This window comes from Enterococcus sp. DIV0436a, from assembly GCF_051711605.1.
GTDB lineage: Bacteria > Bacillota > Bacilli > Lactobacillales > Enterococcaceae > Enterococcus_B > Enterococcus_B faecium.
On sequence record NZ_JBIONA010000001.1, the window covers coordinates 465,001 to 522,671 of the forward strand.

General features: G+C 38.5%; 57 protein-coding genes and 2 pseudogenes (2 of these 59 only partly in view). 45 read left to right on the top strand and 14 right to left on the bottom strand.

All coding sequences use genetic code 11. The annotated features are described in order from the left end of the window. The 4 genes from IGL15_RS02170 to IGL15_RS02185 form a co-directional block, all read right to left on the bottom strand. A protein-coding gene (locus IGL15_RS02170; RefSeq protein WP_104765580.1) for a glutathione peroxidase crosses the window boundary here: on the bottom strand, positions 1-231 show its beginning. It extends 240 nt beyond the left edge of the window; the window shows 231 of its 471 coding nt (coding positions 1-231); its start codon is at positions 229-231; its stop codon lies beyond the left edge, outside the window. Positions 232-389: 158 nt separating this feature from the next. Beyond that, a complete protein-coding gene (locus tag IGL15_RS02175; RefSeq protein WP_002289439.1) occupies positions 390-848 on the bottom strand; it encodes an S-ribosylhomocysteine lyase in 459 nt (152 codons plus the stop codon). Positions 849-1,018: 170 nt separating this feature from the next. Further along, a complete protein-coding gene (locus tag IGL15_RS02180) occupies positions 1,019-2,164 on the bottom strand; it encodes a cystathionine gamma-synthase (RefSeq protein WP_002301236.1) in 1,146 nt (381 codons plus the stop codon). A gap of 12 nt (positions 2,165-2,176) precedes the next feature. After that, a complete protein-coding gene (locus IGL15_RS02185; RefSeq protein WP_002289436.1) occupies positions 2,177-3,094 on the bottom strand; it encodes a PLP-dependent cysteine synthase family protein in 918 nt (305 codons plus the stop codon). Positions 3,095-3,521: 427 nt separating this feature from the next. On the opposite strand from IGL15_RS02185, the gene efp reads away from it, so the two are divergent. The 14 genes and pseudogenes from efp to IGL15_RS02255 all read left to right on the top strand — a co-directional run bounded on the left by efp (position 3,522) and on the right by IGL15_RS02255 (position 17,035). Then, on the top strand, positions 3,522-4,085 hold the full coding sequence (gene efp, locus IGL15_RS02190) for an elongation factor P (protein WP_002289434.1): 564 nt from the start codon (positions 3,522-3,524) through the stop codon (positions 4,083-4,085). A 100-nt stretch (positions 4,086-4,185) separates the two neighbouring features. Further along, positions 4,186-4,356, top strand: coding sequence for a hypothetical protein (locus tag IGL15_RS02195; RefSeq protein ID WP_002301233.1), 171 nt, complete (start codon positions 4,186-4,188; stop codon positions 4,354-4,356). 214 nt (positions 4,357-4,570) lie between these two features. After that, positions 4,571-5,830, top strand: coding sequence for a diaminopimelate decarboxylase (gene lysA / locus IGL15_RS02200; protein ID WP_002286883.1), 1,260 nt, complete (start codon positions 4,571-4,573; stop codon positions 5,828-5,830). Continuing rightward, positions 5,817-6,617: a diaminopimelate epimerase gene (gene dapF, locus IGL15_RS02205; RefSeq protein WP_002294349.1), complete on the top strand. Its 801-nt coding sequence runs from the start codon at positions 5,817-5,819 to the stop codon at positions 6,615-6,617. Before lysA ends, dapF begins: the two co-directional genes overlap by 14 nt. 2 nt (positions 6,618-6,619) lie before the next feature. Then, positions 6,620-7,501, top strand: coding sequence for a 4-hydroxy-tetrahydrodipicolinate synthase (gene dapA, locus IGL15_RS02210; RefSeq protein ID WP_104765579.1), 882 nt, complete (start codon positions 6,620-6,622; stop codon positions 7,499-7,501). Next, complete coding sequence (gene dapB / locus IGL15_RS02215) at positions 7,498-8,214, top strand: 4-hydroxy-tetrahydrodipicolinate reductase (protein WP_104765578.1); 717 nt, start codon at positions 7,498-7,500, stop codon at positions 8,212-8,214. The genes dapA and dapB overlap by 4 nt, the downstream gene beginning before the upstream one ends. A gap of 5 nt (positions 8,215-8,219) precedes the next feature. After that, entirely contained in the window at positions 8,220-8,915 is a 696-nt protein-coding gene (dapD, locus tag IGL15_RS02220) for a 2,3,4,5-tetrahydropyridine-2,6-dicarboxylate N-acetyltransferase (RefSeq protein WP_002301230.1), read from the top strand. Positions 8,916-8,930: 15 nt separating this feature from the next. Then, the gene (locus IGL15_RS02225) at positions 8,931-9,932 is read left to right on the top strand and encodes an aspartate-semialdehyde dehydrogenase (protein WP_104765577.1); all 1,002 of its coding nucleotides are present in this window, start codon (positions 8,931-8,933) and stop codon (positions 9,930-9,932) included. Between the two features lie 8 nt (positions 9,933-9,940). Continuing rightward, positions 9,941-11,290 (top strand): aspartate kinase, encoded by a 1,350-nt coding sequence (locus IGL15_RS02230; protein ID WP_002304192.1) that lies wholly within the window; start codon positions 9,941-9,943, stop codon positions 11,288-11,290. Next, positions 11,250-12,401 carry a M20 family metallopeptidase gene (locus IGL15_RS02235; protein ID WP_002297890.1) on the top strand — a complete coding sequence of 384 codons (1,152 nt, stop codon included), beginning with the start codon at positions 11,250-11,252 and terminating at the stop codon, positions 12,399-12,401. The genes IGL15_RS02230 and IGL15_RS02235 overlap by 41 nt, the downstream gene beginning before the upstream one ends. Continuing rightward, entirely contained in the window at positions 12,376-13,545 is a 1,170-nt protein-coding gene (locus tag IGL15_RS02240; protein WP_104765576.1) for a pyridoxal phosphate-dependent aminotransferase, read from the top strand. Before IGL15_RS02235 ends, IGL15_RS02240 begins: the two co-directional genes overlap by 26 nt. A 175-nt stretch (positions 13,546-13,720) precedes the next feature. Beyond that, the gene (locus IGL15_RS02245; protein WP_002286868.1) at positions 13,721-15,100 is read left to right on the top strand and encodes an FAD-dependent oxidoreductase; all 1,380 of its coding nucleotides are present in this window, start codon (positions 13,721-13,723) and stop codon (positions 15,098-15,100) included. 280 nt (positions 15,101-15,380) lie between these two features. Then, a pseudogene (locus IGL15_RS02250) lies at positions 15,381-16,178 on the top strand (IS3 family transposase); the annotation flags it as partial. Positions 16,179-16,366: 188 nt separating this feature from the next. Beyond that, positions 16,367-17,035, top strand: coding sequence for a DUF421 domain-containing protein (locus IGL15_RS02255; protein ID WP_002297894.1), 669 nt, complete (start codon positions 16,367-16,369; stop codon positions 17,033-17,035). Between the two features lie 195 nt (positions 17,036-17,230). Here IGL15_RS02255 and IGL15_RS02260 read toward each other — a convergent pair whose 3' ends face one another. The 5 genes from IGL15_RS02260 to IGL15_RS02280 all read right to left on the bottom strand — a co-directional run bounded on the left by IGL15_RS02260 (position 17,231) and on the right by IGL15_RS02280 (position 22,822). Further along, positions 17,231-17,617 carry a hypothetical protein gene (locus tag IGL15_RS02260; protein ID WP_104765575.1) on the bottom strand — a complete coding sequence of 129 codons (387 nt, stop codon included), beginning with the start codon at positions 17,615-17,617 and terminating at the stop codon, positions 17,231-17,233. Continuing rightward, positions 17,589-18,971, bottom strand: coding sequence for a Y-family DNA polymerase (locus tag IGL15_RS02265; protein ID WP_104765574.1), 1,383 nt, complete (start codon positions 18,969-18,971; stop codon positions 17,589-17,591). The genes IGL15_RS02260 and IGL15_RS02265 overlap by 29 nt, the downstream gene beginning before the upstream one ends. A gap of 155 nt (positions 18,972-19,126) precedes the next feature. Beyond that, positions 19,127-20,314 (bottom strand): galactokinase, encoded by a 1,188-nt coding sequence (locus tag IGL15_RS02270; RefSeq protein WP_002286858.1) that lies wholly within the window; start codon positions 20,312-20,314, stop codon positions 19,127-19,129. Positions 20,315-20,320: 6 nt separating this feature from the next. Then, the gene (locus IGL15_RS02275; protein WP_002331671.1) at positions 20,321-21,352 is read right to left on the bottom strand and encodes an aldose epimerase family protein; all 1,032 of its coding nucleotides are present in this window, start codon (positions 21,350-21,352) and stop codon (positions 20,321-20,323) included. 15 nt (positions 21,353-21,367) lie between these two features. Next, a complete protein-coding gene (locus tag IGL15_RS02280; protein WP_002293689.1) occupies positions 21,368-22,822 on the bottom strand; it encodes a glycoside-pentoside-hexuronide (GPH):cation symporter in 1,455 nt (484 codons plus the stop codon). Between the two features lie 174 nt (positions 22,823-22,996). Between IGL15_RS02280 and IGL15_RS02285 the strand changes: the two genes are divergently transcribed. From IGL15_RS02285 to IGL15_RS02300, 4 genes are all read left to right on the top strand, one after another. Then, a complete protein-coding gene (locus tag IGL15_RS02285) occupies positions 22,997-23,902 on the top strand; it encodes an AraC family transcriptional regulator (RefSeq protein WP_002286852.1) in 906 nt (301 codons plus the stop codon). A 90-nt stretch (positions 23,903-23,992) separates the two neighbouring features. Then, complete coding sequence (locus IGL15_RS02290) at positions 23,993-24,670, top strand: NAD(P)H-dependent oxidoreductase (protein WP_002286851.1); 678 nt, start codon at positions 23,993-23,995, stop codon at positions 24,668-24,670. Beyond that, a complete protein-coding gene (locus IGL15_RS02295) occupies positions 24,667-24,837 on the top strand; it encodes a hypothetical protein (RefSeq protein WP_002286849.1) in 171 nt (56 codons plus the stop codon). Before IGL15_RS02290 ends, IGL15_RS02295 begins: the two co-directional genes overlap by 4 nt. A 113-nt stretch (positions 24,838-24,950) precedes the next feature. Next, positions 24,951-25,847: a LysM peptidoglycan-binding domain-containing protein gene (locus tag IGL15_RS02300; protein WP_104765573.1), complete on the top strand. Its 897-nt coding sequence runs from the start codon at positions 24,951-24,953 to the stop codon at positions 25,845-25,847. A 54-nt stretch (positions 25,848-25,901) separates the two neighbouring features. On the opposite strand, the gene IGL15_RS02305 is transcribed toward IGL15_RS02300, so the two are convergent. Beyond that, positions 25,902-27,272: an amino acid permease gene (locus tag IGL15_RS02305; RefSeq protein ID WP_002297903.1), complete on the bottom strand. Its 1,371-nt coding sequence runs from the start codon at positions 27,270-27,272 to the stop codon at positions 25,902-25,904. A gap of 237 nt (positions 27,273-27,509) precedes the next feature. Between IGL15_RS02305 and IGL15_RS02310 the strand changes: the two genes are divergently transcribed. The 7 genes from IGL15_RS02310 to IGL15_RS02340 all read left to right on the top strand — a co-directional run bounded on the left by IGL15_RS02310 (position 27,510) and on the right by IGL15_RS02340 (position 34,902). Next, the gene (locus IGL15_RS02310) at positions 27,510-28,256 is read left to right on the top strand and encodes a metal ABC transporter ATP-binding protein (protein ID WP_002293686.1); all 747 of its coding nucleotides are present in this window, start codon (positions 27,510-27,512) and stop codon (positions 28,254-28,256) included. Then, entirely contained in the window at positions 28,253-29,092 is an 840-nt protein-coding gene (locus IGL15_RS02315) for a metal ABC transporter permease (RefSeq protein ID WP_104765572.1), read from the top strand. The genes IGL15_RS02310 and IGL15_RS02315 overlap by 4 nt, the downstream gene beginning before the upstream one ends. Next, positions 29,093-30,043 (top strand): metal ABC transporter substrate-binding protein, encoded by a 951-nt coding sequence (locus IGL15_RS02320; protein ID WP_002297904.1) that lies wholly within the window; start codon positions 29,093-29,095, stop codon positions 30,041-30,043. Between the two features lie 139 nt (positions 30,044-30,182). After that, positions 30,183-30,935 carry a hypothetical protein gene (locus IGL15_RS02325; RefSeq protein ID WP_002286840.1) on the top strand — a complete coding sequence of 251 codons (753 nt, stop codon included), beginning with the start codon at positions 30,183-30,185 and terminating at the stop codon, positions 30,933-30,935. 18 nt (positions 30,936-30,953) lie between these two features. Next, positions 30,954-32,105: a tRNA epoxyqueuosine(34) reductase QueG gene (gene queG, locus IGL15_RS02330; RefSeq protein WP_002293684.1), complete on the top strand. Its 1,152-nt coding sequence runs from the start codon at positions 30,954-30,956 to the stop codon at positions 32,103-32,105. A gap of 383 nt (positions 32,106-32,488) precedes the next feature. Further along, complete coding sequence (locus IGL15_RS02335) at positions 32,489-33,097, top strand: LysM peptidoglycan-binding domain-containing protein (protein WP_002286836.1); 609 nt, start codon at positions 32,489-32,491, stop codon at positions 33,095-33,097. A 167-nt stretch (positions 33,098-33,264) separates the two neighbouring features. Next, entirely contained in the window at positions 33,265-34,902 is a 1,638-nt protein-coding gene (locus IGL15_RS02340; RefSeq protein ID WP_002286835.1) for a phosphoenolpyruvate carboxykinase (ATP), read from the top strand. Between the two features lie 71 nt (positions 34,903-34,973). On the opposite strand, the gene IGL15_RS02345 is transcribed toward IGL15_RS02340, so the two are convergent. Together IGL15_RS02345 and IGL15_RS02350 are read right to left on the bottom strand one after the other, a co-directional pair. Continuing rightward, a complete protein-coding gene (locus IGL15_RS02345; RefSeq protein WP_002286834.1) occupies positions 34,974-36,086 on the bottom strand; it encodes an NAD(P)/FAD-dependent oxidoreductase in 1,113 nt (370 codons plus the stop codon). Between the two features lie 74 nt (positions 36,087-36,160). Next, positions 36,161-37,534 carry an MFS transporter gene (locus IGL15_RS02350; protein ID WP_104765571.1) on the bottom strand — a complete coding sequence of 458 codons (1,374 nt, stop codon included), beginning with the start codon at positions 37,532-37,534 and terminating at the stop codon, positions 36,161-36,163. Between the two features lie 220 nt (positions 37,535-37,754). Here IGL15_RS02350 and IGL15_RS02355 point away from each other — a divergent pair, with 220 nt between their 5' ends. The 9 genes from IGL15_RS02355 (at position 37,755) to IGL15_RS02395 (ending at position 45,437) form a co-directional block, all read left to right on the top strand. Then, entirely contained in the window at positions 37,755-38,372 is a 618-nt protein-coding gene (locus IGL15_RS02355; RefSeq protein ID WP_002325134.1) for a GyrI-like domain-containing protein, read from the top strand. A 97-nt stretch (positions 38,373-38,469) separates the two neighbouring features. After that, on the top strand, positions 38,470-38,925 hold the full coding sequence (argR, locus tag IGL15_RS02360; protein ID WP_002286829.1) for an arginine repressor: 456 nt from the start codon (positions 38,470-38,472) through the stop codon (positions 38,923-38,925). Positions 38,926-38,942: 17 nt separating this feature from the next. Then, positions 38,943-40,445 (top strand): phosphoglucomutase, encoded by a 1,503-nt coding sequence (locus IGL15_RS02365; RefSeq protein ID WP_002305997.1) that lies wholly within the window; start codon positions 38,943-38,945, stop codon positions 40,443-40,445. A 94-nt stretch (positions 40,446-40,539) separates the two neighbouring features. Beyond that, positions 40,540-40,746, top strand: a complete 207-nt coding sequence (locus tag IGL15_RS02370) for a hypothetical protein (protein ID WP_002293677.1) — start codon at positions 40,540-40,542, stop codon at positions 40,744-40,746. An 85-nt stretch (positions 40,747-40,831) separates the two neighbouring features. Next, complete coding sequence (locus IGL15_RS02375; protein ID WP_002286825.1) at positions 40,832-41,233, top strand: organic hydroperoxide resistance protein; 402 nt, start codon at positions 40,832-40,834, stop codon at positions 41,231-41,233. Between the two features lie 153 nt (positions 41,234-41,386). Continuing rightward, a complete protein-coding gene (locus IGL15_RS02380; RefSeq protein WP_010727422.1) occupies positions 41,387-42,718 on the top strand; it encodes an FAD-containing oxidoreductase in 1,332 nt (443 codons plus the stop codon). Between the two features lie 21 nt (positions 42,719-42,739). Then, positions 42,740-43,366 (top strand): cysteine hydrolase, encoded by a 627-nt coding sequence (locus IGL15_RS02385; RefSeq protein WP_002286816.1) that lies wholly within the window; start codon positions 42,740-42,742, stop codon positions 43,364-43,366. A 182-nt stretch (positions 43,367-43,548) separates the two neighbouring features. Continuing rightward, entirely contained in the window at positions 43,549-44,130 is a 582-nt protein-coding gene (locus IGL15_RS02390; RefSeq protein ID WP_010727423.1) for a TetR/AcrR family transcriptional regulator, read from the top strand. Positions 44,131-44,861: 731 nt separating this feature from the next. Next, entirely contained in the window at positions 44,862-45,437 is a 576-nt protein-coding gene (locus tag IGL15_RS02395; RefSeq protein WP_002318335.1) for an SOS response-associated peptidase, read from the top strand. A gap of 204 nt (positions 45,438-45,641) precedes the next feature. Here the strand turns inward: IGL15_RS02395 and IGL15_RS02400 are convergent, their stop codons facing one another. Continuing rightward, positions 45,642-45,980, bottom strand: coding sequence for a hypothetical protein (locus tag IGL15_RS02400; protein WP_104765204.1), 339 nt, complete (start codon positions 45,978-45,980; stop codon positions 45,642-45,644). A gap of 295 nt (positions 45,981-46,275) precedes the next feature. Here IGL15_RS02400 and mazE point away from each other — a divergent pair, with 295 nt between their 5' ends. The 5 genes and pseudogenes from mazE to IGL15_RS02425 all read left to right on the top strand — a co-directional run bounded on the left by mazE (position 46,276) and on the right by IGL15_RS02425 (position 49,020). Further along, on the top strand, positions 46,276-46,506 hold the full coding sequence (gene mazE / locus IGL15_RS02405) for a type II toxin-antitoxin system PemI/MazE family antitoxin (RefSeq protein ID WP_010728130.1): 231 nt from the start codon (positions 46,276-46,278) through the stop codon (positions 46,504-46,506). Next, positions 46,506-46,847, top strand: a complete 342-nt coding sequence (locus IGL15_RS02410) for a type II toxin-antitoxin system PemK/MazF family toxin (protein WP_002349927.1) — start codon at positions 46,506-46,508, stop codon at positions 46,845-46,847. Before mazE ends, IGL15_RS02410 begins: the two co-directional genes overlap by 1 nt. An 848-nt stretch (positions 46,848-47,695) precedes the next feature. After that, on the top strand, positions 47,696-47,881 hold the full coding sequence (locus IGL15_RS02415) for a hypothetical protein (RefSeq protein WP_002304207.1): 186 nt from the start codon (positions 47,696-47,698) through the stop codon (positions 47,879-47,881). A 504-nt stretch (positions 47,882-48,385) separates the two neighbouring features. After that, a complete protein-coding gene (locus IGL15_RS02420) occupies positions 48,386-48,580 on the top strand; it encodes a hypothetical protein (protein WP_002295146.1) in 195 nt (64 codons plus the stop codon). Positions 48,581-48,770: 190 nt separating this feature from the next. Then, positions 48,771-49,020 (top strand): annotated as a pseudogene (locus tag IGL15_RS02425) (transposase). 243 nt (positions 49,021-49,263) lie between these two features. Here IGL15_RS02425 and IGL15_RS02430 read toward each other — a convergent pair. After that, complete coding sequence (locus IGL15_RS02430) at positions 49,264-50,094, bottom strand: manganese catalase family protein (protein ID WP_002286789.1); 831 nt, start codon at positions 50,092-50,094, stop codon at positions 49,264-49,266. Between the two features lie 207 nt (positions 50,095-50,301). Here IGL15_RS02430 and IGL15_RS02435 point away from each other — a divergent pair, with 207 nt between their 5' ends. The 6 genes from IGL15_RS02435 to IGL15_RS02460 all read left to right on the top strand — a co-directional run. After that, positions 50,302-51,636 carry an ABC transporter substrate-binding protein gene (locus IGL15_RS02435; protein ID WP_104765203.1) on the top strand — a complete coding sequence of 445 codons (1,335 nt, stop codon included), beginning with the start codon at positions 50,302-50,304 and terminating at the stop codon, positions 51,634-51,636. A 40-nt stretch (positions 51,637-51,676) separates the two neighbouring features. Next, positions 51,677-52,588, top strand: coding sequence for a carbohydrate ABC transporter permease (locus IGL15_RS02440; RefSeq protein WP_081156409.1), 912 nt, complete (start codon positions 51,677-51,679; stop codon positions 52,586-52,588). After that, a complete protein-coding gene (locus IGL15_RS02445; protein WP_104765202.1) occupies positions 52,585-53,439 on the top strand; it encodes a carbohydrate ABC transporter permease in 855 nt (284 codons plus the stop codon). Before IGL15_RS02440 ends, IGL15_RS02445 begins: the two co-directional genes overlap by 4 nt. Next, positions 53,436-54,053 carry a YesL family protein gene (locus IGL15_RS02450; protein WP_002339120.1) on the top strand — a complete coding sequence of 206 codons (618 nt, stop codon included), beginning with the start codon at positions 53,436-53,438 and terminating at the stop codon, positions 54,051-54,053. Before IGL15_RS02445 ends, IGL15_RS02450 begins: the two co-directional genes overlap by 4 nt. Before the next feature lies 1 nt (position 54,054). Further along, positions 54,055-54,573 (top strand): phosphatase PAP2 family protein, encoded by a 519-nt coding sequence (locus tag IGL15_RS02455; RefSeq protein WP_002286782.1) that lies wholly within the window; start codon positions 54,055-54,057, stop codon positions 54,571-54,573. A 297-nt stretch (positions 54,574-54,870) separates the two neighbouring features. Then, a protein-coding gene (locus tag IGL15_RS02460) for a VWA domain-containing protein (RefSeq protein WP_181045216.1) crosses the window boundary here: on the top strand, positions 54,871-57,671 show its 5' portion. 1,708 nt of this gene lie beyond the right edge of the window; only the first 2,801 of its 4,509 coding nucleotides appear in the window; the start codon lies at positions 54,871-54,873; the stop codon falls past the right edge of the window.

A 57,671-nucleotide genomic window follows, 5' to 3' on the forward strand; every position in this document is an offset into this window, starting at 1 on the left:
TGCTGCTTCAGTCGCTGAATCTAGCTCTTGTTTAAATTGATTGGAAGGAAAGCCTAAGATAACCAGACCTTGTGTCTGATAAGCTTGGTAAAGTTCTTCTAATTGTTTAAATTGAGGTGCTAGACCGCATTTTGTTGCAGTGTTAACAATGATTATCGGTTTGCCTGCATATTTTTTCAATGAATAGACAGTGCCGTCTTCTAAAGTAGTTTCAAAATTATAAATAGACATAAAGTTTTCTCCTTTCTATTTTATATAATAAAAAGAGCGCTAAACTGAAAACTAGCTATTTGTTTTCCCGTTTAGAACTCTTTTCAGACAATAAATATTTAATAAAATACGAAGATAAGATAGCTATATTGCTTCTCATCTTTACGTTCTTTTAGAAACTATGCTTCTACTTCAGACCATTCATCGCGTTTTGCTAAAAATTCACGAGCCAAAGCTTGTGCACCTTCTAGTGTATGGCTGGCAGCCCAGCCACATTGTGTTTCATTGCTTGCAGGTACTTCAGTAGCTTCAAGAACATCTTTCATTGTTGCTTCAAGAACATCTAAAATGTCTTCGTAGCTTTCATGATTCAATACAGTCAAGTAAAAGCCTGTTTGGCATCCCATTGGAGACCAGTCTACGATGTAATCTGCGTGATTGCGGATTAGTTCGGCAGTCAAGTGCTCAAGTGAATGTAGACTTGGCATGTCCATGTGTTCTTTATTTGGTTGTTTAAAGCGGACGTCGTATTTAATGATGACATCGCCATGCGCACCCGTTTTTCGATCAGCTACACGTACATAAGGTGCTTTGACTTTTGTATGGTCAAGATTAAAACTTTCGACATTCATTCTCATTTGTAAGACTCCTATCTGTTTGTTCATTCGTTTTGATGCTTTTCACTAAAGAATTATTTAGTGAAATTTACAAAAACGTCTTTCTACTTGATTCTAACACTTATCGTTTCCAAGGTGTAGCAATCTGAAATATTTTTTAGATTTTTCTGCTAAGTCGTTTATTGGGACTTCTAGTTCTTGATTCTGTCAAATGCCTGAGCTAAATCGTTTATGAGATCCTGACCATACTCAATTCCTACAGAAAGACGGATCAAGCCGTCCTTTATGCCAGCCTCTTCTCGTTTTTCTTTTGGAATAGACGCATGAGTCATGACAGAAGGAATTTCCACTAAACTTTCTACGCCACCTAAACTTTCTGCTAAAGTAAATAGTTGGAGTGATTCAACAAATGGAATAGCAGTTTCTTCATTTTTTAAAGTAAAAGAAATCATTCCGCTAAAGCCGCTCATCTGCTGCTTAGCAACTCCATGGAGTTCATGATGGGGTAATCCTGGATAGTAGACCTTTTCTACTGCTGGATGAGAAAATAGAAAATCAGCTACCACAAAAGCATTTTTTTGATGTTCCTCCATACGAACACTTAGTGTCTTGATTCCGCGCTGAAGTAACCAGCTATCTTGGGGACCAAGTACGGCTCCGATAGCATTTTGGTAAAATCCGATCTGATCGGCTAGATCTTTATGGTTAGAAGTCACTAAACCAGCTACTACATCGCTGTGTCCGCCTAGATATTTGGTACCGCTATGGACAACGATATCAGAACCGAGATCTAAAGGTCTTTGAAAATAAGGAGTAGCAAATGTATTGTCAGCAATAACTATCAATCCATGTTGATGAGCCAGAGTGGCACTTTTTTCTAAATCAGTAATCTTTAGAAGCGGATTGCTAGGTGTTTCAAGATAAAGTGCTTTTGTATTGGGTTTGATGGATTGTTCTATTTTATCAAGATTACTCGTATCTATGATCGTGTACTCGAGACCATTTTTAGTAAGAACTTTGTCAAATAGACGGAATGTTCCTCCATAGACATCATCTCCTAATAAGATATGATCGCCAGCTTGAAAAAGAGAAAAAACGGCATGAATCCCAGAAAGACCAGAAGAAAAAGCGAATCCTCGAACACCGCCTTCCAAATCAGCAATCAGTTCTTCCAATGCAAAACGAGTAGGATTACCAGATCTCGAATATTCATATTGCTTAGGCTGGCCGACGCCATCTTGCCGATAAGTGGATGTTTGATAAATAGGTACACTGACAGCTCCTGTTGTGGGATCTTCACTGATGCCTCCGTGGATCAATTTTGTTTGAATGTGCATGTTTCTTTCCTCCTATAAGTAAATGTTTTTTGATAAATAGCGGTCTGCTGCGTCTGGAAAAATCGTAACGACACGATGACCAGGTGGTAAACGACGAATTTCTCTTAATGCTGCTGCAAAAGCCGCACCACTCGAACTTCCAACTAATAGTCCTTGTTCTCGTGCTAACTGCCTAGTATAGTTAAACCCTTCTACATCAGAGATTGTCTCGATCTGATTGATTGAAAGGGGAGAAAGAAACGGCGGAATGAATTCTACACCGATACCCTCAATTTCGTGAGGGGCTGGATCACCACCATTTAACACAGAGCCCTCTGGTTCTACACCGATTATTCGAATGTCGGGATATTTTTCTTTCAAAAAGGTAGAAGTTCCAGCAAAGGTTCCACCACTCCCAATTCCTGCTACAAAACTATGGATATTTTCTTTGATTTCATGAAAGATTTCTGGCCCTAACGTATGATAGTAAGCAGCAGGATTATCTTTATTTTCAAATTGAAGAGGCAGATAGCTGTTTGATATCTCCTCTGCAAGTTTTTTACTTTTGCTGATGGCACCGATGATTCCTTGCTCACTAGGAGAATGGATGATCTTTGCTCCCAATGCTTTCATCAATTGTTGTTTTTCTAAGCTAAACTTCTCTGGAACAACAAAAACCGTTCTTAATTTGTATGTGAGTGCGGCCAGAGCGATCCCAATTCCTGTATTTCCGGCAGTTGGTTCGATGATCGTCGTTTTTTCATTGATTTTTCCTTGGGCAAATCCTTCTTTGATCAAATAACTGCCCAATCTATCTTTGATACTTCCTCCAGGATTTAAATATTCTAGTTTTGCATAAATAGCAGAACCTTTAGGCATAGAATAGTGCTGATTGTCAAAGCGATAAAGCGGTGTGGAACCAATAGCTTCTGTAATTGTCGAGATAATCATATGGGCCTCCTAAAAAAAGATAATAAAAAAAGGAGCTGACTATTAAATCAGCTCCTTGAAAGACATAGAGAAAAATTGAGTAGATAAAAAGATAAGTTACCTGGTACTCATTCTATGAAGGGCAATTAATAGACATGACAAATAGTATGCTGCTTTTATGCACCATACAACAGCAACGATTCAATTGTTTTTGGTTGCTGACTGTCATGTGTATCCCTCCAAGTAAAATTTTTATTAACGATAGCATGAAAAAAAATAAAAGTCAAAGGATTGAAAGAAAAAAATATTTCGATAGCATCGTTTACCCGTGTTTATTTTTCTGACAAATAGGCATGAGACCTTAAAAGATAGAGAATACTCTAGTTTTCTGGCCGGTTGTCTGATACAATAAAGTTGATTATGATAAAGAAAAGAAGGAGCAAAAATAATGATCTCAGCAAGTGATTTAAGAGCCGGTATGACTTTCGTACAAGACGGCAAACTGATTAAAGTTCTGGATGCAAGCCACCATAAACCTGGTAAAGGAAATACAGTTATGCGTATGAAACTGAAAGATGTCCGTTCAGGTGCAACATACGACACAACGTTCAGACCAGAAGAAAAATTTGAAAAAGCACATATCGACACAAAACCTGTACAATATTTGTACACGATGGATGATACAGCTTTCTTCATGGATTTGGAAACATATGAGCAATATGAAATTCCTGTAGAAACAGTAGAAGAAGAAATGAAATATATCCTAGAAAACATGGAAGTAAAAATCCAATTCTTCGGTAGCGAAGTCATCGGCGTTCAATTACCAACAACTGTCGTATTACGTGTTGTGGAAACACAACCTTCCATCAAAGGTGCAACAGTCACTGGTTCAGGTAAACCAGCGACAATGGAAACTGGCTTAGTAGTCAATGTTCCTGACTTCATCGAAACAGATGAATTGTTGGAAATCAATACAGCAGAAGGTTCTTATGTAAAACGTGCGTCAAAATAATTCGCTAACGGATTGATAAGAATTTGAAAACAGAGCTTGACCTCTTGAAAGGCAGATCATCGGATCTGCCTTTCAAGAGGTTTTTTGCGGAATCAGCAAATTGAAAAATAAAAAAGTATTTGATTTTATTTATATTTTGAAAGATGAATGGCAAAAGCTAGAGAGAGAAGAAACTGCACTTATTTATGAAGAAATTGAAATGATTCATAAAATTGAAAATATCCGAACTATTCCGAACTATATTGAAGCGAAAATATTTTTTCATCACTAAATAGTGTTGAATTTATGTTTTTGTGTATAAATAGCTTCTAATAGTTCGGGTATTTTGTTTTTATAACCATTTTTATTCTTATTTTTAAAAAAATATTTCGAAATATACTAGACAATTCAGAAAATTTTGTTTAATATTATTCCAATAAAATTCAAATCTTTATCAAATGAAATTCCAATAAAAACGGAAAAAAAGTGAAAAGAGGAATGAAAAAATGACAGAATTGATAATTGGCGGAGTCACAGCAAGCACATTGGCAGAAAAGTATAAGACACCTCTGTATGTGTATGATGAAGAAAAGATGAGACAAACGATGCTGTCATTCAAGCGAGGCTTTGTATCGAAACGTTTTGATACAAAAGTACTTTACGCCTCTAAAGCATTCCAAACGATTGAGATGCTGCATTTAGTTCGTGAATATGGATTCGGGCTAGATGTTGTCAGTGGTGGGGAAATCTATACCGCTTTGCAAGCTGATTTCCCTAGAGATACTATCTACTTCCATGGTAACAACAAGACGCCAGAGGAACTGATCTATGCACTTGAAAATGATTTGTTGCATATTGTTGCCGATAATTTGATGGAAGTTGAATTATTAGCAGAATTAAGCCAACGCTATTTAAAAAAAATCTGTATCATGCTTCGGTTGAATGTCGGAGTAGAAGCACATACTCATGAATATATCGTCACTGCGCATATTGATTCAAAATTCGGCATGAGCTATGAAAGTAAAGAGTGCCAACAAGCCCTTCAGTTGATAAAAGAAAGCAGCTATCTAGAGTTAGAAGGATTTCATGCTCATATCGGGTCACAAATTTTTGATGTTACTGCTTGGTTAGCTGAAATCGACAAATTGACGAATTACTTAACCGATTTTGACCAACCTCTTTCCTTGAATCTTGGCGGAGGGTTTGGGATTCGTTATACACAAAATGATCAGCCAATCCCAGTCGAAGAGGCACTAAAAAAACTGATTGAATATACGGAAGAAGCTTTGGAAAAACGAAAACTGACCATTCGTCAATTACTGATTGAACCGGGTAGAAGTATTGTTGGAGAAGCTGGTACAACACTATACACGATTGGTTTCATCAAAAAGACACCACATAAAAAATATTACTTTGTAGATGGCGGGATGACAGATAATATCCGTCCAGCTCTGTATCAGGCAGAATACGATTGTGATTTAGCAGCAAAACTGTCGGAAGAAAAAACAGAGAAAGTGACGATTGCAGGAAAAATGTGTGAATCAGGCGATGTGGTAATTAAAGAAGCTTATTTGCCGAAAGCAGAATCGGGTGATCTTTTAGCTGTTTATTCCACGGGAGCTTATGGATACTCGATGAGCAGCAACTACAATCGAGCGACACGACCAGCAGTTGTTTTTGTCAATAATGGCCAATCAAGACTGATTGTTCGCAGACAAGCATTTTCTGATCTACTAAGGGGGGAAGTTTCCTATGATCCTTCATAAATATAATGGCTGCGGAAATGATTTTATCTTATTAGATTACGCAGAAGACACAGATTATAGTCAATTAGCCGCTTCTTTATGCACAAAAGAAAAATATGATACAGACGGATTGATCGCCGTAAAAATCGATCCGTTGGAAATGATCTATTACAACAAAGATGGCAGCCGCGCGCCGATGTGCGGAAATGGCATTCGCTGTTTTGCTCGATACGTAAATGATCAGAACATGATGAATGAACAGGAATTCAACGTAGAGACATTAGCAGGCACAAGAAAAATTACGGTGTTGGATCCCTCACCTTTTTATTGCAGCGTAGATATGGGAGTGCCAGATGATTCTCCGGAAAAAATCAAAGCTAATCAAACTTATCCAATAAAAAACCAGGAAATAGAGATCAATGGTGAAAAAGTAACGATCACTAGTTTATTTTTAGGAACGATTCATACCGTTGTTTTTGTTGAAAATGCGCGTGAGGAAGTCTGGAGAAAAAGAGGTGAACTGATCTGTCATCATCCTTTGTTCAAAGAAAAAACCAATGTCAACTTTGTAGAAGTAGTCAATGAACAAGAATTGATCGTCCGTACCTATGAAAGAGGAGTAGGTTGGACACTTGCTTGCGGTACAGGTTGCTGTGCCTCTTATGTGGTTGCTAAGGAAACTGGGAAAATTTCAGCAGATCAGGTAGTTGTTCACTTGGAACAAGGAGACTTGATGATTTCTGGTGAGGATGCGATACAAATGGCTGGCCCAGCAGTTCATGAATGGACAAGAATATTGGAGGAATGAAGATGATAAAAGGTTCGATCGTGGCGCTGATCACGCCGATGAATGAAGAGGGATCAGTAGATTATGCTGGTTTGGAAAAATTGATCCAATTCCATTTAGATGAACAAACAGACGGATTATTAGTTTTAGGTACAACAGGAGAATCTTCTACGCTCACACAATCTGAGGAGGAGCAGATCCTTCAACTGACAGTAAAGAAAGTGGCTGGCCGTGTGCCGGTGATTGCAGGAGCTGGAACGAATAATACGAAAGAAACGATTGAAAAAGCGAAGCATTTTGCTTCTTTGGGGGCAGACGCACTTTTGGTCATCACCCCTTACTACAACAAAACAAGTGATGCAGGACTAGCTGCTCATTTTACAGCAATTGCAGAAGCCTCACCGATTCCGCTTATTTTGTATAATGTTCCTTCTAGAACAGGCATGTCGATTCCAATCCATGTATTAGTAAATTTAGCAGAACATCCTAATATCATTGGTTTGAAAGAAGCCTCAGGAGATATGGCTTATGTGATGGATGCCGCTCGGTTGATTGGAAAAGAATTCTTCCTTTACAGTGGAAATGATGATTTGATCCTACCAGTAATGAGTGTAGGAGGAAGCGGTGTAATAAGTGTATGGGCGAATATCCAACCTAAAATAGTCCATGAATTAGTAAAAGATACGCAGGACGGAAGATGGCAGCAAGCAAAAGAAGAGCAATTAAATGCACTTGAACTGATCCATGCCTTGTTCAGTGAGACCAATCCTATTCCTGTCAAAGCAGCCATGTCATTATTAGACTTACCTTCCGGACCTCTACGCCTGCCTTTAGTTTCTCTTTCAAAAGAGAAAAAGAAACAATTAGCTCAGCTTTTGTTAAAAGAAAGGACGGTTGAAAAATGAAAATCGGACTGATTGGCAGTGGACAGATGGGAAATAGAGTCGAAGAAGTTGCACAAGAAAGAGGAGATACGGTCCTTCTTTTACGGACGGCACCTAAAGAAGCAACTACGCTTGCTTTTCCGGAACTGCCAGAACTGCTTATTGATTTTTCTCATCCAGATAATTTAGAGAAAATCCTTTCGTATAGCTTATCATATCAACTTCCGTTAGTCATTGGCACGACAGGTTATACACAATCACAGTTCCAAGAAATAAAAGAACATGCCAAACATGTACCTGTGATGTATAGTGCTAATTTTTCGTTCGGCATCATGGTGATGAATCAACTAATCAAGCAAGCAGCTGCAATGTTGCAAGGCTGGCAGATCGAACTGATTGAAAAACATCATAGTCGTAAAAAAGATGCACCATCTGGTACTGCAAATATGCTGCTTCAAACAATCCAAGAAGTGCAAAAGCTGCAGCCCGTATACAACTGGCAAGGGAAAAAAAGAGAAGAAAACCAAATTGGTGTACACAGTATTCGTGCAGGTTCTTTACCTGGTGAACATGATGTATTGTTTGCTGCTACTGATGAAATATTTACGATCAAACATGAATCTTTTTCTAATCGAATCTTTGCTGCAGGCGCAGTAGAAGCAGCGGACTGGTTGAAAGATCAGTCACCAGGTTATTACAAATTAGAAGATTTATTAATGGACAAAGGGGTGTAAAAAACGTGGAAGCTCAAGAAATCATCCGCTACATTCAAACGGCATCTAAAAAGACGCCTGTGAAAGTCTATCTGAATGTAACCGAGCCAATCGAATTTAAAGAAAGTAAAGTTTTTGGTGAAGGAAGCAGCTTCGTTGTTTTTGGTGACTATGAGACGATTGCTCCGGTTTTAGAAGCTGAATCAGAAAAAATCATTGAAATCGAAATCGAAACTGCTGCAAGATACAGCGCAGTTCCTTTGCTAGATATTAAAAAAATTAATGCTCGTATCGAACCAGGTGCTATTATCAGAGATCAAGTGTCAATCGGCAACAATGCCGTGATCATGATGGGAGCGATTATCAATATTGGTGCAGTAATCGGTGAAAACACGATGATTGATATGGGTGCTGTCTTAGGTGGACGAGCGACAGTGGGCAAAAACTGCCATATTGGTGCAGGAGCTGTCTTAGCAGGTGTGATCGAACCAGCATCGGCCAAACCGGTTATCGTAGAAGACGGCGTACTGGTAGGTGCGAATGCAGTGATTGTTGAAGGTGTCCATATCGGAAAAGATGCAGTCGTGGCAGCAGGAGCAGTGGTTTTAGAAGATGTGGCAGCAGGCACTGTTGTCGGTGGAATACCTGCACGTGTATTAAAAATAAGTGATGATCAGACAAAAGAAAATACAGCATTGATTGCTGCGTTACGCGAATTATAGAGGAGATGGAGAAAAATGCGCGAAATAGATACCTGTATTGTGGGGGCAACCGGATTAGTCGGCCAAACGATGCTCAAAGTGTTAGAAGAATATGATTTTCCAGTAGGACGATTGAAATTATTAGCTTCAAAACGTTCAGCCGGTAAAGTTTGTGTATTCAAGAAAAAGAAACACACTGTACAGGAATTGACAGAAACTTCATTTGAAGGATATGATTTAGCGCTATTTTCTGCAGGTGCTTCTGTATCCAAAGAGTTTGCGCCAATCGCACGAAGTCAGGGACTATTTGTCATAGATAATTCCTCAGCATGGCGGGAAGATTCGGATATTCCATTAATCGTTCCAGAGGTCAATCTGAAAGACTATACATTGAATCGGCTGATTGCAAATCCAAATTGTTCAACCATTCAAGCGGTACTTCCGCTTAAAGCTTTACAAGAAGCCTTTGGTATCCAGCGAGTCAATTATTCGACCTATCAAGCAGTTTCTGGTTCCGGGCAAAAAGGCATTGAAGATCTTCATCGTACGCAAAATGACGAGGAACCAGTTTTGTATCCTTATAATATTAGCCAAACGGTGATTCCGGAAATCGATCAGCCTTTGGAAAATGGGTATACAAAAGAAGAACAGAAAATGATAAATGAGACCCGTAAGATTCTGCATCAGCCTGCTTTGCCAGTATCAGCAACCTGCGTACGTGTGCCAATCGAAAATGGACATGGAGTCTCTGTGGCAGTTCAACTGCAAAAAGAGTTTACGACGGAAAAAATTAGAGAGTGTCTCAGCCAGTTTCCAGGGATTCAATTAGAAGATGATCTAGCAGCACATAAATATCCGACGAGCATTCTTGCTAGAGGAACAGATATGGTTTATGTTGGGAGGATCAGAAAAGACACTTCTTTAGAGAACGGATTGTTGTTCTATACGACTGCCGATAACATACGCAAAGGAGCCGCTGCGAATGCCGTACAGATTGCTGCAGCTTTAATGCAGAAAATAGCGGAGGTGGCAAGATGAGTAATACGCTGAAAGTAGCGAAATTCGGCGGAACATCGATGTCTCATGAAGAGCAATTCAAAAAAGTCCGTACAATTGTTCTTTCAGATCCCAATCGCCAAGTGATCGTTGTTTCTGCTTTAGGCAAACGTACGTCAGATGATGACAAAGTAACAGACTTACTTTATTTGATTTATGCTTACCTTCAGCATCATGTTGATTGGACACCCCTTTGGAAAAGGATTTGTGATCGTTTCATTCAAGTAAGAGATGTTCTTGCCCTGCAGTTACCTATTGAAGATGAACTAGCACGCATACAGAAACAACTGGAAGACGAAAAGATAACTGAAGATTATTTAGTAAGTAGAGGTGAATATCTGACTGCTCAACTGATGGCTGAGTATCTTGGTTACCAGTTTATTGACGCAAAAGACCTGATTTTCTTTGACTATGATGGGAAAATCGATCAGGAAAAAACAGCACAGGAAATCACAAAAGCATTTAAAAGATATCCGAAAATGGTTGTTCCAGGGTTTTACGGGGCGAACCCTGCAGGAAAAGAAAAATTATTGGGCCGTGGGGGAAGCGACATTACCGGCGCGATACTGGCGAAGATGTTGCAAGCGGAAAGTTATGAGAATTGGACGGATGTTTCAGGAATCATGATGGCTGATCCGCGAATCATCGATCATCCTAAAATCATCGAGGAAATCTCTTTTAGAGAACTGAGAGAGATGGCTTATATGGGGGCTAACGTTCTTCATGAAGCAGCTGTTTTCCCAGTTCAAGAGGCTGATATCCCCATCCAAATAAAAAATACCAATGATCCTTTCGCTCAAGGGACAAAAATATCGAATCACGAAATAGAAAAGGAAAATGGACTGACAGGAATAGCTGGACGCAAGGATTTTCTTTCCATCACTTTATTCAAACGTCATATGTCCGATGAAATCGGGTTTATCTGGAAAGCAATGAGCATTTTTGCTAAACATGAGATATCAATCGAACATATTCCTTCAGGGATCGACAATATCGGAGTGATCGTCTCAGCAGAAGCGATTGCCGATAAATTATTTCTCATCACGAAAGAATTAAAAGAAACACTTGGCGTGGAAGAAATCGTCGTGATTGAAGACTTAGCTTTGATCTCTGTCGTTGGCGGACCGCATAAAGAATTGATCGGTTTATCTGGAAAAGTGTTATCGATATTGAACAAATTAGAAATTCGCACATCGATCTTATCACAAGGAGCACAGGAGTTGAATCTGATCATCGGTGTACCGAATAATCAATATGAAACAGTAGTGAAGGGTATCTATGAAGGGATGGTGAATACGGATGCTGAAAGAATATCGAATGGCACTCCATCAAATTCCTGAAATCGGATTTCATGAATTCAAGACAAAAAAATATTTATATGAACAAGTAAAAAACAGCGGGGCCGTTATCCATGAAATCGGCGAAACAGGACTACTCCTTTATTTTGATAATCAACAAGAAGAAACGATTGCTTTTCGAACAGATATCGATGCACTGCCAGTCAAAGAAGAAACGAATCTCTCTTTTGCTTCTAAGCATGAAGGGTATATGCATGCATGTGGTCATGACGGACATATGGCGATGCTTTTAGGGTTGACTGACTTTATAACTAAACACATTGAGGATCTTATTTATAATGTAGTACTGATCTATCAGCCATCAGAAGAAATTTCCGGTGGCGCACAAAGCGTTATTCAGTCAGGATTGTTGGATAAATATGAAGTACAAGCAATATTTGGCTTTCATCTATGGCCTGGACTAGCTAAGGGAGAAGTTTTCTCTCGACCAGGACCTTTGATGGCACAAAGCAGTGAAACAGACATTATCATTAAAGGCCAGTCTGCACATATTGCTTCTAGTGAAAAAGGAATCGATAGTCTGGAGGCAGCTGTACGATTTTTGAAGAATGTTTATGATTTTGACCGGCAATTACCGGCAGAGTGGAATCATCTAATGAAATTTGGCCAAATCCAAGGTGGAACGATCCGAAATGTTTTAGCTGGAGAAGTTATTGTATCCGGAAGTATCCGTTCTTACAGTTCAGATATGCAAAATTATTTGAAGAGGGGATTAGACCATTTAGCAGAACAGTTTCACTCTACAGCTACTATTTCTTTTCACTATAATGACGGCTATCCAGCTGTAATCAACCATAGAGGCTTATATGCAGCACTGCTAGATTCAAACAAACTACATGAATTAGATGCTCCAGTTCTTCAAGCCGAAGATTTTGGCATATATACGCAACAATATCCATGTGTATTTTTCTTTTTAGGTGTCGGTGATACCCCTGCTTTACATGATCCGACGTTCGATTTTGATATGGATGTTTTAGAAAATGGTGTAGAATGGTACAAAACGATTCTTTTTACAGAAAATCTTCTTGTAAAAATCGATAGCAGTTCAAAAGAGGAGCGAGTAAATAATGATGAATTTATCCAATCGATTTAGTCCCAGGCTTTCTAGAATAGAAGTATCAAAAATACGACAATTCGATCAGCAAATATCTTCGATACCAGATGTGATCAAACTCACCCTGGGAGAACCGGGTTTTCCAACTCCCGAGCATGTCAAACAAGCCGGAATAGCAGCGATTGAAGAAGACTTTTCTCACTATACCGGAATGAGAGGACTGGAGGAACTGCGGGAAGCTGCTTGTATGTTTCAGCAGCAGCGTTATGGACTAACTTATGATCCGCAAACGGAAGTTTTGACGACGGTTGGTGCAACGGAAGCGATTGCCTCTGCATTGTTATCTGTTTTGGAAGAAGGAGACAAGGTTCTTATTCCAGCGCCTGCTTATTCAGGATATCAGCCATTAGTGGAACTAGCTGGTGCTGAATTGATCCCGATAGATACTTCTGACACAGGGTTTGTCTGTCAGCCGGAACAATTTGAACGAGCATTTGAACAATATGGATCAGCTGTCAAAGCAGTCATTTTAAACTATCCTAACAATCCTACTGGGACGACATTGTCTGCAAAACAATTGAAAGCAATCGCTGAGGTTTTAAAAAAATATCCGGTATTTGTTATAAGTGATGAAGTATATGCTGAATTGACTTATAGTGGAACGCATATGTCCATAGCTACTTATCTTCCAGAACAAACAATCGTGATAAGCGGGTTATCCAAGTCACATGCGATGACTGGTTGGCGAGTGGGCTTTATTTTTGCTCAAAAAGCCCTTATTGACGAACTAATTAAAGTCCATCAATATCTGGTGACTGCCGCTACAACGATGGCGCAAAAAGCTGCGGCTGAAGCGCTAATAAATGGGGTGAAAGATAGCGAGAATATGAAAGAGCAATATCAAACACGAAGAGACTATCTGGTCCAGCAATTGGCGCCTTTAGGATTTGAAGTGACCCAGCCAAACGGTGCATTTTACTTGTTTTGCAAACTCCCAGCTGTCATTCAAACTGACTCTTGGCAGTTTTGTGTAGAATTAGCGGAACAGGCAAAAGTTGCGTGTATCCCAGGAATTGCATTTGGCCCAGAAGGAGAAGGTTATATCCGGATTTCTTATGCTAGCAGCATGGAAAAATTACATGAGGCCTGCAAACGGATCAAAGACTTTTTAACAGAACAGTGATTCATAGATTTTATCAAAAAAAACAATCGTTAATTTTGCGGTATATTCTGCAAGGAGACGATTGTTTTTTAAATTTAGTTCAAATGAACGCGTTTCTTTTGATTCATAACTAATGTAATGTTAAGTTTAAATTGTTTAGAATGATTTTAAAAGAATATTCAAGGAGGTTTCATCAATGGAAAAAATCAAAGTTGTCATTGTAGGTGCATCTCATGGAGGGCATCAATCGATCTTGGAACTATTGACACGATACGGTGAAAATGTAGATATCACGCTATTTGAAGCAGGAGACTATATTTCCTTCATGTCATGTGGTATGGAGCTGTATTTAGAAGACAAGGTAACAGATGTAAATGATGTACGTAATTTCAGACCAGAAAACTTTCCGCAATCCAATGTTCATATTTTAAATAATCACGAAGTAAAAACGATCGATGCCGATAAAAAAACAGTAACGGTTACTAGCGCATCAGATAACGAAACAAAAGAATATCCTTATGACAAATTGATTTTGAGTTCTGGTGTCAAACCAAACAATCTGCCAGTACCAGGAGCAGATCTAGAAAATGTCTACTTGATGCGTGGATACAATTGGGCAACCAAAATCAAAGAAAAATTAAATGATCCGGCTATTAAAAAAATCGCTGTCGTAGGTGCGGGTTACATTGGGATCGAAGCAGCAGAAGCAAGCCGAAAAGCTGGGAAAGAAGTCGTATTGCTTGATGTGATCGATAGACCTTTAGGCACTTATTTAGATGCTGAGATGACAGATATTTTAGAACAACACCTAAATGAAAACGGTATTGAAGTTTTGACAAATGCAAAAATCGAAGCTTTTACTGGTAACGGAAAAGTTGAGGCAATCAAAACAAGTGAAAAAGAAATCCCAGCAGATCTAGTCATTCAAGCTGCCGGTGTGAAGGCAAATACAGAATGGTTAAAAGGGATCGTCGACTTAGATGAACGTGGCTGGATCCAAACAAATGAATACTTGCAAACGAATCTTCCAGATGTGTATGCAGTAGGAGATGCTACACTTGCTTATTCTATCCCAGCACGCAAAAAAATGCCGATCGCTTTAGCGACTGTTGCACGTAGAGAAGCACGTTATGTAGTAAAACATCTTTTTGAAGAAGTACCAAACAAACCGTTCGGCGGAGTCGTAGGTTCCTCTGCATTAAGTGTCTTTGACTATCATTTTGCAGCAAGCGGATTGAATAGCTTTACAGCAGCAAAAGCAGGAGTAGATGTACGAGTGTCTTATTATGAAGATACGTTAAGACCAAAATATGTACCAGAAGAACAAGGAAATCCAAAAGTGTCCATCCAATTATTCTCGGATCCAATGACCCATCAATTGCTAGGAGGAGCAGTATTATCTACCTATGATGTTACAGGTCAAGGAAATGTATTGGCACTAGCGATCCAAAACAAACTGACTTTAGAAGAACTAGCAGAAGCTGACTTCTTCTTCCAGCCAGGCTTTGACCGACAATGGAGCATGTTGAATCTAGCCGCTCAACAAGCGTTAGGAGAAGAACCATTTGTAGAATAAGAAAACGAAATATTTGAAAAGAGGTTGTGAAAAAGCTGCCTTGCATCAAGTAATAAGAACAGCCAAGTAAAAACAGCTTCTTATGTTTTTAACTTGGCTGGACTTATTACCGCAGATGCAAGCTTTTGAACACCGTTTATTTTCAAAAAAGGGACTGTGACACGATTTGTGTACCGACCCCCAAAAGTTAGACCAAAAAATCTAACTTTTGGAGGTCGGTATTTTTTATGGTTAAATATACTTTTGAACTTAAATTAAAGATCGTTCATGATTATTTGGATGGCAAAGGCGATTGGACCGTAAAAATCCAGATCAAGAGATTGAAGCGGAAATGCTTAAAATTCGGGAGAAGCACAAGGATTATGGCTGTTTACGGATGACCAATGAACTAAGAAACCGCGGTTTCTCTATCAATAAAAAGAAAGTTCAGCGCTTGATCAAGAAGCTAGGAATAAAAGTAACGGCATACACGCGTAAATCACGTCGCTACAATTCTTATCGAGGAAAAGTTGGAGCAGTAGCCAAAAATCGGATCCATCGTCGTTTCTACACCAGTATCTGCCATCAGAAAATCACGACGGATACAACTGAATTTAAATACCATGAAGTGGATGCCAAAGGCATTATCCGTCAAAAGAAATTGTATCTAGATCCTTTTATGGATATGTTCAATAGTGAGATTTTATCCTATCGTATCTCTGAAAAGCCCAATGCATTAGCGGTAATGGAAGGTTTGGAGGAAGCTATCCAGACCACTAACGATTGTCCCTATCGTCGTACGTTTCACTCAGATCAAGGTTGGGCGTATCAAATGAAAGCTTATAGAAACAAATTGAAGGAGTACAAAATCTTTCAAAGCATGTCTCGGAAAGGGAACTGCTTAGATAATTCACTTATGGAGAATTTTTTTGGCTTATTAAAACAAGAGATTTTTCACGGGAAAGTTTATAACTGTTTCGAGGAATTAAAATCAGCCATCGATAGCTATATCTATTACTACAATAATGAACGGATAAAACAGAAATTAAACTGGCAAAGTCTCGTCCAATTTCGTAAAACAACCGTAACGGTTGTGTAAAAATATCATTTTAGAGCATGAAAAAAAGGAGTGGATTTCTCCACTCCAAAAAAGTCTAACTTTTGGGGGTCACTACAGTGTCACAGTCCTTTTTTTAGTAAAAGGATACATTTCTTCCTTGTATATTCCATGCGTGTTCGTGAGAAAGCATATATAATTTAATTAACAGATAGTTAGGGGGAGAAAAAATGATTTTTTCAATTACAATGAAACTGGTATTCGGGTTGATCGGTTTATTATTAGTGGTACGTTTGCTTGGGAAGAAATCCATGTCAGAAATCACACCGTTTGATTTAGTCTATACGCTTGTTTTAGGTGGGATCTTAGAAGAATCAACCTATGATGACAATGTCCATGTAGGGCATGTCCTATTTGCCATTGCGCTTTGGGCAGTAATGATTTATGGTATCGAACGTATCGTCCAAAGAAATGAAAAGGTCAATCGTTGGGTCAAAGGCGAGCCATCTGTTCTAATCAAAGACGGCGTCATCAACATGACAGAGTTGACAAATAACCATATCGAGATGGAGCAGTTGCGAGCAATCTTAAGACAGCAGGAATGCTTTTCTCTTGAAAATGCCAAACATGTTATCCTAGAGAATGCCGGTCAAATGAGTGTATTGAAAAAATCAGATGAAGACAAAGCTTTATCGATCCTGCTTGTAGATGAAGGGCAAATTCAGCATAAAGTGCTTCAGTCCAATCAATTGACTGAATCATGGCTTATGGAGAACTTGAAGAAAGAAGGCTATGCAGATGTAAAACAGCTGATTTATGTTGAATGGTCAGAAGAAAAAGGGCTCTACATACTAAATAAAGAAGACGTCATGCATGAATCTTACCGAATAGATGGATAGACAGAGGTTGTGAAATCAGCGCCTTGGATTGTTACTCAAAACTAAGCGACTTTTTCACAACCTCTGATATCTAATATACGTTGTTCCAGAAGTTGCTTCTTCGAAAAATAAGCCAAAATTCCACAAAAATTTAAGAAGCAATTTTCGAAAAATCCTTTCTTATTTTTTGAAGTTGATCACTTCTGTCACAACCTCTCATGTCACAAACCATTTTTTTGTTTCCTTTAACTCAATATACCGTACGTCTTCCCACAATATCGGCTGATGGTCAATCATAAAGTAATCTTCATAGGCTTCACCAATGAAGTGCCCTTTGACCTCATCCAAGAGTCTTCCAAATTCATCTTTTAAATTGAGCTGAATGATTACTGCTTTACGAGATAAAAAGGCTTCTGTCAGTATACTATCGATTTCTTGCAATGTCATTTGTTGTTTAGGAAGAGGCTGTTTGCGTGCTTCTTCTTCATTTTTTTTGATACCGTTGACTAGTTCTTCCATCGCAAAAGCAGTCCCCCATTTTAATCCAAATGGCCGATCTCGATACTCGTTATAGTCAATGAATTTTTTTGCTGTCCGTCTCATCTTTTCCACCTTCTAATCCACTCATACCACCTGCATGCCCGCCAACGAGAGAACTACGTGCGATGGCGCGTCCTCCTTGCAAGAGACTATGCGCATGGATGATTGATTGAAAGCCGTATTTTTTTCTAATCGTATCGACAACAAAATCAACTTTCGCTTCATTTATCTGCTTTTCAGGATCTTCAAAAAGGTTAAGCTGTAAACCTGTCGCGTATACGAGGTCGGAACAGTTCACGCCTACACGCCGAATATCCTGGTAGTGGTAATGCTGGTGGAAAATGGTCAATAAAGCATCTGCTAGATCTCTGCTAGCATTTGTCGCTTCGATTTTCATTTGCTGGTGAAACCCGGTCTTGCCATTTGGATCAAGATAGCCTAAAGAGTATCCTACCCATAAGCTGACTACTTGTGTTTTTGCTGCAGATCGTCTCAAGCGAGTGCCGACTTGATCGGCCATTTCTTTGATAACGATCTCGATTTCTTCTCGTCTTGTATAATCTCTATCTAGGATTTGACTATTTCCGATACTTTTTGATTTTGGTGTATATTCTTGTCCCAAAAAACTTCGATTGATCCCCCAAGCATGGGCATAAAGCTGAGTACCGATGACCCCTAGCTTGCTTTTCAAGTGATAATAATCCGCGTGAGCTAAATCATAAACAGAATGTATACCCATTTGTTTCAGACGTTTTGCTGTTCGTTTGCCGATTCCCCAAAAGTCAGTGATATCTGAGATTTTCCATAACTTTTCTGGTACATCTTCATAACGCCATTCAGCAAACATTTGCTTTCCGTCTTTTGAGCCATTGTCTAAGGCTAGTTTAGCAAGTAGCGGGTTATCGCCAATTCCTATAGTCGTGTAGATTCCGGTCTGCTTAAACACATCTTTATGGATCAGTTTAGCCATGTCGTACGCATTTGTTTTACCAAAGAGTGCCATGCTATTTGTTACATCAAGGAAGCTTTCATCGACGGAATAGACATGATGGTTCGCTTCGTCTGCATATTTTTTATAGATAGAATTGATTTCTCTGTTCTTTTCCATATAATAGGCCATCCTTGGGGCAACAATATATAAATCACTTGGATAGGGGAAGGGAAGATCTCTGGCACGGCTGATATTGGTGATGCCGTAAGCTTTTTTTGCTGCAGGACTGGAAGCCAAGATTAATCCGCTACCCCGTGTTTCTGTCGAATCGGACGGATAGGACATGACTACTAATTTAGTTGTAAGGGGATCAAGATCCTTTTCAACGCACTCTACGGAGGCGTAAAAAGATTTGCAGTCAATACATAAAATATCTCTTGAAGGTTCTTTTTCATAAACAAATACCGGATTTTGATTCGCCCACATAACAATCACCTCTTCAACACAATTAGAACACATGTTCTCTTTCCGTGTCAATAAAAAACAGCAATTTTCAAATACGAGCAAAAGGCTCACATTTGGAAATTGCTGAGAGGTTATTTTTATCTATTTGTTTTTAGCTGAGATCGTTGATTTTTTTATCAAACATGAACAGCTTCTGGATCGATCTTTGTTGTCCCATTTCCAATGTGTGCAACATAAAATTCCGGAGCATAGCCGACAACTTTCATGTATTCATCATAGACATTGTTTTTGAAGGCAGGTATATTTTCTTCTTTGACAAGAGCAATCGCACAGCCACCAAATCCAGCTCCTGTCATTCGTGCACCTAAGACACCTTCTTGTTTTTGAGCAGCATCTACTAGTGTATCTAATTCGATCCCAGTTACTTCATAATCATAGCGAAGAGAGTGGTGAGAATCATTTAACAGTTGACCAAATGCTTCTAAGTTCCCAGCTTCTAATTCAGCTTTTGCCTTCAAAGTCCGCTGATTTTCAGAAACGGCATGGCGAGCTCTGCGTATCAATGTATCATCGCCGATTTGGTCAATAGTTGATTCAAATTCTTCTTCATCTAAGTCTCCTAAAGAAGAGATAGGCAAAGTTTTTTGCAAACGTGCCAAGGCTTCTTCGCATTCGCTGCGACGTTCATTGTATTTTGAATCTGCCAATTCCCGCCGCTTATTCGTATTCATGATGACGATTGCATAACCATCTAGTTTCACTGGGACCATTTCGTATTTCAGCGTATTTGTATCTAATAAGATTGCATGATCTAGCTCACCGAAGCCGATGGCAAACTGATCCATGATACCTGAATTGACACCGATGAATTCATTTTCTACTTTTTTACCTGTTTGGACTAGTTCCAAGCGATCTGTTTTTAAATCAAACAGATCTTCTAATACAACACCTACCAATAATTCTAATGAAGCGCTACTGGAAAGTCCTGCACCATTAGGGATTGTTCCTTCCACTAACAACTCAAACCCATGATCGATTGAGTGTCCAGCTTCTTTTAATTTAAGGACCATTCCTTTTACGTAATTTGCCCAGTTTGCTTTTTTATCATATTCTAGCTCATCTAAAGTAAAACTAATGACACCGATATCGTCAAAGTTTGTGGAATAAACTAATATTTTATTATCGTCTCGAGGTGCTGCTACACCTTGCGTTCCATAAGTGATGGAAGCGGGGAAGACATGGCCTCCATTGTAATCTGTGTGTTCACCAATCAAATTGATGCGTCCTGGTGAGAAGTATTGTGTAGTTTTTTTAGGTCCGAATGTTTCGGCAAATTTTGTGTTTAAGCTTCTTTTGATTTCCATGATGAGTTATTCCTTTCTTGTTTTGATTTTGAATTCTGTCACTGTTTCAAATACTGATCCGGCTTTTAAATGAATCGAACCAAATGCTGAGAAGCGCTCTGCACCTGGAGCTGTTTGAGTCTCAAATGTGATGCCACCATGATGTGCCAGTTTTCGGTTGCGCATTTCTGGTGTTTCTGTGCCGAAATTTGCAGTGAAAATAACCACACTAGAAGCATCTGTAGCAATATCTACTTGGATTCTTTTATCGGGGCTAGTCAAGCGAGCGGCTTCTTTATCCAAGCCGGTTTCTTTTAAGAAAAATGGATGATCGATTCCGTCAACAAGATTTTTTTGATCCAAATCACTAGCAAAAACGGACGCTAATTTTTTAGGTATTTGAAAATCGAAAGCACTTCCTGCAGCATTTTCTTTTACCCCTATAGGAATACTATCTGTTCGCAAAGGAGCATAAGCTTCGCTATTGAGCCAAAGCTCATGTTGATCGATTGACTGAGAAGCATCTCCCGTCAAGTTGAAGTAAACATGATTTGTCGGATTGAATAAAGTATCTTGGTCACTGGTGCCGCGAGAGGTCACTCGCCAGATATTATCTTGTGTCAAAGTATAGCGGATTTCCACATCCATTGTACCTGGAAAACCATGTTCTCCGTCGGGACTTGTAGTAGTAAAAATGACAGAAGCTTCATTTTCGCCATTCAAAATGACATAAGACCATTTTTTTAATTCAAATCCAGGAGCACCACCATGCAGATTATGTCCAGTTTTTGGATCTGTGGCTAATTGGTAAGTTTTTCCATTGAGAGAAAAGCGGCCATTTTCGATTCTCCCTGCGGTGCGACCGATAGAAGCACCGATATACGGATCTTTTTCGATATATTCTTCAGCGGTGTCAAATCCCAAAACTAATTCTCGATCATTTGATTTTAAACTGACGATTCTAGCACCTAAATCAGAGATAGAAAGTGCTAGCTTGTTTTTGTTCTCCAAGGTTATCAAGTGATAACCTTGGCCAAAATCTTTTTCTGTAATCTTCATTTTCAAGATCCTTTCTTAATGGGAAGGAACTACTGCATCGTGAAGTTCATCTTCCATTGTATCAGCTGGAGCCAATTTGTTTTCCAATTCCTCAACGATTTGTGCATGTTTTTTCTCTGTCAATGTAATCTTCCAAGCAAAAATAATAGCGGAGAAAATCATCAAAGCAGCAGGAGCATAGAATGCATAAGCTTTGAAAGTCGTTACGCCATGAGCAGTGATATCAGCAGCAGTAGCATTACCAGTCATCCCAGAAGCGATAGCGACAAACCCTACGATCCCGTTAGACAAAGCACCAGCGATTTTATCTAGTAAAGGGCGAATTGATAGAGTAACAGCTTCGTTACGGATACCATTTTTCCATTGACCATATTCAACAGAGTCTGTGATCGTCATCAAAGCGGATAAGAAAATTAATTGTTGAGGGAAGTAGAACAATACTAGCCCGATGATAACGATTGGCAAACTTGAACCTGCGATCGTAAAGAAAAAGTAAGAAGAAATCATCATTGCGATCCCTCCAAGGTAAACGTAGCGACGAGAGATGACGCGTGTAAGCATTGGGAATAGTGGAACAGCTACTAAACCAAGTAAGGCAGCAACTAGACCAACGATCCAAAATTCAGTTGGTTGGCCAAGTACATATTTGAAGAAGTAGAATAATACGGCAGTTGTTGCTACATTGGCAATCGCATAAGCGATATAAGCAAGGGCAAGCCACATCAACTGATCATTTTGAGCAACTGCTTTGAACACATCTTTGATCCCAGCTTTTTCATTTTGCTGACGGATCGCAGTATCGACTTCTTTTGTGCCCAAGGCAGTGATAATCGCAGTACCGCCTGAAATAACAGCAGCAATCACACCGAACCAGAACCAGCCTGAAGCGCCTTCAATATGTTTATGAGTAACAAGATAGGTAAAGAAAGTAACGATAGGGACAACGACTAGAGTAGTACCATTTGCACCTAGAGAAGAGCCGAAACGAGCAAACGTAGCAAATTTTTCACGTTCCTTTGTTTCCGTACTCAAAGCTGGAATCATTGACCAAAAAGCGATATCCTTAAATGAATAAAAACTATCCAATAAGATGAAAACGATTGCAAATAATATGATAAATAAAGTCGTATTATGAGTAGCTAAGCCAAAGAAATTGGTAAAGATTGCTACCAAGAGTACGGAACTAACAACGCCGCCGATAACTAACCATGGTTTGAATTTACCGTATTTTGTACGAGTATTATCGATGATGCCACCAATCAAAGGATCAAAAATAATTTCAACTAAGCGGATACCTACAACTAAGCTTGTAACTGTAGCAATCATTTTTGCATTCGTTGCCTTATCTGTTCCTGCGAACATCTGGCTTGTCACGAATACCATAAAATAAGTGCTTAATGTAACATAGAATGTGTCGTGTCCAAAAGCGCCTAAAGCGTAGGACACACGTTGGATCATTTTGCTTTTCATAATCTGTATTCCTCTCCTGTTCAATATATAATACTAAGTAAACCGGTTACAACGAATAACAAAGATCTTTTAATGACTTAAACTTAACAAGAAATCGCTTCCTTTTTAATATATTTCTGTGACTTTTATTTAACTTTTTGTTGCATTATACTAAAGGAGTAAGGAGGGATAGACGTGGAGCAATCGATTTTTTTAAAAAAGGAACATCAACAAGTAGAAAAAGAATTGTATTTTGATTTTTGTGGTTTCTCTAAAACGATGCCGTTTCATTCTTTTGGTCCTGCTATTCGCAATGATTACATCCTGCATGTCGTGATGGAAGGCAAAGGATCTTATCATGTGAAAAATCAACAATTCCAATTGAAAAAAGGTGATCTGTTCTTGATTCGTCCAGGAGACTCGACGTTTTACTTATCAGATGGAGAAGATCCGTGGATGTATTGCTGGCTTTCATTTGGTGGGAGTGCTGCAGAAGAAATCATTCGGCAGTCGCTTTTCAGAGAAGACCAATACACGATGGTCTCTTCTGACATACAAAAATATATCGACATTATTTTAGAATGCATGAAAGATACGGAAGAAACCTTGGAAAATGAATTACAGTTAACAGCATTAACCTACCGTTTTTTATCAGTCCTTTTAAAAGATGGCGGAAAGGTCAGCGGAGGTGTACAAAAGGTTCATTCCTCTTTAGCTGTTGAAACAGTCAAATACATCGAGGCACATTATGCTGAAAAATTGTCTGTTGAGGAAATCGCCCAGCATTTAGCGGTCAATCGGAGCCATTTGTCGCGAGTATTCAAAAATCATATGGGCACCAGTATCAAGGAATATTTGATCGGGGTACGGATCAATCGAGGGGCGTTTCTTCTTTCTCTGACGGATGAATCCGTGGAAAGTATTGCCTATCAAGTAGGGTTCAATAGTCTAGTCGTATTTAGCCGAATGTTCAAAAAGAGTACCGGAGAAACGGCTACGAACTATCGTAAACGTATGAAAAACGAAAATTTTAAGAATATTGCTTTGGATACCTTGAAAAAACAGTTGGAAAAACAAACCGCAGTTTCTTGGACAACCTGATTAGTCTGGTTAAAATGACAAGCATCGGCAAAAGAAACTTGTGGCGGTTATGCTACACTGTAAAGCGAAGACTAAAAAGGAGGAAAAGGGATGCGTACACTTATCATCATTAGCCATCCAACGATCGAAGAATCTTTAAATCAGCAATTTTTCAAAGAAGCTTCTGCTGGTTTACCAGCTACTTGGCATCATTTGGAATCAAGTTATCCAGACGGAAAAATAGATATAGAGACTGAACTACAGCTCTTGGCCCAGCATGATCGGATCATTTTCCAGTTTCCGTTTTACTGGTATAGTTCTCCTGCTCATTTAAAAATTTGGCAAGATAATGTCTTGGAACGAGCAGCACATGTATTAAAAGGGAAAGAACTAGGAATCGTATTGACAACAGGTGTGGCGGAAAAAGAATACCAAGCTGGAGGAAAAGAAGAATATACGATTTCCGAATTTTTGAGGCCGTATCAGCGAATCGCAAATAAATTCCATATGACCTATCTTCCGCCATTCGTTTTAGCACAATTTATGTATTTATCCCAGGAAAAACGTTGGGAGAAGCTAATTGCTTATCAGCAGTATCTCTCATTGGAAGGCAAACCATCGCTGACTCAGCGGATTGACTGGTTTATTCAAAGAGTACAGGAAAATCAGAAAATGCAGGAAGAAGAATCTGAAAAACAAGCATATATCGTAGAAGCACTGACTGAGGCAAAAGAGCAGATCGAAGACTTGACCTTTACACTGCAAGAAATGAAAGGAACTTCATTATGACAAATGATTGGCTGATCCAACAATTAGATGAATTAAGCGAAAAATCAGAATATCAAGACCGTGCGCTCTTATATGAAATAAAGAAACTGATGGCTGAGATAGACGAACGAACAATGCAGCTGCAAGGAGAAATCGACGGACAATCTTGGAATCATCTCAACTGGTGAAATTTTCTTATAAATAACAAAGATAAAAATGTGCACAGCGGCAATTATTTGCTACAATAAGAATATGAAGCGTTTGATAACGCTATTATACATAAAAATTGGTGGTGAAAAAAATGTATGATGAAAATGAGTGGGGAGAAAGTGTTCGGATGACCCGAAGAAGACAGCAAAAACAGGCAGCTCGTAAGCGGATGATCATGATTGGGGCAGCAGTTGCCGTGTTTTTGATCATAGCAGGAGGAGTTGCGGGTCTATATTTTCATGGAAAAAATTCGTCAGAAGCGAAAAGTACGACCATAACGGAAACCACGACAAAGAAAACAGAGACGAAACAAACAAGTGAGTCATCAACTAAAACAAAAGAGACACAAACTTCTGAAGAAAAAACAGCAAATGGTTTGCCAGAGCAACTTCAAGCAATCGTAAAAGATTATTCGAAAAAGATCGAAGAAAAGACGCCTGCATTGATTGAAGAATACCAGACAGAAATTCAGGGAAATCAAGAGGGCATAGCTGGTTTATCAGCAGTTGCTAACCAAAAAGCACGTGAGCTTCAAGCAATCTCCGACGAAGGGATCAGAAAATTACGTGCAGTGTATCAGGCAGCAGAAAATAAAGACGGTGTAGACTTAGATACTTTGATCAATCAATTATCGGCTAATTATACGAATCATGTAGCTAAGATTTCCGATATTTATTTGCAGACTAGCGCCTCTCTTCAAGCAGAGTCAACAAGCACACAAGACACAACATCTTCTGATTCTGAGACGGCAGAGTCGGTAGAAGCTTCTGAAATGCAAGCTCGAACAACACAAGACACAACAGATCCCTCTGAAACTAATACCAACAGCGCGACTTCACAGGCTGCGACAACCGTAGTTTTGGAAGGAGAAGGTCCAAATCAAATAGCCGAACGAACTGGCGTACCAGTAGAAACAATCTTGTCGCTGAATGGGATGAGCATGGAGAATTATTTCCTGACTCCCGGTGAGACGCTAAAATTGAATTGATAAAAGCAATAAAAAAGAACGAAGCTTCCACTAAGGTGAAGCTTCGTTCTTTTTTTATTTTCCGGTTCTTTTTTCGCGTACAAAGTAATGGATCGTCATGTAAAGCAAGAAAACGAGTCCAATAATCAATGAGATTCTCGTTTCAGGATTGATAAACATGAAAATCAATACGATAGCTAAAAAAGCAAGTGTCACATAATTCGTATAAGGAGATAGTGGCATTTTAAAAGGATGATCATGCATTTTATCTGCATGCTTCTTTTTGAAGCGAATCTCGCTGATCAAAATCACTACCCAAGGAACCATACCAGGCAAAATACTTGAGCTGTATACGAAAACGAAAATATTTTCTGACTGGTTGATGAACATTGGTAGAAGATAATTTAAGATCAGACCAATTAAGATTCCACCTGAGATTGCTACGACAGGATAAAAAGGCGCGCCGTGACGAGAAAGTTTCAGAAATTTTTTAGACATCTTTCCATTCATGGCAAGTGTATAGACCATACGACTTGCGCTGAAAATCCCTGAATTGCAACCTGATAATGCCGCTGTAATCACGACAAAATTAATCAGTCCTGCAGCAAATGTAATGCCGACTTTAGAAAAAGTTTGTACAAAAGGTGAACCAATCTCACTCAATTGATTCCACGGATAGACACTCACAATGATAAAAATAGCACCAATATAAAAAATCAAGATTCGACCGATAGTGGACTGGACAGCTTCAATGATCGTCTTTTTAGGATTCTCTGCTTCACCAGCAGTCATTCCAATCAGTTCGATTCCTTGATAGGAAGCAACAACGATCGATAATGCAAAGAAAAATCCTTTGACGCCTCCAGTGAAGAATCCACCATTTTTCCAAAGATTTGAAATCCCTACTGCCTGACCATGATTACCAAATCCAAATAAGATTACCCCAAGACCTGCAATGATCATCAAAATGATCGTTATGACTTTGATGATCGAAAACCAAAATTCTAATTCGCCAAACGCCTTGACAGAAATAAGATTTGCCAGCATAAGAAACAAGACGACAATGATCCCGGGAATAATTGCCGGCAAATCAGGCCACCAATAATTCATATAAGATCCTACAGCAATCACTTCACTTATTCCTACGACAATATATTGAAAAATATTACTCCAAGCGGTCAAGTAGCCAGCCACAGGATGGATGTACTCGCTCGCGTAATTTGCAAAAGAACCAGTCGAAGGATCAACGTAAAGCATTTCGCCTAAAGCACGCATAATCAAATACAAAAAGAATCCTGCAATCGCATAGGCTCCCATCACTGAGGGCCCTGTCCAGCGTATGGTTGAGGAGGCACCCATAAACAGACCGACACCGATCGTTCCACCTAGTGCGATCATTTGGATATGACGGGCACTAAGACTTCGAGTTAACTTTTCTTCTTCCATACAAAAACTCCTTTCGTTGTTGAGTCAACAAGAAAAAATAATCAAACGTTTCAACACATGTTTTTCATTATTAGGTTAGCCTTATTGAACTCTTGATGTGATTCTACAGAAAATTTTCATAAAATGCGAGGAAAATTCGAAAAAAACTTTTTCATCATTCTACTTGAAAATGCTTTCCATTTTAGTTAAACTATATTTAAATAAAAAGTTAGGTAAACCTAAAAAGGAGTGTAAGATTTGGAACGTACGGCCATTGTAATTCAAGACCTTTCAGCCGCTTATCAAGGGAAAACTGTTTTGAAAACTATCAACTTGACGATAAATCCACAAAAAATTACCGGTATTATCGGACCAAACGGTGCAGGAAAATCAACATTTATGAAATCTTTGCTAGAGTTGATACCAGCTACTACTGGTAAAGTCACCTTTTCTGGACAGCCGGTAAACTCAGTCCGTAAAAAAATAGCCTACGTGGAACAGCGAAGTGAATTGGATCTTTCCTTTCCAATTGATGTATTAGGCGTTGTACTTTTAGGAACATATCCATCTTTACGAATTGGACAAAGACCTGGGAAAAAAGAAAAAGAACGTGCAAGACAAGCTTTGAAAAAAGTAGGGATGGAAGAATATGCCAAAAGACAGATCAGCGAACTATCGGGTGGACAGCTTCAGAGAGTTTTTATTGCAAGAGCTCTAGCCCAAGGAGCAGAATGGATCTTTTTAGATGAACCATTCGTAGGGATTGATGCGTTAAGTGAACGAAAGATCTTTGACATCTTGCAGGAATTGAAGAATTCAGGAAAAACGATTTTGATCGTCCATCATGATCTTCATAAAGTAGAAGAATATTTCGATGAGGTTATTCTTTTAAATAAACAGCTGATTGCTTCCGGTCCAGTACAAGAAGTCTTTACATCGAAGAACCTTCAATTGGCCTATGGTGAGATCATCAGACATTTAGTAAAAGGAGGAGAGAAAAAATGATCCAATCCTTTATTGATGGATTAATGAATTATCAATTCCTGCAATACGCTTTGGTCACTTCCATGCTTGTAGGACTTGCTTCTGGAGTCATCGGTTCTTTTATTATTTTACGAGGGATGTCTTTGATGGGAGACGCTATCTCTCACGCAGTTCTTCCAGGTGTAGCCATTTCTTATATGTTTGGTTTTAGTTACATCTTTGGAGCCACTGCTTTTGGGATGCTAACAGCAGCAGTGATTGGTTTCGTGACTCAGCGGAGCCGATTGAAAAATGATACAGCGATTGGAATTGTCTTTAGCTCCTTTTTTGCATTAGGGATTATCTTGATTTCATATGCCCAGAGTGCGACAGATTTGTATCATATTTTATTTGGGAATGTCTTAGCTGTTAGGGAAAGCGATTTGTTGCTGACAGCACTCGTTAGTGGAATCGTCTTGATATTTGTCTTTTTCTTTTATAAAGAATTGAAGATCACATCATTCGATCCGACAATGGCAAAAGCTTATGGGCTGAACACATTGCTGATCCATTATCTTTTGATGTTCTTTTTGACATTAGTGGCTGTAGTCAGTTTACAGACAGTAGGAACAATCTTGGTGATTGCCATGTTGATCACACCAGCCGCCACGGCTTACTTGCTAACGAACCATTTACTGAAAATGATCATTACAGCTGCAGGAATCGGTATGCTAAGTGCAGTTGTCGGTGTGTTTTTCAGTTATAGTTACAATTGGCCATCAGGAGCTACGATCGTGTTAGCATGTACCGCATTTTTTATCCTTGCTTTTTTATTTTCTCCAACAAAAGGAATTTTATTTCAGAAAGGAAGCAGATAGATGAAAACAAAAAAATCACTCTTTTTAATCTTGGCAGTTAGTTTCTTGGTATTAGCCGGTTGCGGAAAGCAGGCTTCTGACCAAGCGGATGAAGGAAGTAAAGAAAAGTTGTCAGTCGTGGCTACCAATTCGATCTTGGCGGACATGGCAAAAGAGGTCGGAACAGATCAAATAGATATCCACAGTATCGTACCAGTCGGAACAGATCCGCATGAATATGAAGTACTACCAGAAGACATCAAAAAGGCAAGCGATGCGGATGTTATTTTATACAACGGTTTGAATCTTGAAACAGGTAACAGCTGGTTCGATAACTTGATGGAAACGGCTAAAAAAGAAGAAGGAAAAGATTATTTTGCAGTTAGCAAAAATGTAGAACCTCTTTATTTAACTAGCGGTGAAGAACATACAAAAGCAGATCCCCATGCTTGGCTAGACCTATCTAACGGAATAAAATATGTGGAGGAAATCGCACGTATATTCTCTGAAAAAGATGCAGAAAATGCGACACTCTATAAAAAAAATGCAGAAGCATATGTGGAAAAACTAAAAGAATTAGATACACAAGCGAAGGAAAGTTTTGCTTCTATCGAAGAGAACAAAAAATTATTAGTAACAAGTGAAGGGGCATTCAAGTATTTTTCACGAGCATATGATTTGCCAGCAGCTTATATATGGGAGATCAATACAGAAAGTCAAGGTACGCCTGATCAAATGAAAGCGATCATTGATCAGATAAGAGCAAAAGAAGTACCGGTTTTATTCGTGGAAACCAGTGTAGACTCAAGAAGCATGGAACGGGTAGCAAAAGAAACGGGTTTGAAAATTTATGATAAACTGTTCACTGATTCCATAGCAAAAGAAGGAGAACAAGGAGATTCTTACTATCAGATGATGAAATGGAATATTGAAACGATCCATGAAGGTTTGTCACAAATAAAAGAAAGCTGAAAAGTGCAAGGTCTAGCTTGAGGAGCAGGCCTTGCATTTTTTATAAGAGATATGAAAAAAATTATGCTGTTTTTCGGCGTACAGATACCTTTTTTGAAGAAATTCCGTTATAGTTAGAGTAAGGAAGGAAGGTGTGGCTATGAATTTTACACGTAAAGATAAATATACGATTAAAGAAGAAGTCTTTCGATTGATCAGCCAGCAGGAAAATACCGACAAGGATCAAGACCTTCAATTTCTTGAAGCAGAATTAGCTAAATTATTCATAGCAAATCAAAATGAGACAACAGAACCAGATGAAGAGCTGTACATAGGCAAATGGTTGTTTGATGAATTTCAGCCTTTAGATGAAAATACCGGTATCGGTTATTTTGTGTTCCTTTCTCCAGTCGGCTTCACACCTGGCGTATTAGTTAAACAAAACGACGAAATAACCGTCAAAGCATGGCCTGCATTATTTTCAGTCATCAAAGCAGAAGGAGTAATCAAAAAGATCCAGTCGGCCTATTATAAAAGTCAATTTATTGCCAACAGCAAATTAATGAATATGTTTTATAATCGTCTAGTAGAAATTGCCAGGCCTGGGAAAATCCCGCAAACATTCACGTACACACAGCAAAAAAATCTCTATGAAGAAGTATTGTATTCCCGCGATCTGTCTGAGTTTTCGCCATGGGAAGAGGTAAGGCTCCATGAACTGTTAAGTACAAAACCAGTTTCATTGAATTTTTTTAATGCATTAGATAACAAAAGAAAATTAATTTCAACAAATTATTGGGAAGTATTTGCTGCAAGAAAAAAATGGATGGAAGAAAAGAAGATTGCCGATCAGCAGATCCAGTTTGTCCAGCTGAAAAAAGAAAAACTATATTATGGGTTATACAGCCGTTAACAGCAAGCGAGGAAGACCATGACATTAAAAGAAGAAATCATACAAGAAAGCAAACGATTAGGAATTGACAAAATCGGGTTCACCACGGCGGAACCTTTTGATTCATTAAAAGAATCGTTGGAAGAACAAAAAGCAGCTGGCCATACTTCTGGCTTTGAACATCCAAATATCGATGAGCGTCTTTATCCTGAAATGACATTTGATCAGCCGAAATCGATCATTTCCATTGCACTTGCGTATCCTACTAGGATCCATGAAGAAGTGCCTAGGGATGAAAAACGCGGACAGTTTGCTCGTGCTTCTTGGGGGATCGATTACCATGATATACTCAGAGACCGTTTGAACCGATTGATCGAATTCATACAAACAAGAGCAGAAAAATGGCAAAAAGAAGAGGAATGGCGTCTAGCTCCGCAAGTAGATACTGGAGAACTGATCGATGTCGCTGTAGCACAGCGAGCTGGTTTAGGATTTATTGGACGAAACGGATTGTTGATCACTGAAGAGTTCGGTTCATTTGTCTATCTTGGTGAGATCGTTACTAATATTGTATTTGAGCCTGATAAACCAGGAGAATTTGGTTGCGGTGACTGTATGCGCTGCGTGACTGCTTGTCCGACAAAAGCATTGCTTGGTGACGGAAGAATGAATGCCCAGCGATGTTTGTCTTATCAAACTCAGACAAAAGGGATGATGCCGGAAGAATATCGTAAAAAAATGCGAAATGTCATTTATGGATGTGATATCTGCCAGTTAGTCTGCCCTTACAATCAAGGAAAAGATTTTCATTTTCATGAAGAGATGGAACCAAAAGTAGACGAAGTATATCCAAAATTAAAGCCAATGCTTTCGATGTCTAATAAAGACTTCAAACAGCAATTTGGGCATTTAGCTGGTTCATGGCGTGGGAAGAAACCTTTGCAGAGAAACGCATTGATTGCTTTAGCTAATCTAGGTGATCGAACGGCATTGCCTGAGATTTCAGAATGTTTAACAGATGTCCGCCCTGTCATCAGAGGAACAGCAGCTTGGGCTATTGGACGTCTAGGAACAAAAGAACCGGAAAAATGGCTTGATGTATTAGATGAAATATTAGCTAAAGAAACAGAAGAAGTCGTTATAAACGAATTGGAACATGCCCAGAAATTATTGCGGAGAAAGTTAAAATAAAAAAATAGTTAACATTATTCAAAGTTTTTGTCCAGTAATTGTTGTAACAATTACTGGTTTTTTTGTATTTTTTACATTTTTTTAAGAGAATTTGATAAAAATCAAAAATTTTTTTGCTTTTTTTTATGGATTATTGCAGTGAATGTTACAGAATCTGCGTTTTTCATTCAAAAATAAAAAAACATAGAAAAACGATTACTTTGCTTATACAACAAGGCTTTTATGGTTTTGTATCAAAAAAATATTTGTTTAAATGTTACAAATATTAAATAATTCGTCATTTTGTCATTAAATGTCATGATTCTTTTACCTATGAAATATTTCTAAATGATAAAGTTAATAGCGTCGAAAGAATAAAAAACGGAGAAAAAAAGGAGTTTAATATGAATTCATTTAAGAAAATTGTTTTAGGTACAACTTTTGCTGCTGGTGCTACTGCAATGTTTGTAGGAACTACAAATGCTCACGCTGATGAAGTTTATACAGTAAAATCAGGTGATTCATTATCTAAGATCTCACAAAAATTTGCAGGAGACAACTCAATGATCGATGCAATTGCTGAAAAAAATTCGATCGCAAACATCAACCGCATTTATGTTGGTGAACAATTAACAATCCCAACTTCAAATGATTCTTCAGCAACAACAGAAAACAAAACAACAGAAAATACAGCATCTACAACTGAAACAGCAACGCAAGAACATACATACGTTGCACCTGTTGAAACAGTTGAAGTAGCTCCTGCTGCCCCAGCTGCTGCAACAGCGCCAACTTCAAGCTCTGCAAAAGAATGGATCGCACAAAAAGAATCAGGCGGTTCATACACAGCTACTAACGGACGTTACATCGGCCGTTATCAATTAGATGCTTCATACTTAAACGGCGACTATTCAGCTGCCAATCAAGAACGTGTAGCAGAACAATATGTAACATCTCGTTATGGTTCATGGGATGCTGCTAAAACATTCTGGTTAGCAAACGGCTGGTACTAAGCCGATAAAAGGAAAATGATGAAACCGAGAAACTTGTTTATTCAAGTTCTCGGTTTTTTTGTGTGAAAAATAACTCGTTTGCTTCCCACAGCGCAGCAGTACAAATAAAAACTCGAATAATGTATAATAAAGAAAACGTTTTTTTGTTTAGGGAATGAGGAGGAGCCATGAGTACAAAAGAGAGTCTCGAATTAAACGAAATCACAAGTGGAAATCCACTGTTATCCAGTATTCGATCGATTGTAGAAACGACATTTTACGGTAATAATGTTCATGAAGTTTTTGACAGGAAGACAGCTTATCAACTAGCAAAAGGGAGTCCAGGAACGATCATCACAGATTTAACAATCTCACATGCTGAAGAACTAGATTTACCAGCTGATGTCAGGACACTAGTATTCAATGATGGAAGCATTGTGGGAAGAACAGCAAGTGCTCGGCGGATCTTTGAGGACTTAGACAAGGAACAAAGCAAATACGAGAAAATTTTAAGAGAAGCTGTGTATCAAAGTCGCAAGCGCCAGTTTTACCATACAAAAGTAATCGTTGGCCTATCTGAAGAATTTTCTGTGCAAAGTCATTTGCTGATTCCAGAAGGATTTGAGAACAATTTGTATTCTTATTTGCTGAATTTTCAGCCAGCGAATTCGAAGATCTTAGAGACTTATCAAAAGTCTGTTTCCTTTGATGAGGGAGATCTTTATATCTTTTGTGATCCCGAATGGACACATGAAACATTTCCCAATGGACTCATTTTGTTTGATGCTCTCCATAATACAGCGGCTGTGCTAGGATTACGTTACTTTGGAGAATTAAAAAAAGCGACTTTGACGCTTGCTTGGGCATTGGGAAATCGCAATGGCTTTATTGCCTGCCACGGTGGGATGAAACAATATGCTAGTAATGACCAGACCTATACGATGGCTGTATTTGGGTTGTCCGGTTCTGGAAAATCAACGATTACCTTAGCAAAACATACGGAAGGTCACTCTGTTTCGATCTTGCATGACGATGCTTTCGTTATTTCTCGAAAAAATGGTTTTGCTACTGCCTTGGAACCTTCTTACTTTGATAAAACACAAGACTATCCGTCTGATGATCCGGCCATTTCTTCTTTCCTTACTTGTCAGAATGTGGGAGTGACATGTACAAGTAAAGGAGAAAAAGTCCTAGTAACAGGAGATATACGAAACGGAAATGGGCGGACAGTCAAATCACGTTATGCGACACCCGACCGAGTCGATCATCTTAGCGAAAAGATCGATGCTGTTTTTTGGATCATGAAAGATGATTCGCTTCCGCCAATTATCAAGATCAATGACCCAGTTTTAGCAGCGTCTTTTGGTGCAACATTAGCAACAAAACGATCAGACGCGGAAAATATCACTACAAAAAGACAGCTAGATGAGCTAGTCATTGAACCATTTGCTAATCCTTTCCGTGTCTATCCTCTTAGGGAAGACTATCAAGCTTTTCGAGAGTTGTTTTTGAAACAGCAAACAGCCTGCTATGTCCTGAATACTGGATATTTCGATGATAAAAAAATCAAACCTGAAACGACATTGTCAATCGTTGAAAGAATCGTGCAACAAACGGCAGAATTCAAGTCGTTTGGTCCATTTGAAGACATCCACTATTTACCTATACCAGATTTTCCTGTTTCTTTTGAGGATACGTCCTATAAAAATCTGGTGAAACAACGACTTGATATTCGTTTACGATTCATTGAAGCTCAGATAGGAAAAGATCTCTTGCCAGATGAAGCAAAAGAAAGTTTGGAGAATTTGATTCAGAAATTGAACTAAAATAACAGCTTTTTCAAGAAGTAATCCATGCACAATATCGCTCGGGATCCTTACTTGAAAAAGCTGTTTTTCTATGATGGATTTTTCGTAATATAGGTGGAGATGTCCTTTTGATAATCTTCCGTAGGCCAATGACCAGTATTTAAGAAGTTGGCTAATAGATAGCCGATATAAGGACCTGTGGTCAAGCCAGAAGAGCCTAGACCGCTAGCAGCCAGTAAGCTTGGATCATCTGGCAGTACGCCGAAAAATGGGGAAAAATCTGACGTATAAGCACGGGTACCTACACGGAACTCATATGGCCAGTTTTTTATCTGATCTGGATCAGTCAAGAACTGTTCTGTACTCTTAGTCAATCCCTTATAAGCTTCGCTAGTAGGAGCCAAATCCCAGCCTTGATCGTTTTCATGGGTAGCACCTAAAAGGATCTTTCCATCCATGAAAGGAATGAAATCAGCTTCTCCGTCAAGCATAGCAACAGGCCAGTCTTGACTCATCTTATAAGATGTCTGAAATGCTAAGAGCTGCCCTTTTTGCGGACGTATATCTGCAGCATAGCCTAATTCTTGTAATAAAGGCTTAAGTGCCGGGCCAGGTGTCAAAATTACACGATCAGCTGTGTATTCTCCAAACGGTCCCTTGATGAGCCAAGAATCGCTCTTCTTATGCAAAGTGACTTTTGCCTGGATCTGCTCCATTTGTTTTTGTGCTAAACGCTGACCAAGATGTTCTAAATATGCTTTCCCATCCAGACGACCACCACCACTGATACGCAGTGAAACTGCTGGTTTCAATAATGGAAGTGCTTGAGATGTTTGTTCAGGTGAAAGCCATTCGATGTTTCCAATTTCTGGCGCTTCTTCTTTTCGTTTCTCGGCAAGAACAGCCAATTCAGCTAAATCTTTTTCAGGTCGAAGCAAAAGTGTCCCTGATTGTGCGTAAATCGTTTGATCAAGTTGGAAATCTTTTATAAGTTTAGGGAAAAAAGCAGCGCCGTCTTTAGCCAGACGATACCATTGTTTGTTTCTGCGTTTCGACAACCAAGGGGAGATAATCCCAGCGCTAGCTTTAGTTGCCTGTCCTGTCCCTTCATCAAATAAAGCAACATTGAATTTTGATGTATCTAAGTAACTGGCTAGGGTCATACCAATGATCCCGCCACCGATAATGGCAATTTTTTCCATAAAAAAGCCTCCTTTTACAAACAACCATTTTCACACAAAAAAACGGCAGATGCAACACCTGCCGTATATGGAATCTACGCTTTTTTAGCAAAGAACAGATAATAGGCGAATCGAGCAAAGCTTACGAGAAGCAACAGCAACAAGACGCCTAATGCTGCTTTTGATCCTAATGTAGTAGACACTTCATAGTTATGGGAAGTATGATGCTGGACGTAATTGATAATGACCGCTACTAATGAAGTAGCCACAGCGCCAGAAAACTGCTGCAAGGTATTGAACATTGCGTTCCCGTCTCCTTGTAGTTCTTCATTCAGTGCATTCATTCCGGTGGTCATCATATTGCTGTAAGATAATCCGATACCGATCATATAAAACACATGACAAGCAATCAATACACCCACTGAAGCGTGTCCTATGAGTAGGAATAATGCTAGCCAACCAATCAAAGAAAGAATCAGCCCAGCAAAAATTGGCTTCTTCGGACCATATTGATCCAGCATTTTCCCGGAAAAAGGAGAAAGCAAAGCACCAACCGCTGCGCCGGGAAGCATCGCTAATCCAGCGACAAAAGGACTACTTCCTTGAACGATCTGAAGGAAATTCGGCAAGACAAAAGATACACCAAGTAATAAAAACTGATAAACTAAGAAGCCAATCAAAAACAAGCGGAATGTTTTATTTGAAAGAATAGACAGTCGGATCAGCGGATGCTCCACTTTTTTACTTCGATAGTAAAAAAGGAACCAGCCAATACCGCCGATGATTAAAGCAATCCAGCTGGAAACTGTTCCCAACGTACTCAAAAATGTTAGACTTCCACTAAACAAAAGACAAATTCCTAAAACGCTTATCCAATCCAAATAACCACTTTTTTGTACTGCCATCTCGGGAATAGCAAACCAGCCGATAATCAAAGAAAGAATCAAAACGGGCACAAGAAACAGGAAGATATGATTCCATGTAAAATGTGAAGTCATAATGCCTCCATAAGTGGGACCAATTGCTGGAGCAATGGCCGTTGTCAAAGTACCGACACCCATCATCGCGCCTCGTCGATTGAGGGGGGCAAATGTCAAGATAATATGGAACATCAACGGAAGAGCGATACCTGTCGCTGCACCTTGGAGCAATCGACCAAACAATAGGACCATGAAGGTAGGAGAGAAGAAATCGATTATTATACCTGCCAAGAAAAGCAGATTTGAAGCTAAAAAGAGTTTTTTGAGACTAAAATTGCGATTCAAATAAGTAGACAGCGGAACAATGATTGAAATCATCAAAAGATAAATCGTTGTTACCCATTGGACTTGTGCAGTCGTTAAATCAAACTGTCTGATAAGAGTTGGGAAAGTTACATTCATGGCCGTCTCGATCAATACGCCCGCAAAAGACATCATCCCTGTTGCAATTACTGCAGGTACTAAAAGCAGCTGTTTTTGTTTTGTCATTTACATCACCTCTAAAAAATTTCGTAAAAAAAGAGAGTGATTTCTATTATAAAAATAGAAACCGCCTCTCTCTCGACACGCCGAAACGTGTTATCTGTACGATTTATTTACTTAACTTATTCTAGCACAAACTGAAAAATAGTGTCAACACGATTAGCCAAGTCACTCAAAAAGAGGTATGATAATAAATAACTAAATGGAATTTCGCGGAGGAAGAAAAATGGAAAAAATTGAATGGCGTAAAGACAAGAGCTATAGTATGAAAAAAAGCCCGCAAATACTAGAGGTTCCTAAAAAACCATTCTTTAGCATCAGAGGGATCGGCGACCCGAATCAGGAAGACTTTAAACGAAGAGTAGCCTGTCTATATGCAGTCAGCTATGCAATACGCATGTCGCCTAAAAAAAATTGGCTGATTCCTGATTATCAGATGTATACTGTCTATCCACTGGAAGGACAATGGGGACTGCAAGAAAAGTATTTGCATGAACCAGTGATGAAAAAAGAACATTTTTCTTATCAATTGATGATCCGACAGCCTGACTTTGTTACAGAAGCGATAGCACAAGAAGCCATTCAGCGTTCTAGCAAACTTCCGGAAGACTTGAAAGAACAAGTAGTATTCAAAAAGATGGAAGAAGGTCTTTGTGCCCAAATCTTACACGTCGGGCCCTATGACGAAGAACCAGCAACGTTTGAGAAATTAGAAGCATTCATCGCAAAAGAAGGCTATGAAAGAGCTTCTAAAGAACACAAAGAGATTTACATCAGCGATCCAAGAAAATCAGCACCTGAAAAAATGAAGACGATTTTGCGTGTTAAAATAGAAAAAGGTTAGCAACCTGAATGAAAACAAAAAATAAAAGTAAAAAATACCAAAATATGAAGAAATATTACTTATCTTTTGCTATAATCAACATTGAGAGGTGTCTAATATGAAAAAGAAACAGCGACAAGCACTGATCCGCCAGATCATTACAGAACAACCTATTGGGACACAGGAAGAGCTGCTTGCGCGGCTGCATGAAGCAGGCGCCGATGTGACTCAAGCAACGATTTCTCGAGACATTCGAGAAATGAAGTTAGTAAAAAGTCAAAATGAAAACAAAATAGTACGCTATACATTATTTAACCAGCCATCTGTTTCTTTAAATGAAGAACGTTTGCGTACAGCAATTAGACGCGAGGTTTTGCGTATCCAGTCTGTTCAGTTCATGGTCATCGTATTGACTGAACGAAATGGTGCCGATGTGGTAACGAATTGGCTAGATGAAGTGGCTTACCCTGAAGTTGTCGGAACGATGGCCGGTGTAGATACATTCATTATTATTTGTCGCTCAGAAGAAGAAGCACAGCGATTTGCAGAAAAGCTGGAAAAAATGAGGGAATAAATGAGGAGGACTTTTATATGAAAGGTATGAAAGCGCTACAAAACGGATCGGATATTCGAGGAATCGCATTACCAGTTGAAGGATATGAAGTAAACTTGACGACAGACATGGTAAAAAAGATCGGCTGGGGACTAGCAAACTGGATAAAGAAAAAGAAGAAGTCAACCGATCCAAATAAAAAATGGACGATTGGGATTGGTCATGACAGTAGGATAAGCGGACCAGCACTGAAAGAGGCGTTGATCCAAAGTCTGAAAGAACAAGGGATACATGTCATCGATTTCGAATTAGCTACTACGCCTGCTATGTTTATGTCCACTCAATTTGAACAGTTCTCGTGCGATGCTGCGGTTATGCTGACTGCTAGCCATCTTCCCTATTATTATAATGGAATAAAATTCTTTACCTCAGAAGGAGGAGCAGAAAAAGAAGATATTGCTTTTATCCTATCACAGCAGCAAAAAATAAAAAGCGAACAAACTGGAAGCGTAGAAAAAGCAGACCTTTTGACACCTTATGCGCAAGATTTAGTCACAAAAATTAAAAAGGGGATTGGAACACTAGAAAGCAAACCACTAAATGGTTGGAAAATCATTGTTGATGCCGGAAATGGTGCTGGTGGATTCTTTGCTGAAAAAGTATTGAATAGCTTAGGTGCGGATTCAACAGGTTCCCAATTTTTGGAACCAGATGGCCGATTTCCTAATCATATCCCAAATCCTGATAATAAAGAAGCGATGGAAAGTATCAAGCAGGCTGTTTTAGCAAATGAAGCAGATCTTGGGATCATTTTCGATACAGATGTGGATCGTTCTGCAGTTGTCAGTGCTTCTGGAACAGTGATCAATCGAAATAATTTGATCGCAGTATTAAGTACAATCGTATTAAAAGAGCATCCAGGAACAAGAATCGTGACGAATTCCCCTACTTCTTCTCATCTACAAAGATTCATTGAAGAAAAAGGAGGCATCCAAGTTCGTTATATTTCCGGCTATCGAAATGTAATCAATAAAGCATTAGAACTTAACCGTCTTGGGAAAGATACACAGCTAGCCATCGAAACAAGCGGACACGCTGCATTCAAGGAAAACTATTTTCTGGATGATGGTGCATATGTCATCGCAAAGATCCTGATGCTTTTGCCAGAATTAAAAAGAAAAGGTATCACATTAGATGAACAAATCAAAGAGTTGAAACAGCCCGTAGAAGTACAAGAAATCCGACTAAAATTGTTCAGCGATGAACCACACGAACAAGGAAACAAGATATTAGAAGAAATGAAGCGACTGTTGGAAGAAGAAAAAGGGATGAACTTCGACCCGGCAAATGAAGAAGGTATTCGATATGATCTAGAAGAGCCATACGGAAACGGCTGGTTTTTGATCCGTTTAAGCTTACATGAGCCGTTACTAGTATTACAGATAGAAAATGATGAATTCGGAAAGAACAAGTTGGCGTTAGTAAAATTAGCAAAATTATTCGGACATTTTTCTGATCTTGAATCATTAACAGCAGAATAAACCAGTCTTTTTGAAAGGCTAGTTGCTTGGACGGCAAAAAAAGTGGTATGGTTAAATCGAGTGCTGGTAGAGAGACCAGCAAAAGGAGGAAAAAATGGTAACGAATATGGTTATTTTTTTAACAGTATTGGTTTATGGGGTCAACTTTCTGGTATATATGTATCTTAAAATCAATCATATAAAAGATTATGTAGAAAAGATTGCTATTTATTTTGGAACAAATATGACGCTGTTGTTCACGAGTAGTATTTTTTTGTTTTTTGGAAAAATAGTAGAAGACGGCATTCTGGTATTCGAATAAGCAGAATTTTTGTAGAAAGAGCCTTACTTGTCATACACTATAGTTATAGCCAAGTAGCAAATGGTCAATCGAAAGGAGCAGTACAATGAAAAAAGCATACGAAACAGCAATGATCAACCATGGCGGGCGCAATGGAGAAGTCGAGGCACCAAATGGCTCGATGCATATGAAAATCACTCCTCCAGGAATCCATGCAGAAGGAACAAATCCAGAACAATTATTTGCAGCAGGTTATGCTTCTTGTTTCAATGGGGCGGTACAACATATGATCAAAGAAGCAGGAATGACAGCAGAGTCCACAGTAAAAGCACGTGTCTCTCTTTATAATTTAGATGATGGCGGCTATCAGATCGGTGTAGTATTAGAAGTGCATATCGATGGCATCAGCGAAGAAGAAGCCCAAAAAATTGCAGAAGATGCGCATGAATTCTGCCCTTACTCCAAAGCAACTAGAGGAAATATCGATGTAGAAGTAACGATTGTTTAGAAGAATAAAGGAAATCGAACCAGACTAAAAACGTGAAAGGACCGCTTTTTGTCTGGTTTTTTTGACAAATAAAGCAGATGATTTGGAAAATAGACGATTATCGGTTATCATATTTTTGTACCAATCGGTAGGTAAAAAAGAAGCGAGGGAAAAATGATGGAAAAATATCAAAATATTGTGATCGGTTTTGGAAAGGGCGGTAAGACTTTAGCGAAGGCGTTAGCTTCAAAAGGCGAATCGGTTTTAGTCGTTGAAAAGTCAACACGTATGTATGGCGGAACATGTATCAACATCGGCTGTATTCCTTCTAAATCATTGATTTTCAATGGAGAAAGAGGAATCGACTTTACAGAGGCTGTTGCTCGGAAAGAAAAATTGACGGGCATGCTTCGAGCCAAAAATTATCATATGATCAGTGATGAGGCAACTGGGACAGTGATGGACGGTACAGCACGTTTTCTTTCTAACCATCAAATCGAAGTGACGAATAATGGCGAAAAAGTGATTGTTGAAGGCGAACGGATTTTCATCAATACTGGTTCTGAACCAATCATTTTACCAATCAAAGGATTGAATACAAGTCGCTACTTGATTGATTCTACGCAAGCAATGGATCAGGAACAATTACCGGAAAAATTAGTGATCATCGGGGCTGGATATATTGGCTTGGAATTTGCATCAATGTTCAATGAATACGGATCTAAAGTTGTCGTTCTTGATGCCCATCCTGAATTTCTTCCTCGTGAAGATGAAGATATCGCGCAAATGATTTTAGAAGACATGACAAATGCGGGAATCGAATTCCATCTAGGTGTATCTGTAGATCAAGTAGCAGACCAAGAATCAACAGCTGCCGTCACCTTTACAGAAGATGGCCAAGAAGTAACAATCCAAGCGTCAAAAGTTTTGGCTGCAACTGGAAGAAAACCAAGTACAGCATCACTTGGATTAGAAAATACAGATGTTAAACTAACAGATCGCGGAGCAATCGCTGTGGATGAATACCTTCGTACAGATGCAGACAACATTTGGGCGATTGGAGACGTCAAAGGCGGATTGCAGTTCACTTATATCTCTCTAGATGATTATCGAATCATTATGGATCAGTTGAAGGGCGAGAATAAACGAACAACGAATAACCGGAAAGCTGTGCCTTACAGTGTATTTATCACTCCGACTTTATCCAATGTAGGTTTAACAGAAAAACAAGCCAAAGCACAAGGCGTCAATTACAAATTATTCAAGTATATGACAAGCGGTGTCCCTAAAGCACAAGTATTAGAAGATCCTAAAGGTGTATTCAAAGTTTTAGTCGACCCTGAAACTGACTTGATTCTAGGGGCAAGTATCTATGCGGAAGATTCTCATGAAGTCATCAACTTGATTTCGCTAGCTATGAATGGAAAACTTCCTTATACGTTATTGAGAGATCAAATATATTCTCATCCAACAATGAGTGAAGCTCTAAATGATGTATTAAAATAAATAACGAATGGAGAATCCACCATGTTCAATAATAAAAATACAGCAGTAGTTCTCACTGACCCGCAAGTCGAGTTCTTGAAACCAGCAGGCGGTGGCTTTGGTTTGACAAAAGATATCTTAGAAAAATACAATACGATCGAAAACATGATCGAAATGGTGAAACAAGCAAAAGAAAAAGGATACAAACTCTTTATTTCTCCTCATTATTTTTACCCACATGACCATAAATGGCAATTTGGCGGTGCAGGAGAACACATGATGCTTGAACAGCAGATGTTTGCTAGAAAAAGTCAATATGAATCAGTTGAAGAAGGTTCAGGAGCTGATTTCATCGAAGAATTGAAACCATATTTGGATGAAAATACGATCATCAGCTCTCCTCATAAAATCTTTGGACCAGAAAGCAACGACTTAGCGCTTCAATTGAGAAAAAATGGAATCGACACAGTGATTCTTGGTGGAATGAACGGAAACTTGTGTAGCGATTCCCATATGCGTGAATTGGTAGAGAGTGGATTCAATGTTGTGGTAGCGACAGATGCAATTGGTGCTCCTGGTCAAGAAGCAATGGATGCAGCGTTGACGAACTTTGGCTTTATTGCAGATCAAGTGATGACAACAGAGGAAGTATTAGAGCAACTATCATAAGATAGGAATTGCTTTTGTCCTCGCAGTTCTTGAATCAATGAACATCTAGCTATATGAGAACAGTTTTATAGTGAGGGCTGTGTCAGGTAATTTGGCACAGTCTTTTTTAAACGATTAAGAAGAAAAAATGATGAATTTACTGTATAATATAGGACTATGAGAAATGAAAAAGGAGAATATCATTGAAAACAAAGGAAAAGATCTTGGAAGCGACCAAAGATCTTATTTATAAAAAAGGCTATCATGAAACGTCAATCCGAGATATTCTAGCAGCTTCTGATACAGGAAAAGGTCAATTTTATTATTACTTTTCTTCAAAAAAAGAAGTTTGTCTAGCGGTGATCCATGCGCATATGGACGTATGGCAGACAGAATTGTTCGAAGACATCTTAAATGCTGGAAAACAGCCAGAAGAAGCATTAGAAGAAATGTTGGACTGGATTTTCGCTGATCATGAGACACAGATCACTTATCATGGCTGTCCTGTAGGTAATTTGATTATTGAGTTGAGTACAGTGGATGAAGAATACCGTCTGTTGCTACTAGAATTAGTCAATCAATGGGTCAAGTATACGAAACAAAATATCCTGGCACTTTCTGAAGAAAAACTGTCCGATGAAGAAGCAGACCGTCAAGCCAAAGTGTTGATTGCTGAAATCCAGGGAAGTATCTTATTGTTGAAAGTCACACAGGATCTATCACTACTTAGACAAAATTTTCAATTGATCAAAGAAAAATTGTTAACTTCGCAAAAGGTTCTTTAATAATTAGAGGTTGTGACAGAAGTGGTCAGCTTCAAGAAATAAGAAGGAATTTACGAAAATTGCTTCTCAAATTTTTGTGAAATTTCGGCTTATTTTTCGAAGAAGTTACTTCTGGAACACCGTGTATAAGAGGTTGTGAAATCAGCGCTTTGACCTGAGTATTAGAGAAACAAACGGCAAAATAGTTTCTCATATTTTGCCGTTTTTTGAGCTAATACCGAAGGTTAGCTGATTGAACACCGTTTAGTGGAGAGGTTGTGAAAAAGCTGCCCTGCATCAAGTAATAAGAACAGCCAAATAAAAATAGCTGCTCATATTTTTCGTTTGGTTGGGCTTATTACCGCAGATGCAAGCTTTTGAACACCGTTTAAGGAAGAGGTTGTGAAAAAGTCGCTTAGTTTCGAGTATTAAGAAAAATTTTGTGAAAATGGCTTTCTACATTTTTGCATAAATTTGGTTTAATACCGAGAAACTGGCTTTTGAACACCGTTTACCCAGAGGTCGTAAGCCTGCCGTTTCACTCCGAGTCACAAGGAACAATTTCAAAAAGCAGCTTCTCATGTTTGTTGAATATTGTGACTTGTGACCGAGGAGTTGGCAGGAGAATACCATTCACTGGAGAGTTTGTCACTTGTCACAACTTTTTTAGTTCTACACAAATTGAAAGCGTTTTGTTGGTGCGAACTTCTTGTTGCAGTGTATGATAGAAAAAAAGATTGGGAGGGATTAGGATGTGTGGTCGTTATTTTTTTGATCTAGAGTCAGAGCTCCTTCAGAATTATTATCGAGAAGCCCAGACGAAACAACCGGAGCAGGCAGCAGAATTAGCAGCTGGAGAAGTTTTTCCGTCAAATCTTGTTGTGACGTTAAGAAAAGAGGAAGAAAACATCCTCACTCCGGAAATCATGAAGTGGGGATTTACCGGATTTAAAAAAGGACAATTGATGATTAATGCCCGTGCAGAGACAGTAGAAGAAAAAAAGACCTTTCATCAACCATTTTTGCAAAATCGTTGTGTTTTCCCAATGAGTGGCTTTTATGAGTGGAATGAAGAAAAAGACAAATTTATGTTTTCAAATAAGGAAAAAATAGTGTATATTGGCGGTTTTTATCGTAGCCATCAGGATGAAAAAATGGCAGAATCAATCATAATGACTACTGAACCTAACCGCACAGTCGCACCAATCCATGACCGAATGCCGCTTGTCTTGACTGAAGAACAAATCGAACCTTGGGTAACAGATATTTCTTTTGCGCGAAAAATCATTACTCAGCAGATGCCTGAATTAGTAATGGAGAAGGTATAACATAATCGATTTTTCAAAGAAAGAGCGGCAAAAAACGAAAAAGACTTCAGCACAGATCCCAAAAACAAAGAGAACAGAAGAAATGCTCATAAGCTGCATATACTGCATCTATAGAGTCACAGTCGACCTTTCTAAGGTATAGCTTCTATTTGTTTTTTACTCGTGCTGCGAGTCTTTTTTATTTATACCTAACGATGTTTATCATTATGACTCTTTGAATTCTTGGAATCTAAAATTCAAACTTAACGACTGGTTGGCAGTTGTATATTCTCTGAGTTTATAGATAAGAGGTTGCCATTTATCCACATTGATATGAGTTGGATCATGTAAAATCCCTTCTTCTACAAAAATAGCTACGATCTCACATTCTACAATAGCAAAGTCTTCTCTAGTTGAAATTCGTTGAACCAATGTTTCTATTTGAAGCGGGCATTCTTTGATCCGAACAGTTGAAACTTCTTCACCTGCTAGTTTCGTGAACTTTCCCAATTGAAATTTGTCAGAGCAAAAGGAATAGCCAGCTTTTTGTTTATAATCAGGCATGATAGGATGGCCTGTCGTCTTTGCGATTTTCTCGATTTTTTTCCAAAGCGTTTTATCTGCAAGATTGAAGGTAGCGGGGAGTTAGCTATAGTATTTGGGTAGATTTTGGATCCATAGGTTCAATGTTTCTTGGATTATTTTTTTATTTAAAGAAAAAATGAGCTGGCTACAATTTATTTCTATTTATATCCAATAAGATATACTTTAAACAAAATAATTTTCTAGATAGTTTACAAAGGGGAATTTTGCGTTACTTAGTGTTATATAGTATACTTTTATTAAGGGAGTGATGATAATGCTTGTTACAAAATCTAGATTACAAGGAAGTTCTGTAGTGGTAACTTTACCTTCTGATAACGGAAAGAAACCTTCAGAAAACCAAGAATATATCGTTGTGTATTCTGACGATGGTACAATTACGTTAGTTCCAAAAATTAAAGATCCATTTAGTGGTGGGGAAGAGGCCGAGTATTATGAGAAAGACGAATGGGAAGATTTAACTCCTGAAGGGAGAGAAATTTTATAGTGTCAGGAGAAAGAATTTATATTCCTAAAAAAGGTGATATTGTATGGATTGATTTTGATCCCTCAGTAGGAAAAGAAATTCAAAAAAGACGACCAGGACTAGTCGTCTCTCGTTATGAATTTAACCGTAAAACAATGTTTTCGGTCATATGTCCAATTACTTCCACTATAAAGAATTTACCGACACGTTACTCATTACCTGAAGAGCTAGATATAAAAGGACAAGTAATTATTTCACAATTAAAATCTCTTGATTTTAAGGAACGAAAACTCAAAAAAATAGAAAACTTACCATTGCAAGACATGGCTAAAATTGATCAGATTATACAGTATATGTTTTAAGCATTGTAAGTAAACTCTATAATATTTTTATACGCTAAACATAACGAAATTAAAAAAAGGCCAAGTAAATGTCGTTCATTCCACTAGTGTGGTCGATGGGATTAATTTCCGTATCTTAAACTAAAGAATATATAGCATTTTAAACGAATGATTGAGGTGATTTCCTCAAGTCATTCGTTTTTTTGTGTCACAAAACTTGTTTTTTCACGACATATCTTAACGTATACGAAAAGTCGCGACAATACTTTAACAGAAAGAAGAAAAAGAACAACTGACAGTTTTAGTCCTAAAAAATCTAAACTCTTTAGATATGAGTAATGTCATTTTAAACTATATCGATGCTTAAAAACGTAAAATTTGGGATCAAGATCTGTCTAGGAAAGAATTTCTATAGTTTAACTGAATAACACAAAAAGGCATATCATGCGACAAGAAAAACAATGAAAAGAGAAATTTGCCATCACTGGAACATCCGTACAGAAATTAGCATAGATTCTGAAAAATCTACCGCTAGTTTCTATTTAGTTGTTCTAACGACACCAATACTTGTAATGCTCGAAAATGTGCAATTGGGTCAGATAGTGAACCAAAGTAGAATCTCAAAGCGACAATTATGAATGTAAAAGTACCTTTTATGATTAGTTTATTCTCTAATTGATTACATCCCGTATAATTAATAAAATTACTTTGCCGATTACACGATCTTATGTCAGTAGAGCTTTTAGGTACACTATCAATACAGTTCATTCCAGTATAATGTAAGGTTTTTTTATTTGGAGTCACTTTTTGTCAATATTATTATTTACAATACCTTCTATAATAAAAGTTATTTAAGGAAGTGTCTATGAATGAGTAAAAATTCTAAAGGATTCCTAACCATCTTATTAGCTTTTATAGGGTATATGTTGGTTGGGCTGCTAAAATCATACAGTAATGAGTTGCTGAATTTTTCAACATTTATTAATGATACATTAGTTCCAAGTTTGTTTTTCATTGTATTTTTTGCTGTTGGTTATTTTATAATAAAGATATAATGACTAATTTAGCTCAACTATTCCAGCGTCAGCTGAAGATATTGCAATTCCCGATTCCTTAATCATTTATCTGGATGAGACAGAAATTGAAGTTGCAACAGATGTGCATGTAGTTGAGGATAAAAATGATAGTTTAAAAATTAATAGTTCAGATACTTTACTAAGAGTAAGTCCTATCTTTTCAGCTGTTATTTAGATGCAAGTAGCAACTAAGTTAGGTGGTACTCCTGCAATGGATAGGTATTGGTGTGTTCGATATATAAGTGGTCGAAGTATCAAGGTTATGTATACTGGATGGGAGATAGAAGAGTTAAAAATTGGAGGTCACCGCCACAAATGGAATTTAGATTTAGAGGTACCTTAGATTTGGTATAGTTATTAAACACAAGATGGCCTGGTTTGTAGGGAAAGTCGAAGAGTATTTTTCCACTTCTGCGCCCCTTTAATTTTTCTAGTAATGCCGTGAATTTGTGATTAATTGGAAATATGAAGAAAGGAGAGTCTATGAAAACAACACTAGTTCTATTCTATAAAAAGCATCCTTATTTTACACTTCTGATAAATATATTGTTGGCTAGTGTTATCGGGATTTCTGTTGAATATCTAATAAATAAAGATTTCATAGGTTCTGGTTTTTATACGGCTTTATTTCTTGGACTTCTTGAAGCATTTTCCATTTATAAAAAATCAAAAAAATAAAATAGATTGCCGTAAGAGATCTTTTTCATTTCATTTTTTTCTGAAAACCCGTTGTTTTTGTCAGTGAAGCAGCGGGTTTTTAGATTTATTGTCTTTAGACCTAATTGAGCGCGCCGAGCGAGTGAAATACAAAACCACTTGCTATGCGGGTGGAGCAATAAAGGGAAATAGTTTAGCCCGTACAAAGTAGATGTGTAAATACCACATTGTATTCACACCAAAGTATAGAAGAAAAATAATTTATAATCAATATCGAGCCAATATTCAGGAGATCATCAAGAGATTGTGCAAATCTAAAATATAAATTTGGGTATCGACACTTTTGGGTGGAAGAATACTATGTGACAAAAGTAGGACAAAATGAAGCGACCATCAAAAAGTACATTCAAGAACAAGAAAAACATGATAGTGCGTTAGATAAGCTGAGTGTACGAGAGTAAGACGATCCTTTTAAGGGCTAAGGAGTAGTACATAAACCTTTTAAGAGGTGGGCAAAACTGGCAAAGGCAATATGGCTTGAACATAAAATATGAAAGCCAGCGTCTTTAGGCGCTGGCCGGTGATTTGAGCTTATAGCTCTAGAGAAAACCACCCTTTTGAAGGGTGGTTATGATTAATGACTTTAGTCAGTTTTGCTCACAAAGCGTGTGGAACAAAAAACGGGTGTTTCTACGGGTAGATATTTATTTCTTGAATGGAGGTGTCCCATACATTTTTGGTGTTACTGGTTCTAATTTTGGTGCAGCGCCTTCGATCTTAGGTTCTTTCAACCATTGATATTCGCCTTCGCCATCCAGTGCTTTGCCACTAGCCCAAGAACCTTCACTACTTTGGTCTCCCTCTGAGAAGTTATAGAAGTCATAAGCAATGTCTTTTCGTTCTTTGTCACGCGGGAAAGTACTTGGGACTAAGATTGAACCTTCTTTTTCTTCTAATTCTTTCACTGCACATTCCCATAGATTTTGATGATAGCTATCTCTTGCAAGGAGAACAGACAGCATATCTTTTACGCCACGATCATCGATCATTTCGTAAATACGTGCTACTTGAAGTCTTCCTTGTGATTCGGCATTTAAATTAGCTCTAAAGTCTGCTAACAAGTTGCCACTCGCAATGATATAGGCACCGCTCCATGGATTGCCCACGCTGTCAGCAGGACGAGGTCCTAAGCCAGCTACGATCGCGTGCTGTGGATTCATTCCAGAGATAATGGCACCGATTGTTGGATCTTTTTGCATCGCTGCTTCTTGATCTTCAACAGGCGCACCCTCTAATAAACGAGCAACCATTGTCGCCAACATTTCCACGTGGCCGATTTCTTCTGTTGCAATGTCCATCAGCATATCTTTATATTTTTCTTCTCCTCGGCAGCTCCAGCCTTGGAACAGGTACTGCATAGCTACACTCATCTCGCCATATTGGCCGCCGATCAGCTCCTGCAGATATTTCGCGATTAATGGATTCGGACGATCTGGTTTTGCTTCAAACTGCAATTCTTTCTGGTGTCTAAACATCAAAATTCCTCCTAATCTATTTTTAATATATTCTCATTCTGCTACGAAAGATTAAAAAATTCAAAGAAAACGCTCGCGAATTATATAAAGTATTGGTATCATTAATAATTTTTTTAGAATCATACCTTATAAATTGTTATTTTCAGAACAAAATGATATCGTTATATTAAAACCGACATCGGTTACATTAAAATTTGGAGATAAAATATGAAAAAATTATTGTTTACAGGGTTGCTGGCAAGTTCAGCATTGTTTTTATTAGGTGGATGCGGATCAAGTAATGCAAGCGATGCCAGTTCAAGTGCAGCAAATTCTTCTGAAAAAACAAGTGATGGAAGAAAAAATATTGATTTCTGGTCCTTTTGGGGATCCGGTGCACGAAAAGAAGCTATCGAAGAAATCATTGAGGATTTCAATCAATCACAAAACGAGATCCATGTAAATTATAAGTATCAGCCATGGGGTGACATCTGGACTAAATCTTTATCTGCAATAACAGCTGGAAATGCACCCGATGTTATTGTACAGGACATAAATTCCGTCGCCCAAAGAGCAGAAGCACAGCAAGCAACTAATCTCTCCAAATATGTAGAAAAAGACACTTCTAAGGATTTTTATCCGCAGCTTTGGGATACAGTAGAATATGAAGGTGATCCTTATGCGATCCCATTCAATACAGATACACAAGTCATTTTTTATAATAAAAAGTTATTTAAAGAAGCTGGAATCAGTGAACAAGATCTACCGACAACTTGGGATGAATTAGAAGAAACAGCACGTAAACTAGATAAAAAAGAAGGAAAAGAATTTACACGCATCGGTTTTTATCCATTATGGAATTTAGGGGCTGATGTATGGGCGCTAAACGCAGATAACGGGACTAGTTGGTTTGACAAAGATGAAAAAGTCAAGATTGATACTAAAAATAAAGTGGAAGCCTTGGAGTGGATCCAAGACTGGCAAGATTATTATGGGAAAAATACGATCAATAAATTAGAAGCCGAATTTGGGTCTGGTGTATCTGATCCATTTATTTCCGGATTAGTAGCCATGCGTGCCCAAAATATCAATTATTACTCTAGTTTGATGGAAAATGCACCGGATGATTTTGATTTTGGCGTGATGCAGCTCCCAGAAAAAGAAGAAGGTTCAGGCCATTGGTCGTGGGGTGGCGGATTCGTCTTGGAAGTACCATACGGAGCAAAAGATCCTGAGGCCTCTTATGAATTCATCAAATATCTTTCTTCTCCAGAAGTACAAGAAAAATTCGGCGAAAAAAGTTTTGATATCATGGCGAGCAAGACAGCCAATGAGAATTTAGTGAATAATGACAACCTAACGGATAAAGGAAAAATGATCTATCAAATGGGGGACGAAAACTTTAAAAATACGGTGATCACACCAGTTCCTTTAGATGCTCCGGATTACACGACATTAGTGAATGAACAGATTGACCAGATTCTTTTAGGAACAAAACCACCAAAAGAAGGATTGGCAGATGCACAAAAAGCAGTAGAAAACTTAGTCAAGCAAAATCAATAATCCATTTTTGACTGTCTAGGTACAGAGGAGGCAAGAAAATTTGAAGCGTTTATCTATCCGAAAGAAAAAAGAAGCAAGATGGGCCTATTTATTTATCTCGCCTTTTATTATCGGGTTCTTGGTATTTATGCTAGGGCCTATGCTTTTTTCAGTTATTGGTAGTTTCACCGATTATAATTTGACATCCAAGATGAATTTCATTGGTCTAGCAAATTTCAAAAGAATGTTCGTTCACGATGATTTATTTTGGAAATCGTTATACAACACCGTTTATTTCGTCATCTTCAATGTACCGCTGACGACGATTTTCAGTGTGTTTTTAGCCACAGTACTCAATCAAAAAATCAAAGGAATCAGTGTATTCCGTACAGCTTTCTATTTACCGGCAGTCTTATCAGGAGTAGCAGTCTACATCTTATGGATGCAGCTGCTTTCTCCATCTGCAGGATTGATCAACACATTTCTGGGCTGGTTCCATATCCCTGGACCAGCTTGGCTGTTTGATCCACAATGGACGAAACCTGCGTTGATTTTGATGAAAATATGGAGTTCTGGAGGAGCAATGCTACTTTACTTAGCTACATTACAAAATGTTCCTAGATCTTTATATGAATCAGCAGAAATCGATGGAGCAGGCGTTTGGGGAAAGTTCAAAAGTATTACTTTGCCATTAATCACTCCTATTATTTTTTACGATGTGATCACCTCTACGATCGGTTCTTTCCAAATTTTTCAAGAAGCTTATGTCATGACGAAAAATGGAACAGGCGGACCTGCAAATTCTTTGCTTTTTTATAATCTGCATATGTGGAACAAGGCGTTCGTAGCTTTTGATATGGGTTATGCGATGGCTATGTCAATGATCCTGTTTCTGATCGTGTTGGTTCTGACGTTTGTCAATTTGAAGATTGCACCTAAGTGGGTCTATTATTCTGGAGGTGACGGCAAATGATGGATTATTTCAAAAAGACCAGTGTGAATCGGCAAACAAAAAAAATACTAAGTTATGTCCTCATGACAGTAATAGGAATCATTTTGATCATTCCATTGCTTTGGATGGTGTTTACTTCATTGAAACCAATGGAAGAAATCGTTCGTTATCCTCCGACCTTTTTCCCAGAAAAAATCGTATGGGAAAACTATCTGGATACGATTGCCGCCTTTCCTTTTTGGCGCTATGCAAGAAATACATTATTCATCACTGTGCTAGTAGTGATCGGTAATGTCCTTTCAAATTCTTTTATTGCTTATGGATTTGCGAAGCTTGATTTTCCTGGGAAAAAGCTGATGTTTGCTTTGGTTCTTTCTACGATGATGATCCCGGGGTTTGTAACGATGATCCCTCAATATGTATTATTCTCCAAGATCGGCTGGGTAGGTACTTATTTGCCCCTGATCGTTCCATCGTTCTTCGGCAATGCGTTCAATATATTTCTGATGCGTCAATTTTACTTATCGATCAATAATGAATTGATCGAAGCTGCTGAAATCGACGGAGCGAATCATTTGTACATTTGGAGTCATTTGATGCTTCCATTGACGAAACCTGCCTTGATTACCATTGCGATCAATTCCTTCAACGCAGCTTGGAATGATTTCTTAGGTCCTCTGTTATATATCCAAGATCAAGAAAAATACACGTTACAGATTGGCTTGCAAGTTTTTCAGAACCAAGCAACGACACAATGGAATTATCTGATGGCAGGAGCAACACTTGTCTTGATCCCGACGATTTTGCTGTTCTTTTTTGCACAACGTTATTTCATTGAAGGGATGGATTTGACAGGATGTTCAAAAGGATGATGAATCGATCGATTGGTAAAAAAGCCAATGATTATTTCTTAGAAATCATTGAATGGATTCCACGTCTTATCCATTTACAGCTACTATGGTTCCTGTGTGTCTTGCCTGTTTTCACATTAGGAACTGCAAGTCGAACAGTTCTGTATATGATTTATCATTACAAAAAAAATGAAGAGAAAAAGCTCGGTTCACTATTCTGGAAAAAGTTTCGTGAGAACTTCTCTCTTTATGGAAAGCAAGATAGTTTAGCAAGTAGTTATTTTCTTCTTTTATTCATCGATTATCGGATTTTCCGCTATTGGGGTGGGGGAATTGGCTATACATTGATGTATACTACGTTGTTTTTGCTTCTATTAAGCGCGCTTCTCTTTAGTTACAAAATCTTGCTTCAACTGGAACAAAAAGAAGCTTCTTGGATTACTGCATTTTTCTTGTTTTTTAATGATTTCAAAAGCGCGCTTTTCTATTTGGCAGGCACGTTGATCCTTCTTGTCGCATTCTGGTTTGCAGGACCAATCTATTTTGCTTTATTAGGTTTCAGTTTCTTGTTTTATTTTCAAGTCCTGCTTTTTATCCATCGTACGCAAGAAAAGGTTCTTAAAAAGGAGGAATAACATGTTGCGTTTGATTGCTAAAATCGATGATAGTATTATCAACAAGTTCGCCAAGCAACGGAAAACGGATAGTCGAAAAATCAATTTTTTGAAATTTATCAGTAATATCTCTAATGGTGGTTTTATTTGGTTGCTCCTTGCTGCTGTTTTAGTCTTGATACCTGATACTAGAGAATATGGTCTAGCCATTCTTATCGGCAGTTTGATCTATTTTTTTGTTGGTTTGCTTTTTATCAAAAAAACGACAAGACGGAAAAGACCTTATGAAAAAAATCGTCGGCTTGTCCTTTACACAAGTAAACCGAAGACTTCTTCTTTTCCTTCAGGACATACAGCGCTAGCCTTTTTATCAGTAGCTGCGTTGTTCGAATTAAGTCCGGTTGCAGGAATATTAGCCTTTTTATTTGCTTGTTTGATCGCTTATTCGAGGATTTTTTTACTTTTACATTATCCTACTGACATTTTAGGAGGAGCTATTTTAGGAAGTGTTATTGGCATCCTATGCGCTGCCGTTATCTGAATTAATTGTACGAATAAAGCATGAGTGCGTAAATGCGCATTTGTGCTTTATTTTTTTGTTTCGAGGAAAGCGTAGTTGTTTATTCATTTGTCTTAATAACTTAAGTTTTGTTAAATGAGAACGTTATAAAATTTTATAATTTAATTTTAATAATAAACGTTGTATAATAGGTGTTTTTTAACTAAAAAGGATATCATTTGATTTAAAATTAAAATTAAATTAAATTATAATTAGATGGGCATTGTTTTGTTGATTGTTGTGAAAGAAGACAAATATTTTTGAAAGGAGTATAAGGATGTGAAAGGGTTAAAATTGAAGCTTTTGCAGTTAGTAACTGTCAGTTTGCTATTTGGACCATATTTCCAGTCAGTCTATCATATGACGACACTGGATGTAGCTGCTGAGTCAACAGAAACAAAGGAGGATGAGGTATTCTTAGATGAGGACTATGCAAAAATTGAAGGGAAGTATATTGAAAAAGAAGAAACCCTTGAATGGCATCTGGCTTTTGAAAAAAAGGAAAGTGCCAATGAAGGTAGAATACGTTTAGCAATCGATGCGGCAGCCGCCGGGATTGGTACCGTAAAAAACGTTCGTGGAACAGGTCTATCCTCCTATGATGAAGATGGAGAAGACCTAAAAGTCGAGACGATCGATGGTCAAGAATGGTATGTCGGAAAAGTTTATTCAAAAGAAGCAGAAACCGGCACATTGATTTTTGAAACAGAAAAGATCCCCGATGTGAACGAAGGGGAACTACCTCTTCAAGTGGTGGTTGATGAAAGAATAGATAATCAAGAATTACAAGAAAATGAAACTGATACAGAAGATTCCGCTGAAATTCAACGTAGCGAAGAAAATGAGATGGAAAAGCTGGACGAACCAATCGTACCCAGCGGTCAAGCACTCCAGCGCATTCAACGCCAGTTATTCAACGGTATTTTGGAGCGTCTTGGGCCAACAGCTACGCAAGACCCCTATGAATATATCTATCCTAGCGGAGAAGTTGAAAACGAACAGCATCGCTACCCGAAATTTACAACGAATGACTATACAAAAGTGTTAGGAAATTGGACACAAAGCAATGAACGCTATCAAGGAGACAAAGGCTCGCCATATGACGGAGAGAACTTGATCGATGATAGTGATTATACAAACGGGGGAGCGAACTGGCGAAATTACGACTATGCTACTAATAATGGATCAACTGCAGGCGAAGAAGATAGAAACGTTCCAGCTCAAACCGTTCAGCTTTGGGGAAATGAACGGAATTTTGAAAACAGTTACTTGGATTATAACGGGGCGTACATCAAAAAATGGGTAGAACCTGTTCTGCCAAGCAGCACAGCATCTGATCTACATCCTGAAGATGCAACAACCCTTTACAATGTCTATCTAGATGTCATCGGGGGCGAGAAAAAGGAAATCAGTCCAATCGATATCGTTTTTGTTCTAGATAAGTCAGCGAGTATGAGTGAATTAACCGCTGGGACCAATAGTCAAACTAAAAATGCTGCGTTGATTGAGGCAGTAAACGAAATGAGTAAAGATCTGCTCTCTGACCCGAGTCTGGATATTCGAATCGGTATGGTGAATTTTTACCATAATAGTACAGCTATCAATAACCATGAGCAAATCAGTTCGGACATCTTTCCATTGACAAATGATATCAATCGTTTGACGGGAAGTGAGAATACAGCATTAAATCGTACACCAATCGGAGGAACTCCGCTTACACTAGGGCTTAAAAATGGCTATGAAACATTGTATAAAGACAATGGCGGAGAAAATAGAAATCCAGAAAAAATCCTGATCGTTGTGGGAGATGGGACACCGACCTTCAGTTATGCACCGATTCAGTCAAGTTATCGTACGAGCACTAATGGAGCTTGGAGCAACTGGACTGTGATGGAAGATAAGATTGCTGAAGATAATGGCGTTTTGTTCAGAAATTTTGAGGAGTTTTCTGGGAATACTTCTAATGCAGGGTTTACTCATCCAGTTACCTATGCATCTGACTTTAACCGTCCAGAAGATGAAGTAAATGTACACTATCGTTATGGAGAGGTAAAAGAAGGAGATAATAAAGCGACTCACTGGGTTGGTGATGGTTCTTCTAATAACAATACGAATGGCAGTCCTACTTCGCAAGAAAAGTCATCTGCGATCAACACAGTTGCTTATCATCATTGGCTGAAAAACAAGTATCAAGAGAACCCGCCAAGTATCTTCTCCATTGGTTTAGGAATCGATGGAAACGTTAGCGGGAGACAACGACTAGATGCTATTGGACGAAATGTATTGAAAAATATTGCTGATTTAGAAGAAGATGGCGTAACACCGCGATATTACAATGCGAACAACAAGAATGACATTGTTACAGCCTTGGAGGATATCTCTTCTACCTTCAAGAGAACGATCCAGCAAGCCACACTTTATGATGAAACTGGTTTTAATGTCTCACCATTTGGAGCTGGCAGATCGGCAGATATTCAGTTTTACCATCTAGATCCAGGAGAAAATGGCATGAAGTACCAAGAGCCAGAAATATGGGATGAAGAACGTCATGGACAAGCCCCACCAGAAGTAGTGGCGACTCCGACAACGTATGTCGGACGGGAAAATCAAGCTTATAAATTTTCTCCGATTTCTTTAGGTGAAGGGGAAATGGTCAGGATCAAGTACCAAGTAAAACTTGATGCGGGAGCTCAAGACGGAAATTTTTACACAGTGAACAATATGGCCTATATTCAGAACCTGGAGGATTATGAGAATGATATCACTACTGGACGGATGTATTTCCCATCTCCTTCCATTCGTTACGAACATAAAGGCCGTAATTTCCAAGTCAGCAAGAAGGGTCAAAATGGCGAGCCGTTGGCTGGAGTCGAATTTGCATTATATGACCAAAATCCAGAGAGTGGGGAAGCCAAACCAATCGAAACAAGTAAAACTACCACGGACGGAATAGCGATCTTTGAAACGAAGATGCCGATTTTAGGAGATGAAACTGGAGCAGTCAGCGACATATTTTGGATCAGAGAGATCGCTGGACCACCACGTTATCAGTTAGTAGATGAGACGTATCAATTCCAAAT

Excerpts from the sequence above, each read along its gene's own strand:
- dapB (WP_104765578.1), top strand. The coding sequence starts at position 7,498 with ATGAAAATCGGACTGATTGGCAGTGGACAGATGGGAAATAGAGTCGAA.
- IGL15_RS02295 (WP_002286849.1), top strand. The coding sequence starts at position 24,667 with ATGACAAATGATTGGCTGATCCAACAATTAGATGAATTAAGCGAAAAA.
- IGL15_RS02225 (WP_104765577.1), top strand. The coding sequence starts at position 8,931 with ATGCGCGAAATAGATACCTGTATTGTGGGGGCAACCGGATTAGTCGGC.
- IGL15_RS02255 (WP_002297894.1), top strand. The coding sequence starts at position 16,367 with ATGATTTTTTCAATTACAATGAAACTGGTATTCGGGTTGATCGGTTTA.
- efp (WP_002289434.1), top strand. The coding sequence starts at position 3,522 with ATGATCTCAGCAAGTGATTTAAGAGCCGGTATGACTTTCGTACAAGAC.
- IGL15_RS02305 (WP_002297903.1), bottom strand. The coding sequence starts at position 27,272 with ATGGAAGAAGAAAAGTTAACTCGAAGTCTTAGTGCCCGTCATATCCAA.
- IGL15_RS02265 (WP_104765574.1), bottom strand. The coding sequence starts at position 18,971 with ATGTGGGCGAATCAAAATCCGGTATTTGTTTATGAAAAAGAACCTTCA.
- IGL15_RS02345 (WP_002286834.1), bottom strand. The coding sequence starts at position 36,086 with ATGGAAAAAATTGCCATTATCGGTGGCGGGATCATTGGTATGACCCTA.
- IGL15_RS02280 (WP_002293689.1), bottom strand. The coding sequence starts at position 22,822 with ATGAAAAGCAAAATGATCCAACGTGTGTCCTACGCTTTAGGCGCTTTT.
- IGL15_RS02455 (WP_002286782.1), top strand. The coding sequence starts at position 54,055 with ATGTTGCGTTTGATTGCTAAAATCGATGATAGTATTATCAACAAGTTC.
- IGL15_RS02430 (WP_002286789.1), bottom strand. The coding sequence starts at position 50,094 with ATGTTTAGACACCAGAAAGAATTGCAGTTTGAAGCAAAACCAGATCGT.
- IGL15_RS02275 (WP_002331671.1), bottom strand. The coding sequence starts at position 21,352 with ATGAAGATTACAGAAAAAGATTTTGGCCAAGGTTATCACTTGATAACC.
- IGL15_RS02300 (WP_104765573.1), top strand. The coding sequence starts at position 24,951 with ATGTATGATGAAAATGAGTGGGGAGAAAGTGTTCGGATGACCCGAAGA.
- IGL15_RS02380 (WP_010727422.1), top strand. The coding sequence starts at position 41,387 with ATGATGGAAAAATATCAAAATATTGTGATCGGTTTTGGAAAGGGCGGT.
- IGL15_RS02270 (WP_002286858.1), bottom strand. The coding sequence starts at position 20,314 with ATGGAAATCAAAAGAAGCTTAAACACAAAATTTGCCGAAACATTCGGA.
- IGL15_RS02385 (WP_002286816.1), top strand. The coding sequence starts at position 42,740 with ATGTTCAATAATAAAAATACAGCAGTAGTTCTCACTGACCCGCAAGTC.
- IGL15_RS02240 (WP_104765576.1), top strand. The coding sequence starts at position 12,376 with ATGATGAATTTATCCAATCGATTTAGTCCCAGGCTTTCTAGAATAGAA.
- IGL15_RS02435 (WP_104765203.1), top strand. The coding sequence starts at position 50,302 with ATGAAAAAATTATTGTTTACAGGGTTGCTGGCAAGTTCAGCATTGTTT.
- queG (WP_002293684.1), top strand. The coding sequence starts at position 30,954 with ATGACATTAAAAGAAGAAATCATACAAGAAAGCAAACGATTAGGAATT.
- IGL15_RS02370 (WP_002293677.1), top strand. The coding sequence starts at position 40,540 with ATGGTAACGAATATGGTTATTTTTTTAACAGTATTGGTTTATGGGGTC.
- IGL15_RS02340 (WP_002286835.1), top strand. The coding sequence starts at position 33,265 with ATGAGTACAAAAGAGAGTCTCGAATTAAACGAAATCACAAGTGGAAAT.
- IGL15_RS02395 (WP_002318335.1), top strand. The coding sequence starts at position 44,862 with ATGTGTGGTCGTTATTTTTTTGATCTAGAGTCAGAGCTCCTTCAGAAT.
- IGL15_RS02325 (WP_002286840.1), top strand. The coding sequence starts at position 30,183 with ATGAATTTTACACGTAAAGATAAATATACGATTAAAGAAGAAGTCTTT.
- IGL15_RS02450 (WP_002339120.1), top strand. The coding sequence starts at position 53,436 with ATGATGAATCGATCGATTGGTAAAAAAGCCAATGATTATTTCTTAGAA.
- IGL15_RS02315 (WP_104765572.1), top strand. The coding sequence starts at position 28,253 with ATGATCCAATCCTTTATTGATGGATTAATGAATTATCAATTCCTGCAA.
- IGL15_RS02320 (WP_002297904.1), top strand. The coding sequence starts at position 29,093 with ATGAAAACAAAAAAATCACTCTTTTTAATCTTGGCAGTTAGTTTCTTG.
- IGL15_RS02180 (WP_002301236.1), bottom strand. The coding sequence starts at position 2,164 with ATGCACATTCAAACAAAATTGATCCACGGAGGCATCAGTGAAGATCCC.
- IGL15_RS02400 (WP_104765204.1), bottom strand. The coding sequence starts at position 45,980 with ATGCCTGATTATAAACAAAAAGCTGGCTATTCCTTTTGCTCTGACAAA.
- IGL15_RS02445 (WP_104765202.1), top strand. The coding sequence starts at position 52,585 with ATGATGGATTATTTCAAAAAGACCAGTGTGAATCGGCAAACAAAAAAA.
- IGL15_RS02415 (WP_002304207.1), top strand. The coding sequence starts at position 47,696 with ATGAGTAAAAATTCTAAAGGATTCCTAACCATCTTATTAGCTTTTATA.
- IGL15_RS02335 (WP_002286836.1), top strand. The coding sequence starts at position 32,489 with ATGAATTCATTTAAGAAAATTGTTTTAGGTACAACTTTTGCTGCTGGT.
- IGL15_RS02245 (WP_002286868.1), top strand. The coding sequence starts at position 13,721 with ATGGAAAAAATCAAAGTTGTCATTGTAGGTGCATCTCATGGAGGGCAT.
- IGL15_RS02290 (WP_002286851.1), top strand. The coding sequence starts at position 23,993 with ATGCGTACACTTATCATCATTAGCCATCCAACGATCGAAGAATCTTTA.
- IGL15_RS02355 (WP_002325134.1), top strand. The coding sequence starts at position 37,755 with ATGGAAAAAATTGAATGGCGTAAAGACAAGAGCTATAGTATGAAAAAA.
- IGL15_RS02375 (WP_002286825.1), top strand. The coding sequence starts at position 40,832 with ATGAAAAAAGCATACGAAACAGCAATGATCAACCATGGCGGGCGCAAT.
- IGL15_RS02420 (WP_002295146.1), top strand. The coding sequence starts at position 48,386 with ATGAAAACAACACTAGTTCTATTCTATAAAAAGCATCCTTATTTTACA.
- IGL15_RS02365 (WP_002305997.1), top strand. The coding sequence starts at position 38,943 with ATGAAAGGTATGAAAGCGCTACAAAACGGATCGGATATTCGAGGAATC.
- IGL15_RS02350 (WP_104765571.1), bottom strand. The coding sequence starts at position 37,534 with ATGACAAAACAAAAACAGCTGCTTTTAGTACCTGCAGTAATTGCAACA.
- lysA (WP_002286883.1), top strand. The coding sequence starts at position 4,571 with ATGACAGAATTGATAATTGGCGGAGTCACAGCAAGCACATTGGCAGAA.
- mazE (WP_010728130.1), top strand. The coding sequence starts at position 46,276 with ATGCTTGTTACAAAATCTAGATTACAAGGAAGTTCTGTAGTGGTAACT.
- IGL15_RS02235 (WP_002297890.1), top strand. The coding sequence starts at position 11,250 with ATGCTGAAAGAATATCGAATGGCACTCCATCAAATTCCTGAAATCGGA.
- argR (WP_002286829.1), top strand. The coding sequence starts at position 38,470 with ATGAAAAAGAAACAGCGACAAGCACTGATCCGCCAGATCATTACAGAA.
- IGL15_RS02175 (WP_002289439.1), bottom strand. The coding sequence starts at position 848 with ATGAGAATGAATGTCGAAAGTTTTAATCTTGACCATACAAAAGTCAAA.
- dapF (WP_002294349.1), top strand. The coding sequence starts at position 5,817 with ATGATCCTTCATAAATATAATGGCTGCGGAAATGATTTTATCTTATTA.
- dapA (WP_104765579.1), top strand. The coding sequence starts at position 6,620 with ATGATAAAAGGTTCGATCGTGGCGCTGATCACGCCGATGAATGAAGAG.
- IGL15_RS02185 (WP_002289436.1), bottom strand. The coding sequence starts at position 3,094 with ATGATTATCTCGACAATTACAGAAGCTATTGGTTCCACACCGCTTTAT.
- IGL15_RS02260 (WP_104765575.1), bottom strand. The coding sequence starts at position 17,617 with ATGAGACGGACAGCAAAAAAATTCATTGACTATAACGAGTATCGAGAT.